Here is a 56949-nt window from a genome sequence, read left to right as displayed (position 1 = left end):
CGGGCGTGCCCGCGGCGCTCGCCATAGTGGGCCTCGCCGCGCTCGTCGCCGTCTTCGCCGTCCGCCGGGCCGGCCGCTTCGCGGTCTCCGCCCTCCTCGCGCTCTCCGGCGCCGGCATCGTCGCCGCGGCCCTGTTCGGCGCCTCCGACGGCGACGCGCTCGACGAGAAGGCCGCCCAGGCCTCCGGCGACGCCTCGGCCACCGTCGCCACCTTCACCCACACCGCCTGGCCCTACGCGGCGGCCGCGGGCGGCGCCCTGATCCTCCTGGCGGGCCTGCTCGCCCTGCGCTACGGCCGACTGTGGCCGGCCATGTCCGGCCGGTACGAGCGCACCGGCGCCCCCCGGCCGCGACGCGCCGCCCCGAAGGTCGACCCGGACCGGCCCGAGGACGTCTGGAAGGCCCTGGACCGCGGCGAGGACCCGACGGGCGCGGACCCCGCCTGACCTCGCCCGGCCCTTCCCGATGTGGTGAATCAGACGCTGCCGGAAGCCACCCCCGTGTCCCGTGCACGCGCGCGTACGGGACAATGGACGACGAGCGTCCGGCTCGGACACGTACGCAACGCACAATGAGGAGCAAGTCATGGCGGGCAGCAGCCACGGACACACCCCGGCCGCCTGGACCGGTGTCACCATCGTCATCATCGGTTTCTGCGTCGCGGGCGCGTTCATGGTGATGGCCGAGCCGTTGGGCTTCTGGGCGGGCATGGCGATCGTGGCCCTCGGCGGTGTCGTCGGCGCCGCCATGAGCGCGGCGGGCCTCGGCATGCCGAAGAAGGCCCACCCGGTGCACCAGGTGACGGCCACGCGCGAGCCGGCCGGCGCCGAGAGCTGAGCGGCGACCTCCGCGGGACTTTGCGACGCGGGACCTCGTGACGCGGGACTTCGTGAGGGGCGGCCGGTGACGACACCGACCGCCCCTCACGCGTGCGTGCGGCCCTGCGCGGGGCACGGGAGCGGGGCACAATGCGAGGCGTGAACGCAGACAGCCGGGCAGGCAGCCAGGCCGACAGCCGACGGGCCGCTCCGCCGCCTCCCGCGCCCCCGGCACTCCCGGCGCCCCCGGCACCCCTGGCACTCCCGGCGCCCCTGGCGCCCCCGGCACCCCGGGGGACCGTGCTGGGACGCCTCGCCGTGCCCGCCGGGATCCTCGCGGCCGTCGCCGGGGCCTTCGCGTACGTCGGGGCCGTCGATCCCAACGAGCCCGGCCACTACCCCGTCTGCCCCCTGCTGCGCTACACGGGCCTGTACTGCCCCGGCTGCGGCGGACTGCGCAGCGCGCACGCCTTCGTGCACGGCGACCTTTCGGCCGCGCTGCACGACAACGCGATGGCCGTCGTCGCCTATCTGGGGTTCGCGGCGGTGTGGACCGTCTGGGTGGTCCGCGCTGCCCGCGGCCGCCCCCTGCGCGTCGATCTCGCCCCGGTGGGCCTGTGGACGCTGGGCGTGTCGCTCCTGGTCTTCACGGTTGTCCGGAACCTGCCGTTCGGTGGCTGGCTGCATCCTTGATCATCGGGCGGACGTCCAGGTAGTGGGACCGCCGTCAACCGGATGTGAGGCCTTCGCCTTCCTCCGGATACCATCGAAGTGACCACTTGTTTGCACTGGTCGCTGGAACTCTCGACCGTCTGGAACTGGAAGGGGACCGCTCGCGTGAGTGTGCTCGACGAGATCATCGACGGAGTCCGTGCCGACCTCGCGGAGCGGCAGGCGCGCGTCAGCCTCGACGAGCTCAAGGAGCGCGCGGCGAAGGCCCCGGCCGCCAAGGACGGCGTGGCCGCGCTCCGGGGCGACGGCGTCAAGGTCATCTGCGAGGTCAAGCGCTCCAGCCCCTCCAAGGGCGCGCTGGCCGCGATCGCCGACCCGGCCGGACTGGCCGCGGACTACGAGGCGGGCGGCGCGGCCGTCATCTCCGTCCTCACCGAACAGCGCCGCTTCGGCGGCTCGCTCGCCGACCTCGAAGCGGTCCGCGCGCGGGTCGACATCCCCGTGCTGCGCAAGGACTTCATCGTCACCTCGTACCAGCTGTGGGAGGCCCGCGCGTACGGCGCCGACCTCGCGCTGCTGATCGTCGCGGCCCTCGACCAGCCGGCCCTGGAGTCCCTGATCGAGCGCGCCGTCTCCATCGGCCTCACCCCGCTCGTCGAGGTGCACGACGAGGAGGAGGTCGAGCGCGCGGTAGACGCGGGCGCGAAGATCATCGGCGTCAACGCGCGCAACCTCAAGACCCTCGAGGTCGACCGGGGCACCTTCGAGCGGGTCGCCCCCGAGATCCCGGCCGGCCTGGTCAAGATCGCCGAGTCCGGCGTCCGCGGCCCGCACGACCTCATCGCGTACGCCAACGCCGGCGCCGACGCGGTCCTGGTCGGCGAGTCCCTGGTCACCGGCCGCGACCCCAAGACGGCGGTGGCCGACCTGGTGGCGGCGGGCGAGCACCCGGCCCTGCGGCACGGCCGCGGCTGATCTCCGGCTAGAGTTGGCCCCGATGACGCCCACCCTGACGCCCATGGACCGGTACGCCCGCCTCGCGCGCGGCTGCCGACCCCGTGGTTGCCGCGCCCCCGCGCGGCGGGTGCACGGTCGGCGAGTGCGGTACGTCATCGGGGACGAGCCCGGGCAGGTGAACGGCATGCGATGGCGCCCCTTCAGGGGCGCGGGGAGCTGCGCGAGCAACCACAGCCGGCCTGCAACCGACTGACAAGTCCCCGCCCCCACGGCGAACAGTGTCTGTCCACACACTCACCGTGAGGTTTCCGCATGCCCAGCGAGTTCTTCATCCCCGACCCCGAGGGTCACATCCCCAACGCCGAGGGCTACTTCGGCGCGTTCGGCGGCAAGTTCATCCCGGAGGCCCTCGTCGCCGCCGTGGACGAGGTCGCCGTCGAGTACGACAAGGCGAAGCACGACCCCGAGTTCGCCCGCGAGCTCGACGACCTGCTCGTGCACTACACCGGCCGGCCCAGCTCCCTCACCGAGGTGCCGAGGTTCGCCGAACACGCCGGCGGCGCCCGGGTGTTCCTCAAGCGCGAGGACCTCAACCACACCGGCTCCCACAAGATCAACAACGTGCTCGGGCAGGCCCTGCTCACCAGGCGCATGGGCAAGACGCGCGTGATCGCCGAGACCGGCGCCGGTCAGCACGGCGTCGCCACGGCCACCGCCTGCGCGCTGTTCGGCCTCGAGTGCACCATCTACATGGGCGAGATCGACACCCAGCGCCAGGCCCTCAACGTGGCCCGGATGCGGATGCTGGGCGCCGAGGTCGTCGCGGTGAAGTCCGGCAGCCGCACGCTGAAGGACGCCATCAACGAGGCCTTCCGGGACTGGGTCGCCAACGTCGACCGCACCCACTACCTCTTCGGCACGGTCGCGGGCCCGCACCCCTTCCCGGCCATGGTCCGCGACTTCCACCGGGTCATCGGCGTCGAGGCCCGCCGCCAGATCCTGGAGCGCGCCGGACGGCTGCCCGACGCGGCCGTCGCCTGCGTCGGCGGCGGCTCCAACGCCATCGGCCTGTTCCACGCCTTCATCCCGGACGCCGACGTACGCCTCATCGGCTGCGAGCCGGCCGGGCACGGCATCGAGACCGGCGAGCACGCGGCGACCCTGACCGCGGGCGAGCCCGGCATCCTGCACGGCTCGCGCTCCTACGTCCTGCAGGACGACGAGGGGCAGATCACCGAGCCGTACTCCATCTCGGCGGGTCTGGACTACCCGGGCATCGGCCCGGAGCACTCCTACCTCAAGGACAGCGGCCGCGGCGAGTACCGCGCGGTCACCGACGACGCGGCCATGCAGGCGCTGCGTCTGCTGTCGCGCACCGAGGGCATCATCCCGGCCATCGAGAGCGCCCACGCGCTGGCCGGCGCCCTGGAGGTCGGCAAGGAGCTCGGCAAGGACGGGCTGATCATCGTCAACCTGTCCGGCCGCGGCGACAAGGACATGGACACGGCCGCCCGCTACTTCGGCCTGTACGACACCGACGCCGAGGTCGCCGCCAACGCGGCCGACACCGCCGAGATCGAGGGGGACGCCAAGTGAGCGGGGCCGCATTCACCGGTGGGAAGCGCCAACTGCTGAGCGACACCCTCGCCGCCGCCAAGGCCGAGGGCCGCTCCGCCCTCATCGCCTATCTCCCGGCCGGGTTCCCGACCGTGGACGGCGGCATCGAGGCGATCAAGGCCGTCTTCGACGGCGGCGCCGACATCGTCGAGGTGGGCCTGCCGCACAGCGACCCCGTCCTCGACGGCCCGGTCATCCAGACCGCCGACGACATCGCCCTGCGCGGCGGGGTGCGCATCGCCGACGTCATGCGCACGGTCCGGGAGGCGCACGCCGCCACCGGGAAGCCGGTGCTCGTCATGACGTACTGGAACCCCATCGACCGCTACGGCGTCGAGCGCTTCACCGCCGAGCTGGCCGAGGCGGGCGGCGCGGGCTGCATCCTGCCGGACCTGCCGGTGCAGGAGTCGGCGCTGTGGCGCGAGCACGCCGAGAAGCACGGCCTCGCGACGGTGTTCGTCGTGGCGCCGAGCAGCCAGGCCGCACGGCTCGCGCAGATCACCGAGGCGGGCAGCGGCTTCGTGTACGCGGCCTCGCTCATGGGCGTCACCGGCACCCGTGAGTCGGTCGGCGCGCAGGCCCAGGACCTGGTCGAGCGGACCCGGGCCACCGGCACAGGCCTGCCCGTCTGCGTCGGCCTGGGCGTCTCCGACGCCGCGCAGGCGGCCGAGGTCGCCGGCTTCGCCGACGGCGTGATCGTCGGCTCGGCCTTCGTCAAGCGGATGCTGGACGCCCCGGACGACGCGGCCGGCGTCGAGGCGGTCCGTGAACTCGCGGGCGAGCTGGCGAAGGGCGTGCGCCGACAGGCCTAGCTAGGGCCTGTCCTGTGGCGTAACAGAGCGGGACATTTCACACACGTCACTCGAACGGGTGGACCTGGGACCGGGGAGGCGCAATGCGCCTCCCCGGTTCGTTCTGGGGGTGTGAGCGAGAAGAATCGTGAGGGAAAGCGCACCGCCCGGGAGCGGCTGGCGGTGGAGCGCGAGAAGCAGAAGGCCGTCGAGCGGCGACGGCGGACGCTGATCGTCGGCGCGAGCGTCGTCTGCGTGCTGGGCCTGGCGGCGGTGATCGGCGTCGTCGCGGCGAACTCCGGCAAGGACGACACCAGCGACAACGCGGGCCCGGTCGTCGCGCCCTCGGGGGCGAACGGCACGGACGCCCTGGCGATCCCCGTCGGCAAGGAGAGCGCCAAGTCCACGCTCACCGTGTGGGAGGACTTCCGCTGCCCGGCCTGCAAGGCCTTCGAGACGACGTACAGACCGACCATCCACGAGCTGACGGAGGCCGGGCAGCTCAAGGTGGAGTACCACCTGGCCACCCTCATCGACGGCAACATGGGCGGCAGCGGCTCCCGTAACGCGGCGAACGCGGCGGCCTGCGCCCAGGACGCCGGAAAGTTCACCGCCTACCACGACGTGCTGTACGAGAACCAGCCCTCCGAGACCGACGACGCCTACAGCAAGAACAGCAAGCTCATCGAGTTGGCGGGCAAGGTCGACGGCCTGGACACGCCCGCGTTCCGCACCTGCGTCGAGGACGGCACGCACAACAGCTGGGTCGAGAAGTCCAACCAGGCTTTCCAGAACGGCCACTTCGGCGGCACGCCCACCGTCCTGTTCAACGGCAAGAACATCTACCAGGACCAGACGATGACGCCCGCGAAGCTGAAGCAGATGGTGGAGGAGGCCGACAAAGGCTGACCAGGGGGAGGGCCAGGGGCAGGGGGCGGGTTCACACCCGCCTGTTATGGAGCCGTAGCCGGGCTGGCTGCCGTGTACGCGGTCCGGCACGGTAGCGTCGACCCTGCCATGGAATTTGCCTATATCCCCAGCCCGTCACGCGGTGTGCTGTACCTCGGCCCCATTCCGCTGCGCGGCTACGCGTTCTGCATCATCATCGGCGTCTTCGTCGCGGTCTGGCTCGGCAACAAGCGCTGGCTCGCCCGGGGCGGCAGAGTCGGCACGGTGGCCGACATCTCCGTCTGGGCGGTGCCCTTCGGCCTTGTCGGCGGTCGGCTCTACCACGTGATCACGGACTACGAGCTGTACTTCACCGAGGGCCGTGACTGGGTCGACGCCTTCAAGGTCTGGGAGGGCGGCCTCGGCATCTGGGGCGCGATCGCGCTCGGTGCGGTGGGCGCGTGGATCGGCTGCCGCCGTCGCGGGATCCCGCTGCCCGCGTACGCCGACGCCATCGCGCCCGGCATCGCGCTGGCGCAGGCGATCGGCCGCTGGGGCAACTGGTTCAACCAGGAGCTGTACGGCAAGTCGACGGACCTGCCCTGGGCCCTGCACATCACGTCCTCCGCGGACGGCCGGGTGCCGGGCTACTACCACCCGACGTTCCTGTACGAGTCCCTGTGGTGCATCGGTGTCGCGGTCCTCGTCATCTGGGCCGACCGCCGCTTCACGCTGGGCCACGGACGGGCGTTCGCGCTGTACGTCGCCGCGTACTGCGTGGGCCGCGCGTGGATCGAGTACATGCGCGTCGACGACGCCCACCACATCCTGGGCCTGCGGCTCAACGACTGGACCGCGCTGGTCGTGTTCCTGCTCGCCGTGACGTACATCGTGGTGTCGGCGAAGAAGCGGCCGGGCCGGGAGACCGTCGTGGAGCCGGGCGCGCCGGACTCCGACGCCGAGGGCGCCTCCGACGGCAAGACCGAGGCCGACGGCGAGGACAAGCCGGAGGCCACGGCGAAGGACGACACCGAGGCCGCCGCCCCCGACACTAAGGCCGACGCGGAGGCCGAGGCGAAGGCCGACGTCTCGGAAGCCAAGGCCAAGGCCGAAGTCGAGGCCGCAGCCGAGGCTTCGCAGGACAAGGACGACGACAAGGACGACGACAAGGACAAGGACACGGCCGAGTCGGCGGGCAGCAAGAAGAGCTGACGGCCGAGACGGTACGACGACGAGGGCGCCCGGAGAGTTCGGGCGCCCTCGTCGTGTGTGCGGGGTCAGTTCCTGCGGGCCAGCGACAGGGTGCGCTGCGCCGCCGCCACGATCGCCGCGTCGATGAAGCGGCCGTCCGGAAGCGCCTGCGCGCCCTGGTCCGCGGCCGCCGCCTTGACGATCGTCTCCGCCTGGTCGAGCTCCTCCTCGGTGGGCAGATAGGCGCGTTCGATGATCGGGAGCTGCCGGGGGTGGATGGCGGCCCGGCCCACGAAGCCCAGGGTGCGGCCGTGGGCGCAGGAGGCCGCGAGGCCCTCCAGGTCGCGGATGTCGGGGTGGACCGACTGGGGCGGCGGGATCAGGCCAGCCGCCCGGGCGGCGACGATGACCCGGGAGCGGGACCAGTCGAGGCCCGCGTCGTCGCGGACGCCCAGGTCGGCCCGTAGGTCCGCCTCGCCGAGGGCGATGCCGCGCAGGGCGGGGTGGGCGGCGGCGATGGGGTAGGCGTGTTCGATGCCGAGGGCCGTCTCCAGGAGGGCGTAGAGGGGTGGCGCCGTGCCGCCCGCGGGGGCGGTCGCCTCGGCGACGCGGGTGATCTGGTGCGGGGACGTCACCTTCGGCAGCCGCAGGCCGCGGACGCCGGGGAGGGACGCCATCGCATGGAGGTCCGCGGCGGCGAAGGGGCTGTCCAGGGCGTTCAGCCGGACGTGGACCGGGACCTGCTGGGGCTCGGAGAGGCGTTCGGCGGTGGCCGCGCGGGCGTACTCCTTGCGGTCCGGGGCGACCGCGTCCTCCAGGTCGACGATCACGACGTCGGCGCCGGAGGCGAGGGCCTTGGTGACGGTCTGGGGGCGGTCGCCGGGGGCGTACAGCCAGGTCAGGTGGGTCATGGGCACAGGGATCGTGGTCGCGGGGGTCGTGGTCACAGGGCGCCCTCCGTGCGCAGGGCGGTCAGGTCGGCGGCCGTCAGGCCCAGTTCCGTCAGGACCTGCTCGGTGTCGGCGCCGTGCGGGCGGCCGGTCCAGCGGATCGCGCCGGGGGTGGCGGACAGCCGGAAGAGGACGTTCTGCATGCGGATCGGGCCCAGCTCCGGGTCGTCGACGGCGGTGATCGTGTCGAGGGCCTGGTACTGGGGGTCGGTCATCACGTCCCGTACGTCCTGGATCGGGGCGATCGCCGCCTCCGCCTTCTCGAAGGCGGCGAGGACGTCGGTGCGGGTGCGGGCGGCGATCCAGGCGCCGACCGCCGCGTCGAGGACGTCGGCGTGGGCGGCCCGGTCGGCGCCCGTGGCGAACCACGGCTCGTCGATCAGGTCGGGGCGGCCGACCAGACGCAGCACGCGTTCCGCGATCGACTGGGCCGAGGTCGAGACGGCCACCCAGGCGCCGTCGGCCGTGCGGTAGGTGTTGCGCGGGGCGTTGTTGGCGGAACGGTTGCCGGTGCGTTCCTGGACGTAGCCCAGCTGGTCGTACCAGAGGGGGTGCGGGCCGAGGACCGTCAGGATCGGCTCGATGATCGCCATGTCCACGACCTGGCCCTCGCCGGTGCGCTCGCGCGCCGCCAGCGCCGTCATCACCGCGTACGCCGTGGCCAGGCCGGCGATGGAGTCGGCGAGGCCGAAGGGCGGCAGGACCGGGGGCGCGTCCGGCTCGCCGGTGATCGCGGCGAAGCCGCTCATCGCCTCGGCGAGGGTGCCGAAGCCGGGGCGGTGGGCGTAGGGGCCGAACTGGCCGAAGGCGGTGACGCGGGCGAGGATCAGGCGCGGGTTGGCCGCGGACAGCTCCTCCCAGCTCAGGTCCCATTTCTCCAGGGTGCCGGGGCGGAAGTTCTCGATGATCACATCGGCGGTGGCGGCGAGGCGCAGGAGGGTGGCGCGGCCGCCGGGCTTGGAGAGGTTCAGGGTGATGGTGCGCTTGTTGCGGCCGAGGAGCTTCCACCACAGGCCGACGCCGTCCTTGGACGGGCCGTGGCCCCGGGACGGGTCGGGCTTGGCCGGGTGCTCGACCTTGACGACCTCCGCGCCGAAGTCGCCGAGCAGGGTGGCGGCGAGGGGGCCGGCGAAGAGGGTGGCGAGGTCGAGGACGCGCACACCGTGCAGCGGGGGCTGCGCAGTGGCAGGGGCTTGCGGGGAGGTAGGGGCGGTAGGGAGGGAGGGGTTCGGACCGGGCTCGTTCATGACGCGTACTGCGTCTCGATCTCGGAGCGGTACGGCATGGACGCCGACACGAAGGTGTCGCCCGCGCCGGTGGAGTCGACGGCGGTGACGTGCGGGGCGGGGACGGTCAGGGGCTGCGCGCCGTGGGCCGCGTACAGACTGCCGGCCGCGCCGGGCGTGACGACCACCTCGGGCACGCTGTCCAGCAGGGCGGCGGCCGCCTCGCGCGGGTCGGTACGGCCGGTGAGGGCGGCGGCCTCGTGAGAGGCGACGAGGTCCATGTTCGTGCTGCCGAGCACGACGATGTCGGTCATGGGTGGGAAGCCTCCCGGGGGGTGAGGGACCAGGTGAGGTGGGCCAGGGTGTCGAAGCCGACGCCGTCGAAGTCGGCGACGGAGGAGGCCAGGCGGTTCTTGAGGGGGGCCGTCCAGCGGTCGGGGAGGGCGGCGGGGTCGCCGGTGAGGAGGCCGGCGACGCTGCCGGCCGTGGCGCCGACCGAGTCGGTGTCCCAACCACCGGACACCGCACGGCGGACGGAGCCGGTGAAGTCGCCGTCCGCGTGGGCGAGGGCGGCGGCGACGAGGGCGGTGTTGGGGATCGCGTGGACCCAGTGGTGGGTTTCCGCGTGGGTGGCGTGGAGTTCGTCCACGACCGCGTCGAAGTCCGGGTGCTCCCGGGCCAGTCGGACGGCGTGCGCGATCGCCAGGGCGAGGCGGGAGCGGGGCGGGATCACGGTCAGGCCGGTGCGCAGACAGGCGTGGACGCCGTGGGTGCCGGTGGCGGCGGTGGCGATGACGGCGGCCGTGAACATCGCCGCGTAGACGCCGTTCGCGGTGTGGGTGAGGGTGGCGTCGCGGTGGGCCTGTTCGGCCGCGGCGGCCGGGTCGCCGGGGTTGGTCCAGCCGTGCACGTCGGCGCGGATGAGGGCGCCGATCCATTCGCGGAACGGGTTGCGGTGGCGGGCGGTGTGCGGGGGTTCGATGCCGGAGAGGAGGTTGCGGTAGGCGAGGCGTTCGGCGGTGAAGGTGCGTCCGGCGGGGAGTTCGTCCAGCCAGAGCCGGGCCACGTCGGCGGTGGTGAAGCGGCGGCCGTGGCGGCGGAGCAGAAGGAGGTTGAGGAGGGGGTAGTTGAGGTCGTCGTCCTCGGGCATGCCGTCGATGTTCTCGGCGAGGGAGGTGGGCGCCGAGCGACGGTTCCAGGGGTGGGCGGCGAGGAGCTCCGGGGGGACTCCTTCGGCGGTGAAGTAGCTGTTCAGGGGCCAGTTGCCGGTGGACTTGGCGAGCCGGCGGATGGCGTCCAGGGGGAGTTTCTCGACGGGTTTGCCCAGGAGACAGCCGGCGGCCCGGCCGAGCCAGGCGGCTTCGAAGCGGGACGGGGTGAGCTGCTGGGTCTGGTGGGTCTGGTGGGGCGGGGTCGGCCACTGTGGGCACAGCGCCCGGATGCGGGCCAGGTCCGTCGGTTCGTCCTCCGCCAACCTGCTGGGCAGGTCCGCCAGTTCGTCCAGCAGGTCCTCCGCGAGCTGACGCAGGTAACGGGAGGTCGGCTGCGGCGAGGCTCCCGCGCGCAGCGGCGCCTCCGGGCCGCCCGCCGCCTTCCACCGGGCCGCGATCGCCCACGGCTGCCGTCCGTCCTGGGCCGCCTGGCGCAGCTCGTGGCCGAGCAGGTCCTCCGGCTGGACCCAGGTCAGTCGGAGCAACGGGGGCCTCCGATCCCGGCGAAGGCCGCCTCGTGGGCCCGGCGCCTGCGGACGTCCCGCGCGAAGATCTCCCGGGTCACCTCGGTGAGCGCCGCCGCCGGCGCCCACAGGTCCAGGCGGCTGGCCTCCGCGACGCGCTTGGACCAGTCCTCCGGGACCGGCGAGCCCAGGGCGCCGGCCACCGCGCCGGCCATCGTCGCGATGGAGTCGCAGTCACGGCCGTAGTTCACCGCGCCGAGCACGCAGTGCCGGTAGTCGCCGTCGGCCACCAGCAACATGCCCAGGGCGACGGGGAGTTCCTCGATCGCGTGCAGACGGGACGGGCGGCGGGCGGCCAGGGACGGCGCACGGTAGTCGGGGCCCACCGTGTCGAACGGAGCCACCGCCTCCCGCAGCGGTCCGAGCGCCGACTCGAAGTCCGGGCAGCGGGCCGCGGCTTCGCAGACCCGCTCGATCGCCGTGCGCGTGCCGTCCTTCGCCAGCGTCAGACACGCCGTCACCACCGAGTCCGCCGTCGCGCCCGGCGCGCACGCCGCGGCCACCGCCGCCGCGAAGACGCCCGCCGCCTCGCGGCCGTACGACGACTGGTGGGCGCCCGCGAGCTCGATCGCCTCGGCGTACGCGCCCGCCGGGTTGCCCGCGTTGACCAGGCCGACCGGGGCCATGTACATCGCCGCACCGCAGTTGACGATGTTGCCGACGCCTGCCTCGCGCGGGTCGACATGGCCGTAGTGGAGCCGGGTCACCAGCCACTTCTCGGCGAGGAAGATCCGCTGCAACGGCAGGGCCTCCGCCTCCAGTTCCGGGATCCAGCGCACCTCGGTCATCAGGTCCGGGACCAGCCGCTCGGCGATCGCGTACGCGTCGAGATGATCGCGGACCTGGGCGTAGACCCGTACCAGCGCATGGGTCATCAAGGTGTCGTCGGTGACGTGGCCGTCGCCCTTGTGGTACGGCGCGAGGGGGCGGGCGGTGCGCCAGGCGTCGCCGTTCCAGGGGCCGACGATGCCGTGGACGCGGCCGCCGTGGCGCTGGAGGATCTGCGCGGGGGAGTAGCCCTCGACGGGGCCGCCGAGGGCGTCGCCGACCGCCGCGCCGACCAGGGCGCCGGTGATGCGTTCGTCCAGGGGCGTGCCGTGGCCGGTCGCCGTGCGGCTCTCCTCTGTGGGGGATTCTTGTGTTTTGGGCTTCATGGCCCGAATCATCCTCCTGGTGGGGCCGGTTGTGTGGCTTCCAGGAGTTCGGCGAGTTCCACCAGATCGGTGTCGGTGAGGCGGGGGAGCGCGCAGCCGGAGAGGGTGCGGCAGGCGTCGCGCCAGGCGGCGGGGATCGCCGCGCCGCCGCCCAGCGCACCGGTCAGAGCGCCCGCCAGGGCGGGGGCCGAGTCCGCGACCCGGGAGAGACAGGCCGCCGCCGGCACCGCCTCGCCGATACGGCCGCCGGAGGCGAGGGTCAGGGCGAGGGCGACCGGGACCGTCTCGGCGGCGGCGATGCCGTAGCTGTAGACGTGGTCGACGATCTGGTGCTCCAGCAGGGGGACCAGGGCGAAGGCGCTCTCGGCGTCCCGGGCCAGCTTCAGCGCGTGACGGGCGTTGCGGCCGATCTCGGTGTGCTCGGGGAGTTCGGCCAGCGCCGCCGTCACACAGGCCTCGGCGTCCGCGCCGACCAGGGCCAGCGCGAGCGCCGCCGCCATCGCCCGCGCGCCGTGCACGCCGTCGCCGTCCTGGGTGTAGCGGGCGTCGAACTCGGCGAGTTCCGCCGCGAGTCGGGCGTCGCCGGGGTGGGCGACGGCGAGCACACAGGCGCGTACGCAGGCGGCGTCGTCGAAGTAGTGGGGGTTGTCGTGGCCGGTGGCGGGCGGACGCAGACCGGCGACGAGGTTGCCCAGGCCGGCCCGGACGGAGATGCGGGCGCGCAGAGGGAGGACCGCCGACTCGACCTCGGGGGCGCGGTCGGCTGCCGCCGCGACCTCGCTGGCGATCGCGTTCCAGGTGAGATCGATGGCGGCGCGCATACGGCGCTCTCGGCTGAGGTCGCCGAGGGCGGCGTCGTCTCCGGCGCGCAGGACCGCCTCCGCGGCGAAGGCCGCCCACTCGGCGTCGTCGGAGGGGCCCAGGCGGAGGGGCTCGGGGGGTTGGTTGAGGGCGATCGGGACGGGGAGGGTGGTCGTCGCGTTGTGCTCGGCGAAGGTGTCCAGCTCGCGAGTGAGGCGGCGGGTCCACTCGGGCATGCGGGCGGCTCGGTGACGGGCGGCGGGCCAGCCGGCGGCGTCGCCTGCGGCGAGGCCCAGCAGGAGGCCCTCGATGCGGGATCCCTGCGGGGGCTGGGCGGGTCCTACGGCCTCGGCTGCGCCTTCGGCCGGACGGTGATTCCCACCCGCACCGCCCGTGCGGCTTTCGCCGTCGGGTGCGGGTGGCCCCTGTGGGGCGTCCCCGCCGCCGGCGGCCGCTGGTGCGTTCGGCTTCGCCGTGGGCGTCGGTGCGGCGGTCGTCGGAGCCTTGGGTTGTGCCGTAGGTGTCGGTTCGAAGGGCGTCGGTGCGTTCGGCTTCGCCGTGGGTGTCGGTTCGGTGGGTGACGTCGTGTCCGTCGTCGGGGTCGGGGCGCCTGCCCCCGTCCCCTCGTCCCAGGGGCCCGGTGGTCTCATGAGCGCACTCCCGGGTCGGTGTCCGCTGTCAGGGCGGGCAGGTCGCCCGGTACGAAGCCGGTCGCTCCCCATCTGCCGCCCTCGCCCGGTACCAGCAGTTCGGCCACGTCCAGGATGTGGTGGCCTGCCATGGAGGGGAGGCAGCTGCCGCGGGCCGGGCCGATGGCGGCCGCCCACTGGGGCGGGATCGCGGAGACGCCCCGGGTCGCGCCGGCCAGTGCGCCCGCCACCGCGGCCGTGGTGTCGGCGTCGCGGCCCATGTTCACGGCGGTGAGGACGGCCTCCGAGAAGTCGCCGTCGGCTGCCGCGTACGCGCCGAAGGCGAGGGCGACGGCCTCCGGGGCGAGGTCGGTCCAGGGGTAGCCGCCGATGACGACGGCGGAGCGGACCGCTCGTTCGCCGCGGTGGGCCACCGCCACCGCGCGGCGCAGCGAGCGGGCCGTCCAGGAGTCGTCGGGGACCACGGCCAGGGCGGAGGCGACGACGGCGATGGTGGACGCGCCCGCCATCGCCGCGGCCACGCCCGCGGCGACCGCCTGGCCGCCGTAGATGCCCTCGCCGTCGTGGCTCACCGAGCCGTCGATCGCGACCAGGCGGGCGGCTTCCGCGGGCCGGCCCGCCGCGAACACGCCGAAGGGGGCCGCCCGCATGGCCAGGCCGTCGCTCCAGGCGTGCCGGTGCTGCGCCGAGATGGGGGCGGCCAGGCCCCGGCGGAGGTTCTCCAGGGTGCCGCGTTCGCTGAAGCCCGCGCCGCGGAAGGGGCCCTCGTCGCGGTCGGCGATCCAGTGGTGCCAGGCCGCCTCCACATGGGCCGGGGTGAGCGCGGAGCCGTGGCGGGCCAGCAGCAGGCCCGAGAAGATCGCGTACTCCGTGTCGTCCGTGCCGGCCGGGGTGTCGGCGACATAGCCGGTGATACGGCCCCAGCGGGCGCGGATCTCCGAGGGCTTCAGGTTCTCGGCCGGGGCTCCGAGGGCGTCTCCGACGGCGAGGCCGAGCAGGGCGCCGCGGGCCCGTTCGCGCAGTGCGGCGGCGTCCCCCGGCGCCGGAACCGAGGGGATGCAGGCGATCGATGCCATACGCGGCCTCTCCTCCGGGGGTGCCGCACGGGGCGCGGAACCCTTTGCGGATGTGTCCCACCGTCGGCGGTTGACCTGAGCCTCGGAAGCCTCCATGTCACCCGGTCGACATCTGTGCGGGATACCGATCGAATGAGCGATCGAGGGTAAAGGCGCAGGTTAGCCCAGGCTTTCCTAGCTGGCGGGAGGGAGGGGTGGGGCGTATCTTCGGTGCTGTCGAAAAGTGGAAACAGTCCAAACTTAGCTTTGCCTAAGCTTTCTGATGCTCCCTGGGGGACCGTGATGGCCATCATCGAGACCGAGGCGTCGCTGCACGAGGCGCACCGCGACAACCACACCCACCGGGACGTGACCGGCGGCTGGCTGCGCCCCGCCGTGTTCGGCGCGATGGACGGCCTGGTCTCCAACCTCGCCCTGATGACCGGCGTCGCCGGCGGATCCGTGGGGCAGCAGGCCGTCGTCCTGACCGGGCTCGCGGGGCTCGCCGCGGGCGCCTTCTCGATGGCCGCCGGCGAGTACACCTCCGTCGCCTCGCAGCGCGAGCTCGTCGAGGCCGAGCTGGAGGTGGAGCGGCGGGAGCTGCGCAAGCACCCGCAGGACGAGGAGGCCGAGCTCGCCGCGCTGTACGAGGCGCGGGGCGTCGAGCCCGCGCTGGCCCGGCAGGTCGCCCGGCAGCTGTCGATCGATCCCGAGCAGGCGCTGGAGATCCACGCCCGCGAGGAGCTGGGCATCGACCCGTCCGACCTGCCCTCGCCGCTGGTCGCCGCCGTCTCCAGCTTCGGCGCCTTCGCGCTGGGCGCCCTGCTGCCCGTGCTGCCGTATCTGCTCGGGGCGACCTCGCTGTGGCCGGCCGTGCTGCTGGCGCTCTTCGGGCTGTTCGGCTGCGGGGCCGTGGTGGCCCGGGTGACCGCGCGGACCTGGTGGTTCAGCGGGCTGAGGCAGCTCGCGCTCGGCGGTGCGGCGGCCGGTGTGACGTACGCCCTGGGCATGGTGTTCGGTACGGCCGTAGGATAGAGCGGATGCTACTTATGCGTTGGGCCGCATAAGTAGTCGTTACCGACTGGTTTCGAGTGCTTAACCAGTGGGCATGAGCCGTAAGCGCTGTGGGCAATGACGCCTACGGCGCACTCGCGGGGTGGGCGACGACGCCCCCTCTGCCCCTTCGGACCGACGGACACCGATCTGTCCCAGTCGGTCCCCACATACTTCAAGCCATGTGCGCGGTACCCCCGACGCGAGCACATGGCGTCCGCATGTTGGAACGGAGTATCCGGTTCCCGAGAACCGCTCCATCATGTAACCTGCACGAAATTTTGCACTTACGCAGAGGGCCAACGTCGTCCCTTCGCAAGCAATCAATTGCCACTGAGACGACGACGGGAGAGCCGATGCGTACGCCGCGCCAGCCGTCCCAGCATTCCGCGAATGGCCAGAACTGGTCCTTCATGGATGCTCGCCCTGCTGCGCAGGGTATGTACGACCCCCGCAACGAGCACGACGCCTGTGGCGTCGGCTTCGTGGCGAACCTCACCGGCGAGGCGAGCCACACGCTGGTCGAGCAGGCGCTCACCGTTCTGCGCAATCTCGAACACCGCGGCGCCACCGGCTCCGAGCCGGACTCCGGCGACGGCGCGGGCATCCTGACCCAGGTCCCGGACGCCTTCTTCCGCGAGGTGACCGAGTTCGAGCTGCCCGAGGCCGGCGCCTACGCCGTCGGCATCGCCTTCCTCCCCGAGGACGGCATCCAGGACGCCGTCTCGCAGATCGAGACGATCGCCGCCGAGGAGGACCTCACCGTCCTCGGCTGGCGCGAGGTTCCGGTCGCGCCCCAGCTCCTCGGCGCCACCGCCCGCTCGACGATGCCCGCCTTCCGCCAGGTCTTCGTCGCCGACAGCGGCTCGAAGGGCATCGACCTCGACCGCAAGGCCTTCGTGCTGCGCAAGCGCGCCGAACGCCAGGCCGGCGTCTACTTCCCCTCGCTGTCCGCGCGGACCATCGTCTACAAGGGCATGCTGACCACCGGCCAGCTCGAGCCCTTCTTCCCGGACCTGTCCGACCGCCGCTACGCCTCGGCCGTGTCGCTCGTCCACTCGCGCTTCTCGACGAACACCTTCCCGTCGTGGCCGCTCGCCCACCCGTACCGCTTCGTCGCCCACAACGGTGAGATCAACACCGTCAAGGGCAACCGCAACTGGATGGTCGCCCGCGAGTCGCAGCTGGTGTCGAACCTGTTCGGGCAGGACGAGAAGGCCATCGAGCGCGTCTTCCCCGTCTGTACGCCGGACGCCTCCGACTCGGCGTCCTTCGACGAGGTCCTCGAACTGCTCCACCTCGGCGGCCGCTCGCTCCCGCACTCCGTGCTGATGATGATCCCGGAGGCGTGGGAGAACCACGACACCATGGACCCGGCCCGGCGCGCCTTCTACCAGTTCCACTCCACGATGATGGAGCCCTGGGACGGCCCGGCCTGCGTCACCTTCACCGACGGCGTCCAGGTCGGCGCGGTCCTCGACCGCAACGGTCTGCGCCCCGGCCGCTACTGGGTCACCGACGAGGGCCTCGTCGTCCTCGGCTCCGAGGTCGGCGTCCTCGACATCGACCCCGCGAAGGTCGTCCGCAAGGGCCGCCTCCAGCCCGGCAAGATGTTCCTCGTCGACACCGCCGAGCACCGCATCATCGAGGACGACGAGATCAAGGCCCAGCTCGCCGCCGAGAAGCCGTACGCCGAGTGGCTCGAGGCCGGCGAGATCGAGCTCTCCGACCTGCCCGAGCGCGAGCACATCGTCCACACCCACGCCTCCGTCACCCGCCGCCAGCAGACCTTCGGCTACACCGAGGAAGAGCTGCGCGTCATCCTCGCGCCGATGGCCAAGACCGCCGGCGAGCCCCTCGGCTCCATGGGCACGGACTCGCCGATCGCCGCGCTCTCCGCGCGCCCGCGGCTGCTCTTCGACTACTTCACCCAGCTGTTCGCGCAGGTCACCAACCCGCCGCTGGACGCCATCCGGGAAGAGCTGGTCACCAGCCTGCGCTCCTGCCTCGGCCCGCAGGGCAACCTGCTGGAGCCGAGCGCCGCCTCCTGCCGTACGGTCACCCTGCCGTTCCCGGTGATCGACAACGACGAGCTGGCCAAGCTCATCCACATCAACGCCGACGGCGACATGCCCGGCTTCAAGGCCGCGACCCTCTCCGGCCTGTACCGGGTGCACGGCGGCGGCGACGCCCTCGCCGCGCGCCTCGCCGAGATCTGCGCCGAGGCCGACGCCGCCATCGACAACGGCGCCCGCCTCATCGTCCTGTCGGACCGCCACTCCGACGCCGAGCACGCGCCGATCCCCTCGCTGCTGCTCACCGCGGCCGTCCACCACCACCTCATCCGCACCAAGCAGCGCACCCAGGTGGGCCTGCTGGTCGAGGCCGGCGACGTCCGCGAGGTCCACCACGTGGCCCTGCTGATCGGCTTCGGCGCGGCGGCCGTCAACCCGTACCTGGCGATGGAGTCGGTCGAGGACCTGCTGCGCGCGGGCACCTTCCTCAACGGCCTCGAGCCCGAGCAGGCGATCCGCAACCTGATCTACGCGCTCGGCAAGGGCGTCCTGAAGGTCATGTCCAAGATGGGCATCTCCACCGTGGCCTCCTACCGCGGCGCCCAGGTCTTCGAGGCGGTCGGCCTCGACGAGCAGTTCGTCTCCACGTACTTCAGCGGCACGGCCACCAAGATCGGCGGTGTCGGCATCGACGTCGTCGCCAAGGAGGTCGCCGCCCGCCACGCCAAGGCCTACCCGGCCAGCGGCATCGCGCCGGCCCACCGCGCCCTGGAGATAGGCGGCGAGTACCAGTGGCGCCGTGAGGGCGAGCCGCACCTGTTCGACCCGGAGACGGTCTTCCGTCTCCAGCACTCGACGCGCGCCAACCGCTTCGACATCTTCAAGAAGTACACGGACCGGGTGAACGAGCAGTCCGAGCGGCTGATGACGCTCCGCGGCCTGTTCGGTTTCAAGAGCGACCGTGAGCCGATCTCCGTCGACGAGGTCGAGCCGGTCTCCGAGATCGTCAAGCGCTTCTCCACCGGCGCCATGTCGTACGGCTCGATCTCCCTCGAGGCGCACGAGACCCTCGCCATCGCCATGAACCAGCTGGGCGCCAAGTCCAACACCGGCGAGGGCGGCGAGGACCCGGACCGTCTCTACGACCCGGCCCGGCGAAGCGCCATCAAGCAGGTCGCCTCCGGCCGCTTCGGCGTGACCTCCGAGTACCTGGTCAACGCGGACGACATCCAGATCAAGATGGCCCAGGGCGCCAAGCCCGGCGAGGGCGGCCAGCTGCCCGGCCACAAGGTCTACCCGTGGGTCGCCAAGACGCGTCACTCGACCCCGGGCGTCGGTCTCATCTCCCCGCCGCCGCACCACGACATCTACTCCATCGAGGACCTGGCTCAGCTGATCCACGACCTCAAGAACGCCAACCCGCAGGCCCGCATCCACGTGAAGCTGGTCTCCGAGGTCGGCGTCGGCACGGTCGCCGCGGGCGTCTCCAAGGCCCACGCGGACGTCGTGCTGATCTCCGGCCACGACGGCGGCACCGGCGCCTCGCCGCTGACGTCCCTCAAGCACGCGGGCGGCCCCTGGGAGCTCGGTCTCGCCGAGACCCAGCAGACCCTGCTGCTCAACGGCCTGCGCGACCGCATCGTCGTGCAGACCGACGGCCAGCTGAAGACCGGCCGCGATGTGATCATCGCCGCGCTGCTCGGCGCCGAGGAGTTCGGTTTCGCGACCGCGCCGCTCGTCGTCTCCGGCTGCGTCATGATGCGCGTCTGCCACCTGGACACCTGCCCCGTGGGCATCGCCACCCAGAACCCGGTGCTGCGCGACCGCTTCTCCGGCAAGGCCGAGTACGTCGTGAACTTCTTCAAGTTCATCGCCGAAGAAGTCCGCGAGCTGCTGGCCGAGCTCGGCTTCCGCTCGATCGAGGAGGCCGTCGGCCACGCCGAGGTCCTCGACGTCGAGCGCGCCGTCGACCACTGGAAGGCCCAGGGCCTGGACCTGGCCCCGCTGTTCTACGTGCCCGAGCTGCCCGAGGGCGCCGCCCTGCACCAGGTCGTCGCACAGGACCACGGCCTGCAGAAGGCGCTAGACAACGAGCTGATCAAGCTCGCCGCCGACGCGCTCGCCGCGGACTCCGCGACCGACGCCCAGCCGGTGCGCGCCCAGGTCTCCATCCGCAACATCAACCGCACGGTCGGCACCATGCTCGGCCACGAGGTGACGAAGAAGTTCGGCGGTGCGGGCCTGCCCGAGAACACCATCGACATCACCTTCACGGGCTCCGCCGGCCAGTCCTTCGGCGCCTTCCTGCCGCGCGGCGTCACGCTGCGCCTGGAGGGCGACGCCAACGACTACGTCGGCAAGGGCCTCTCCGGCGGCCGGGTCGTCGTCCGCCCCGACCGGGGCGCCGACCACCTCGCCGAGTTCTCCACGATCGCGGGCAACACCATCGCCTACGGCGCGACCGGCGGCGAGCTGTTCCTGCGCGGCCGCACCGGCGAGCGGTTCTGCGTCCGCAACTCCGGCGCGACGGTCGTCTCCGAGGGCGTGGGCGACCACGGCTGCGAGTACATGACCGGCGGTCACGCGGTGGTCCTCGGCGAGACGGGCCGCAACTTCGCGGCCGGCATGTCCGGCGGCATCGCGTACGTCATCGACCTCGACCGCGACAACGTCAACGTCGGCAACCTCGACGCGATCGAGGCCCTCGACGACACGGACAAGCAGTGGCTGCACGACGTGGTGCGCCGCCACGCCGAGGAGACCGCCTCGACGGTCGCCGAGAAGCTGCTCGCCGACTGGGACGTCTCCGTGGAGCGCTTCAGCAAGATCATCCCCAGCACGTACAAGGCAGTGCTCGCCGCCAAGGACGCCGCCGAGCAGGCGGGACTCTCCGAGTCCGAGATCACCGAGAAGATGATGGAGGCGGCGATCAATGGCTGACCCGAAGGGCTTTCTGAACCACGGGCGCGAGGTCGCCAAGTCCCGTCCCGTCGACGTGCGTCTGAAGGACTGGAACGAGGTCTACGTCCCGGGCTCGCTGCTGCCGATCATCAGCAAGCAGGCCGGCCGGTGCATGGACTGCGGCATCCCGTTCTGTCACAACGGCTGTCCGCTGGGGAACCTGATCCCCGAGTGGAACGACTTCGCCTACCGCGAGGACTGGACGGCGGCCTCCGAGCGCCTGCACGCCACGAACAACTTCCCGGAGTTCACGGGCCGCCTGTGCCCCGCTCCGTGCGAGTCGGCGTGTGTGCTGGGCATCAACCAGCCGGCCGTCACCATCAAGAACGTCGAGGTCTCGATCATCGACAAGGCGTGGGAGACCGGCGACGTCGCCCCGCAGGCCCCGGAGCGCCTGTCCGGCAAGACCGTCGCGGTCATCGGCTCGGGCCCGGCGGGCCTGGCCGCCGCCCAGCAGCTCACCCGGGCCGGCCACACCGTCGCCGTCTACGAGCGCGCGGACCGCATCGGAGGCCTCCTCCGCTACGGCATCCCCGAGTTCAAGATGGAGAAGCGGCACATCAACCGCCGTATCGAGCAGATGCGCGCGGAGGGCACCCGCTTCCGTACGGGCATCGAGATCGGCCGCGACCTCAAGGCGACCGACCTGAAGAAGCGCTACGACGCGATCGTCATCGCCGCCGGCGCCACCACCGCCCGTGACCTCCCGGTCCCCGGTCGTGAGCTCAAGGGCGTCCACCAGGCGATGGAGTACCTGCCGCTGGCCAACAAGGTCCAGGAGGGCGACTTCGTGGCGCCCCCGATCTCGGCCGAGGGCAAGCACGTCGTGGTCATCGGCGGCGGCGACACCGGCGCGGACTGCGTGGGCACCGCCCACCGTCAGGGCGCGGCCTCCGTCACCCAGCTGGAGATCATGCCGAGGCCCGGCGAGGAGCGGAACCCGGGTCAGCCCTGGCCGACCTTCCCGATGCTCTACAAGGTCACCAGCGCGCACGAGGAGGGCGGCGAGCGGGTCTACTCCGTCTCCACCACCCACTTCGAGGGCGACGAGGACGGCAACGTCCAGTGGCTGCACCTCAGCGAGGTCGAGTTCATCGACGGCCGCCTGACCCCGAAGCCGGGCACGGAGCGCAAGATCCCCGCCCAGCTGGTCACGCTGGCGATGGGCTTCACGGGCACCGACCAGGACAACGGCCTCGTCTCGCAGTTCGGCCTGGACCTCGACGAGCGCGGCAACGTCGCCCGCGACGCCGACTTCCAGACCAACGTCCCCGGCGTGTACGTCGCCGGCGACGCCGGCCGCGGCCAGTCCCTGATCGTGTGGGCGATCGCGGAGGGCCGCTCGGCCGCCCGCGGCGTCGACCGCTTCCTGACCGGCGCCAGCGAACTCCCGGCCCCGATCCGCCCGACGGACCGCTCCCTGATGGTCTGACGGCCCGAGGGAGAACCCCTCACCAAGACGTCCCGCACAAAGGCGTGCGGAACACTACGCGGCGCCTGCCTCGTCCCCGACCGGACCGGCAGGCGCCGCGGCATGTCCGCCGTGCCTACGGCACCTCGTACGTCTCCCCGTACATCTGCCAGCGCAGCGGGGTGCGCAGGCCGAGGTTGCCGTCGTGCAGGAAGCGGCGCTGGGCGGTGTCGACGCGGGAGGTGTCGACGCCGGGGTGCCGGGTCAGCATGGCGCGGCGGCGGACGTCGAGGAAGACGTCGAGGTACGTGCGCTCGTCGCCGCCCTGTGCGGGTGTGCGGGCCTGTTGCATCGCCCGGGCCCGGATGCCGTCGAAGCTGGTCGGGCCGGTGCCGGGGCCGTGGAAGACCAGGGCGTCGTAGTAGGCGAACTGGCCGAGCGCGCCCAGACCGTCGGCGCGGCCCCGGCGTACCGCGGGGTCGAAGTAGACCCGGTCGCGTTCGGCGTCCTGGGCGGCGCGGAAGGCCGGCGCCCTGGACTCCGTACGCCAGGCCGCCGGGAAGCCGGGGTCCAGGCCCGCGTGCGAGGCGGTGCCGTCGACGCGGCGCAACGCGGGCAGGTAGGGAGCGAGCGCGTTGTCCGGATGGGCGCGTGTGTAGCGCTCCACCAGGGCGAGCAGGTCATGGGTGCCGGTGCAGAAGCCGATCAGGCCCGCGGTGTAGCCCTGGCCGTCGCCGATGTCCTCCACGTACCCGTACGCGCTGCGCCAGTTCAGGGTGCCGTTCTCGGCGCTCGCCACGATCTGCTGGGCCAGTTCCTTCTGCGCGGGGGCGGCCAGGCCGGGCGGGGTCGCCTGGACGCTGGGGGCGGGCTGGGCCGGGGCGAGCAGGTACACCGTCGACGCGACGGCGGCGCAGACCAGGGCGGCGGCACGGTTCATGCCGGACACCCTAGGGCCGGAATATCGTGTTCCTTGTCATTCCGTCCCTAATGGGCCGCGCTCGTCGGTGTGTTGGGCATGGCAGGGTGGGGCCATGGTCGCGATCAGTCTCACCAAGGTCCAGGAGACCGCTCCCGCGCTGGTCGACTTGTACAAGAGCGCCGGGGTCTCCCTCACGAAACACGGTCTGGACGGGCAGCGGGCCGCCGTCTATCTCGTGGTCGACTACTCGGGGTCGATGAAGCCGTACTACCAGGACGGCAGCGTGCAGGCGCTCGCGGACCGGGTGCTCGGGCTGTCCGCCCATCTCGACGACGACGGCCGCGTCCCGGTCGTCTTCTTCTCCACCGACGTCGACGCGGTCACCGACATCGCCCTCGCCGACCATCGGGGGCGGGTGGAGAAGATCGTGGCCGGACTCGGGCACATGGGCAAGACCAGCTACCACCTGGCCATGGACGCCGTCATCGACCACTACCTCGACAGCGGCTCGAAGGACCCCGCGCTCGTGGTGTTCCAGACCGACGGGGGCCCGATCAACAAGCTCGCCGCCGAGCGCTATCTGTGCAAGGCGGCCAAGCTGCCGCTGTTCTGGCAGTTCATCGGCTTCGGCGACCGGGGCAGCAGACAGTTCGACTTCCTGCGCAAGCTCGACGAACTGCCCGTGCCGGGAAAGCGGGCCGTCGACAACGCCGGCTTCTTCCACGCCGGTTCGGACCCGCGCAAGGTGTCGGACGGAGAGCTGTACGACCGGCTGGTGGCCGATTTCCCGCAGTGGCTCACGGCCGCACGGGCGGCGGGAATCGTACGGTCGTAGGCGGTCGTACGGTCGTCGGGGGTCGTACGGTCGTGAAGGCGGCGGAGGCGAGTGCCAGGGCGGCGAAGCGTTCTCCGATCAGGCGGTGGGTGGCGGCGTCCGGGTGGAGGCCGTCGGGGAGGGGCAGTTCGGTCCAGTCGGCCTCGTTGTAGAGGGCGCGGCCGTCGAGGTGGTGCAGGTTCGGGTCGTCGGCGGCGCGCTGTTCGACGATCCGGGCCAGTTCGGCGCGGATGACGCGCAGGGTCAGTTTCCCGGTCGCGACCTCCGCCGGGTCGCCCATGGCCTGGAACAGCGGCCCTCCGTCGGCGATCGCGTCGAGGTCGAGGGCGGTGGGGCCGGGCGTGTCCTCGTGCATGGGGCAGAGGATCGGCGAGACGACCAGCAGGGGTGTGCTCGGGTGGCCTTCGCGGACGGTGTCGAGGAAGCCGTGGACGGCGGGGGCGAAGGCGCGCAGCCGCATCAGGTCGGTGTTGACCAGGTTGATTCCGATCTTGACGCTGATCAGGTCGGCGGGGGTGTCGCGCAGGGCGCGGGCGGTGAACGGGTCGAGCAGGGCGCTGCCGGCCAGCCCCAGGTTGATCAGCTCCACGCCGCCGAGGGAGGCGGCCAGGGCGGGCCAGATGGCGGTGGGGCTCGCGGCGTCGGAGCCGTGGCTGATCGAGCTGCCGTGGTGCAGCCATGTCGGGCGGCCCCGGTCCGGCACGGGTTCGACGGGGGCGTCGGTGCGCAGGGCGAGAAGCTCGGTGGTCTCGTTGTGCGGGAGCCAGATCTCGACGTCCTTGACGGCGCCCGGGAGGCCGGTGAAGCGGAGGGTGCCGGGCGGTCCTGACTCCGTTCGGCTGGTTCCCGCGGCCATGTCGACGGTCAGGGTGGCGCCGCCCGTGACGCTGGCCCGGCCGGCCGGGCGGCCGTCGACGACCAGGTCGTACACGCCGTCCGGGCGGGGCGGCGCACCGACGTAGACCCGCTTGGTGGGCAGGGTGTCCAGTTCGACGGCGGTGGCGCGGGTGCGGAAGACCAGGCGTACGCCCGAGGGCTGGGACTCGGCCATGGCGAGCTGTGGGTCGGTGCACTGGGCACGCGCGCGTGCGGGCAGCCGGTGCGGCAGCAGGCCGTGTTCGGTGCGCTCCAGGTCGAGGGCGCCGCGCAGCAGGCCCGCGGTGATGGGCGTGGTGATCCAGCCGGACCCGGACCCGGACTCGGGCGCGCGGCTCATGCGGCGGGCCAGGTGCGCAGCAGGGCGTCGAGGGCGTCGAGGATCCGGGTCCAGGTCTCCTGGGTGTCGGGGGCGCTGTGGCTGAAGCCGCCGCCCAGCTCCAGGGTGACGTAGCCGTGGAAGACGCTGCCCAGCAGCCGGACCGCGTGGGTCTGGTCGGGTTCCGTCAGGTCGTAGCCGCGCAGGATCGCCCGGGTCATCCGGGCGTGCCGGACGCCCGCGCTCGCGGCCGCCGTCTCCGGGTCGAGTCGCAGTTGGGCGGCAGCGTAGCGGCCGGGGTGCTCGCGGGCGTAGTCGCGGTAGACGTTCGCCAGGGCGGTCAGGGCGTCCTTGGCGGCCCGGCCGGCCACGGCTTCGGCGGCCCGGTCGGCGAGCTCCTCCAGGGCGAGGAGGGCGATCCGGGTCCTGAGGTCCTGGGAGTTCTTCACATGCGAGTACAGACTCGCGACCTTGACGTCGAACCGCCGGGCCAGCGCCGAGACGGTCACCTCGTCGAAGCCGACCTCGTCGGCCAGTTCCGCGCCCGCCCGTGTCAGACGTTCCGTGGTCAGCCCCACGCGCACCATCGCCGTCCCCTCCTTCGCTTCCTTCGCTTCCTTCGCTTCATTCGCCGTCATCTCGTTCACCTGAAGCGATTATGCATTTGCCTAAAAGGTTTAGGCAAATTAGCCTCACCCTCGTGAAGCCGCTGACCGAGCAGGAGATCCGTGCCGCCTTCGTGAACTGCACCAAGGGCGAGGCGAAGCGCCTGACCGTCCCGCGCGATCTGGCCGACCGGCCCTGGGGCGACCTGGACTACCTCGGCTGGCGCGACCCCCAGGCCCCCGACCGGGCCTACCTCGCCGTCGAGCTGGACGGCGGCCCGAAGGCGCTCGTCCTGCGTGCCTCCGCCGCAGCCGTCGGGCAGGCGCGGCGCAGCATGTGCTCGATGTGCCTGACCACCCACTCCGGCGGCGTCTGCCTGATGGTCGCGCCGAAGGCGGGCCGGGCCGGACAGCAGGGCAACTCGGTGGGCGCCTACCTGTGCGCGGACCTCGCCTGCTCGCTCTACGTGCGCGGCAGGCGCGACGCGGGCATCGGGGCCCGACTGCCCGAGACCATCACCCTGGAGGAGAAGATCCGGCGGACCGTCGCCAACCTCGCCGCCTTCGTCGCCAAGGTGACCGCCTGAGGGCGACCGCGGTCAGGCCCCGAGCGCGTCCGCCCTGCACTCGTCCGGCGTGCCCCACGCCGTGCGCAGGGCGCGGGCCTTGGTCAGCCAGAGCGAGAGGTCGTACTCGGCCGTGTAGCCGATCGCGCCGTGCAGTTGAAGCGCCGTCCGGGCCGTCGCGTACGCCGCCTCGCAGGCGCTCACCTTGGCCGCGGCCACATCCGCCGGCGTCATCGTCACGGCGGCCCCCAGGACCAGCGGCCGGGCGAACTCCAGGGCGATCCTCGCGTCCGCCAGCCGATGCTTGACCGCCTGGAACGAGCCGACCGGCGCGCCGAACTGCGTGCGCTGCCCGACGTACGCCACCGTCCGCTCCAGCAGCGCCAGTCCGACCCCGAGGGCCTGTGCGGCGGTGGCCAGCCGGGCCCAGAGCAGGGCCTCCCGCACGGGCGGGCGGACGGCGAGCAGTTCACCGCCCGGCCGGAGCCGCGCGAGCCGCCGCGCCGGGTCCAGGGAGGGACGTGTCGCCTCGTGCCCGGGGGCGAGACGCAGACCGTCGGGGGCCAGCGACAGTCGTACGTCCGCCAGATCGCCGTCGAGCGCGTACGACCCCTCGTACGCCACCGTCGCCATCGACTCGCCGCAGGCCAGCGCGGGCAACAGCCGCTTCGCCGGGCCCGGTTCACGGACCAGGGCCGCCGCGGTCACCGTCTCCACCAGCGGCCCGGGCACCGCGTGCCGCCCCAACTCCACGAAGGCCAGCGCGAGTTCCACAGGGCGCGGCCCGAGTCCCTCGTACGCCTCCGGCACCGCCAGCGCGAACACGCCCGCGTCGGCGAGCCGGGACCACAGTGCACGCCCGCTCGTGTGCTCGCCGCGGCTCCACTCCCGTATCGCCTTCGGGGTGTCGGCGGCCGTCAGCATCGCGTCCAGGGAGTCGGCGAACGCCCGCTGCTCGGCGTCGAGGAGGAAGCGCATCAGCGGCGTCCCTTCGGCAGGCCGAGCAGGCGCTCGGCGACGATGTCGCGCTGGATCTCGTTCGTCCCCGCGTAGATCGGGCCGGCCAGGGAGAAGACGTACCGCTCCGCCCAGTCGGTGTCCGCCCGCTCGCCCTCCTCGCCGAGCAGGTCGAGCGCCGTCTCGTGCAGCGCGATGTCGAGCTCCGACCAGAAGACCTTGTTCAGGCTGGACTCCGGGCCGAGCCGCTCGCCGGCCAGGAAGCGGGAGGCGGCCGCGTAGGTGAACAGCTGGTAGGCGCGGGCGCCGATGACCGCGTCGGCCACGCGGCTGCGCGTCTGCGGGGGGCTGCCCCGCTCCTGCCAGAGGGTGCGCAGGCGGTCGGCGGCCGCCAGGAAACGGCCGGGGGAGCGCAGGGTGAGACCGCGCTCGTTGGCCGCCGTCGACATCGCGATCCGCCAGCCCGCGCCGGGCTCCCCGATCAGGTCCTCGTCCGGCACGAACACCTCGTCCAGGAACAGCTCGGCGAACGCCGGCTTCCCGTCGAGGCGGCCGATCGGACGGACCGTGACCCCCGGGGCGCGCAGGTCGAACATCAGATAGCTCAGCCCCTGATGCGCCTTGGGCGCGTCGGGGTCCGTGCGGAACAGGCCGAAGGCGCGGTCGGCGAAGGCCGCGCGGGAGGACCAGGTCTTCTGACCGCTCAAGCGCCAGCCGCCCGCCGCGCGCACCGCCCTGGAGCGCAGGGACGCCAGATCCGAACCGGCCTCCGGCTCCGACCAGGCCTGCGCCCACACGGTCTCGCCGGCGGCCATCGGCGGCAGGACCCGGGCGCACTGCTCCGGCGTGCCGTGGTCGAGGAGGGTCGGGGCGAGCAGGCTGATCCCGTTCTGATTGACGCGTCCGGGCGCGTCGGCCGCCCAGTACTCCTCCTCGAAGACCAGCCAGCGGATCAGACCGCAGTCCCGGCCGCCGTACTCCGTCGGCCAGTTCACCGCCGACCAGCGGTCCGCGGCCAGTTCGGCCTCCCACGCGCGGTGCGCCGCGAAGCCCTCGGCCGTCTCCAGGGAAGGCAGCGGCTCGGGCGGCACATGCGCGGCGAGCCAGGCGCGCGCCTCGGCGCGGAAGGCGTCCTCGGCCTGTGTGACGGCGAGATCCATCGTGGCCATCCTTCCCTAACAAGTGTTTGGTAGGTTAGCGTGACCCTATGACAGGCGTCGAGAGTCCGGCATACGAGCCCGGACACGGGCTGCTGAAGGGCCGCACCGCCGTCGTCACCGCGGCGGCCGGCGCGGGAATCGGCGGGGCGACCGCCCGCCGCTTCCTGGAGGAGGGCGCGCGCGTGCTGATCAGCGACGCGCACACCCGCCGGCTCAAGTCGTCCGAGGCGGAGCTGGCCGAGGAGTTCGGCGCGGCGTCGGTGTCCGCGCTGCCCTGCGACGTCACCGACGAGACCCAGATACAGGCCTTGTTCGACACGGCGGTGCGCGAGCACGGCCGACTGGACGTCGTCGTCAACAACGCGGGCCTCGGCGGGACCGCGCCCCTCGTGGACATGACCGACGAACAGTGGGACAGAGTCCTGGACGTCACGTTGAACGGCACGTTCCGATGCACCCGCGCCGCCCTGCGGCACATGCGCCGGACCGGCGGCGGCGTCATCGTCAACAACGCCTCCGTCGTCGGCTGGCGCGCCCAGGCCGGACAGGCGCACTACGCCGCCGCGAAGGCGGGCGTGATGGCCCTGACCCGGTGCGCGGCGATCGAGGCCGCCGCCTACGGGGTGCGGGTCAACGCCGTCGCGCCGAGCCTCGCCATGCATCCGCACCTGGCGAAGGTCACCACCCCCGAACTGCTGGAGGAACTCACCGCGCGCGAGGCCTTCGGACGGTACGCCGAGCCCTGGGAGGTGGCCAACGTGATCGTGTTCCTGGCCTCCGGCTACTCCTCGTACATGACCGGCGAGGTCGTCGCCGTCAGCAGCCAGCACGCCTAGGACCACAATGTGTTCGTGCCGACCAAGAAGAAGCCCCAGGTGACCGCCGCCCCCGCGCGTCGCGGCGAGTTGCTCAACACCGCAGCCGAGGTGTTCGCCGAACAGGGCTACAACGCCACCACCGTGCGCAAGATCGCCGACCACGCGGGCATGCTCGCGGGCAGCCTCTACTACCACTTCGACTCCAAGGAGTCGATGCTGGAGGAGATCCTGCGCACCTTCCTCGACGAGCTGTGGGACGGCTACGACACCGTCCTGGCCGCCGGGACGGGCCCCCGCGAGACCCTGGAAGCCCTGGTCACCGAGTCGTTCCGGGAGATCGACCGGCACCGCGCCGCCGTCGCGATCTATCAGAAGGAGAGCAAGCAACTGGTCGCGCAGGAACGGTTCGCGTTCCTCGCCGAGTCGCAGCGCAGGTTCGAGAAGGCGTGGCTCTCCACGCTGGAACGCGGGGTCGAGGGCCGGGTCTTCCGGGCCGACCTCGACGTCCGTCTCGCCTACCGGTTCGTCCGCGACACCGTCTGGGTCGCCGCCTCCTGGTACCGGCCCGGCGGACAGCACAGCCCCGAGGAGATCGCCCGGCAGTACCTGTCGATGGTGCTGGACGGGATCGCCGTACGCACGTAAACCACTGGGGAGTCGCCATGGCCGAGGCCTATATCGTCGAAGCGGTCCGTACGCCCGTAGGGCGGCGCAGGGGAGGGCTCGCCGGGGTGCACCCGGCGGATCTCGGCGCGCACGTGCTGAAGGAACTTCTCGCGCGCGCGGGCGTCGACCCGGCGGCCGTCGAGGACGTCGTCTTCGGCTGCCTGGACACGGTCGGGCCGCAGGCCGGGGACATCGCCCGGACGTGCTGGCTGGCCGCCGGACTGCCCGAGGAGGTGCCGGGCGTGACCGTCGACCGCCAGTGCGGGTCCTCGCAGCAGGCCGTGCACTTCGCCGCGCAGGCCGTCCTGTCCGGCACCCAGGACCTGGTCGTCGCGGGCGGCGTGCAGAACATGTCGCAGATCCCGATCGCCTTCGCCACCCGCCAGGCCGCCGAGCCGCTCGGCTTCACCCAGGGCCCCTTCGCCGGCAGCGAGGGCTGGCGCGCCCGCTACGGCGACCGGCCCGTGAACCAGTTCGCCGGCGCCGAGATGATCGCCGCCAAGTGGGGCGTCAGCAGGCAGGACCAGGAGGAGTTCGCCCTGCGCTCCCACCAGCGCGCGATACGGGCGATCGACGAAGGGCGGTTCGCGCGGGAGACCGTCGCCTACGGCGAGGTCACGGCCGACGAAGGGCCGCGCCGGGACACCTCGCTGGAGAAGATGGCCGCACTGAAGCCCGTCATCGACGGCGGCACCGTCACCGCCGCCTGCTCCTCGCAGGTCTCCGACGGAGCGGCGGCCATGCTGCTGGCCTCGGAGCAAGCCGTGCGCGAGCACGGGCTGACGCCCCGCGCGCGCGTGCACCACCTCTCCGTGCGCGGCGAGGACCCCATCCGCATGCTGACCGCCCCGATCCCCGCCACCGCCCACGCCCTGAAGAAGACCGGCCTCACCATCGACGCCATGGACCTCGTCGAGATCAACGAGGCTTTCGCCCCCGTCGTCCTGGCCTGGCTGAAGGAGACCGGCGCGGACCCGGACAAGGTCAACGTCAACGGCGGCGCCATCGCCCTCGGCCACCCCCTCGGCGCGACGGGCGTCAAACTGATGACGACCCTCCTGCACGAACTGGAGCGCACGGGCGGCCGCTTCGGACTCCAGACGATGTGCGAGGGCGGGGGGCAGGCGAACGTGACGATCATCGAGAGGCTCTGAGGCCTTTCAACGAGAGGCTCTGAGGCCTTTCAAAGGGAGTGGGCGAGCCGTTCCCGGATCTCCTCCGCCTCCTTCGTGATCCGCTCCACCAGCTCCGCGCACGACGGCAGGTCGTCGATCACCCCGGCGACCTGCCCGGAGGCCATCACGCCGAGATCCGTACGGCCGTCCACCATCGCCGACTTCAGCAGCATGGGTGTGTTGGCGGCGAGCAGGACCTGGCTCCAGGACAGCTCCTTGCCGTGCTTCATGGCCAGACCGTCGCGGACCAGCTGCGGCCAGGTGAGACCGGAGAGCTTGCGGAAGCCGGCCGCCCGGCGGACCGCGTGCAGGACTCTTCGCGCCCGGCCGGAGTGCTCCAGGGCGGCCACCAGATCCGTGCGCAGCATGCGGTGCGGGAGGCCGTCCACCGCCCGGGTGACCGTGACGTCCCGGACCGTCGCCGCCAGATAGCGGGCCTTCACCGCCTCCGGCACCGTCGAGTCCGAGGTCAGCAGGAACCGCGTCCCCAGGGCGACCCCCGCCGCGCCGTACGCCAGCGCCGCGACCAGCCCCCGTCCGTCGAAGAAGCCGCCCGCCGCCACGACCGGGATGTCCACCGCGTCCACCACCTGCGGCAGCAGCACGGTCGTCGCCACCTCGCCGGTGTGCCCGCCGCCCTCCCCGCCCTGCACGATCACCGCGTCCGCCCCCCACGCGGCGACCTTCTCGGCGTGCCGTCGCGCGCCGACGGAGGGGATCACGACGACCCCGGCCTCCTTCAGCTCCGCGATCAGCTCCGGGGACGGCGCCAGCGCGAACGACGCGACCCGCACGCCCTCGTCGACGATGATCCGCACCCTGTCGCCCGCGTCCGCCGCGTCGGCCCGCAGATTCACCCCGAACGGCGCGTCCGTACGGGACCTCACCTCACGGACCGCCTCCCGCAGCCCGTCCACGGTCATCGTCGCCGAACCCAGGACGCCCAGCGCCCCCGCGTTCGCCACCGCCGACACCAGACGCGGACCGGCCACCCAGCCCATCCCGGTCTGCACGATCGGGTGCCGGACCCCGACCAGCCGGGTCAGCGCGGTCTCCATCAGGCCCTCGTCCCCTCCGGCACCTCACGCGCGCGGCTGTTCCCCGGATCGATCACCTCGCGGATCAACCGCAGCTCCTCGCCGGTCGGTTCACGGGTGTACGGCACCTCGTCCGGGACCGCCAGGTCGAACCCCGTCGCCTCCCGGACCTGCTCCACCGTCACCCCCGGATGCACCGAGGCCAGCCGCATCGCGTGGTCGGGTGTGGCGAAGTCGAAGACGCCCAGGTCGGAGACGACCCGGGGGATGCGGTGGAAGCGGGCCGTGCCGGGATGCTCGGCGAGCCGGTCGTACCCCACCCCGCACACCAGGTCCGCCTTCTCCACGAACACCCGCCGGGAGTGTCTGGGGATCCAGTAACTCGTCGGGTTGTTGAGCGTGTTGACCGGCGCCCCGCGCACCCCGAGCAGCTGCCGCGCCGGCTTCGCCCAGTCGCCGATGCAGGAGATGTTCTGGTTGCCGTACCGGTCGATCTGGCTCGCGCCCATCATCACGTGCCGTCGGCCGCCGGTGACCATGTCCAGGTGCTTGCGGTACGGCAGCCAGCCCTCGGCGGTGCCGTCCGGGCGGACGATCGTCGCCTCGCCGTCGGTGAGCAGCAGGTCCGGCGCGAACGTGAGCCGGGCCAGCCGGGCGCCGACGGAGGGGACCGCGCCCATCGGGCTCGCCAGGATCTCGCCCGCACCGCGCCAGGCCTCGGCGCAGGCCACGACGCAGTACTCGGCACGGGTGACCTCGCTCATGACTCCCCCTCGACCGCTGCCAGATAGCCCGCCGCGAACTGTGGCCACGGCGTGGTCGCGTACCGCTTCTGCCACGCCTCGTCCCGGCCGTAGTCGGGGGCGCAGGACGTGAAGTGCGCGCCGCCGGGGGCCTCCACGACACCCGTCACCACATGCCGCTTGACCAGCAAGGTCTGCGGGGCGGCCTCCTTCGTCAACTCGGCCGTGTCGACGAGCCGTTCGCAGGACATGTACGCCGTGTCCGCCGCCTCGCAGAACAGGTCGTCGAAGTACGGGTCCGGGCCCAGATACTGCCCGTTGCCCAGCCGGTCGGCCCGGTTGACGTGCACCAGCGCCGCGTCGAGCCGCAGGGCCGGCATCGCGACGAACGTCTCCCCGTCCTCGTACGGCGAAGTCACCGTCCGCAGGCCGGGGTTGACCCGCATCACGTCCGAGCCGACGCCCGCCCTGACCGGCAGGAAGGGCAGCCGGTTCGCGGCCGCGCGCAGTCCCCACATGAACATCGCCTCGTCGACCTCCGTCAGCTCGAACGCCCCGCGTTCGCGGGCCGCGCGGTAGTGCGGTTCGAGCGGGATCGAGTCGAGCGTGACGAAGGCCGCGACCAGCCTGCGGATCCGGCCGGCCGCCGCGAGCATCCCGACGTCCGGGCCGCCGTACGACACGACGGTGAGGTCCGTGACCTCCGACCGGAGCAGCGCCCGTACCAGGGCCATCGGCTTACGGCGTGAGCCCCAGCCGCCGATGCCGAGGGTCATGCCGCTGTGCAGCCGGGAGACGACCTCGTCGGCCGTCATCGTCTTGTCGCCCATCTACGCCCCCTCCTTCCCGAAACCGTCTCGAACCCGGTCGGCCACCCCGCTGACGCTCGCCTCGTAGGTGAAGCCCTGCTCGAAGCGGTAACTGCGGCGCACGTCCACCGGGTCGATGCCGTTGATGGCCGCCTTGGCCAGCCGCAGCAGCTCCCCGTCCTTCGCGGCGATCTCCCGCGCCAGCTCCAGCGCGGCGGCGTCCACCTCCGCGCGCGGCACCACCCGCCACACCGAGCCGTGCGCGTGCAGCTCCGCCGCCGTGACAGTGCGCGAGGTGAAGTACAGGGCGCGCATCAGATGCTGGGGGACCAGCCGGGCCAGGTGGGTCGCCGCGCCCAGCGCGCCCCGGTCCAGCTCGGGCAGCCCGAACACCGCGTCCTCGCTCGCCACGATCACGTCCGCGTTCCCCACGAGCCCGACGCCCCCGCCCAGACAGAAGCCCCGCACCGCCGCCACCACCGGGACCTCGCACTCGTACACCGCCGCGAACGCCTCGAAGCAGCCCCGGTTGGCGCCGACGAGCGCGCCCGGGCCCTGCGCCTGCAACTCCTTGATGTCCACGCCCGCGTTGAAGCCCCGCCCCTCGGCCGCGAGCACCACGCACCGCACCTGCGGGTCCCGGCCCGCCGCGCGCACCGCGTCGGCCAGCGCGAACCAGCCGCTCACCGGCAGCGCGTTGACGGGCGGGACGTCAACCGTGACAAGAGAAATCCCCTTTTCGGGGGACGAGGTGGAGACACCCATGGAAGCATCAGCTACCTTTCCACCAAACGTTTGTTAGGTGAAAGGTAGCAGCGAATGGAGCTGGACGGGAAGGTCGCCGTCGTCACCGGCGGCACCCGGGGCGTGGGCGCCGGCATCGCGCGCTCCCTCGCCCGCGCGGGCGCCGAGGTCCTGGTCTGCGCCCGCCGACCGCCCGAAGTCCCGGCGACGGACACCGAGTTCGTCCCGCTGGACGTACGGGACGCCGACGCCGTACGCCGGCTCTTCGTCGACCTGCCCCGGCTCGACGTCCTGGTCAACAACGCGGGCGGCGCGCCGTACCGCAGACTCGCCGACGCGGAGTCCGAGCGCCACGTGCGCGTGATCGAGCTCAACCTCCTCGCCCCCCTCGCCGTCTCCCTCGCCGCCTACGACCACCTCAGACGCGCCCAGGGATCGGTCGTGATGATCGGCAGCGTCAGCGGCAGCCGCCCCTCGCCCGGATCGGCGGCCTACGGCGCGGCCAAGGCCGGTCTGGAGAACCTGGCCCGCTCGATGGCCGTGGAATGGGCGCCGGAGGTCCGCGTCAACACCCTCGTCGTCGGCATGGTCCGCACCGAGCTGGCCCATCTCCACTACGGCGGCGAGGACGGCGTCGAGGCCGTCGCCCGCACCGTCCCCCTCGGCCGCCTCGCCCAGCCCGCCGACATCGGCGCGGCGGCCGTCTTCCTCGCCTCCGACGCGGCCGCCTACATCACCGGAGCGAGCCTGCTCGTGCACGGCGGCGGCGAACGGCCCGCCTTCCTCGACGCCGCGACCGCCAACAAGGAGCCGTGAGATGACAGGAGCTGTGACGTGACAGGAGCTGTGACGTGACAGGAGCTGTGACGTGACAGGAGCCGTGAGACGACAAGAGCCGTGAGACGACAGAAGCCATGAAATGACAGGAGGCGTGAGATGAGCGGAATCTGCGACGGCCGGGTCGTCGTCGTCACCGGCGCCGGACGCGGGCTCGGCCGGGCCCACGCCCTCGCCTTCGCCGCCGAGGGCGCCCGGGTCGTCGTCAACGACCTCGGCGTCGGACTCGACGGCACACCAGGACCCGACAGCCCCGCCGGGCAGGTCGCGGCCGAGATCCGCGCGTCCGGCGGCGAGGCGGTCGCCCACGGCGGCGACATCGCCACCCCCGAGGGCGCCGCCTCCCTCGTGACGACCGCCCTGGAGACGTACGGCCGCCTCGACACCCTCGTCAACAACGCCGGCTTCCTGCGCGACCGGATGCTCGTCAACCTCGACGAGGACGACTGGGACGCCGTCGTACGCGTCCACCTCAAAGGCCACTTCCTGCCCCTGAAGCACGCCGCCGCGCACTGGCGGGCCGAGGCCAGGGCAGGCCGAACTCCGGTCGCCCGGATCGTCGACACCAGCAGCGGGGCCGGGCTGCTCGGCTCGGTCGGACAGGGCAACTACAGCGCCGCCAAGGCCGGGATCATCGCCCTGACGCTCGTCGCCGCCGCCGAACTCGCCCGCTACGGCGTCCAGGCCAACGCGATCGCGCCCGCCGCCCGCACCCGGATGACGGAACGGACCTTCGCCGAGACCATGGCGGCCCCCGACACCGGCTTCGACGCCATGGCCCCGGACAACGTCTCCCCCCTCGTCGTCTGGCTCGGCTCCGCCGCGAGCACGGGCGTCACCGGGCGCGTCTTCGAGGCCGAGGGCGGACGGATCACCGTCATGGAGGGCTGGCGGCCCGGCCCCACCGCCGACAAGGGCGCCCGCTGGAGCCCGACGGAGGCGGGAGAGGCCGTACAGAAGCTGCTGACGCAGGCGAAGCCGCCGGGGGCGGTGTACGGAGCCCAGGGGTAGAGGCCCCCCGAGGGAGGCCCCCCGAGAGAGGCTCCCCGAGAGGGACTCCCAGGCGTGAGCGGCCAGGGCGGACGGGGTTCCTAGGTGTCGCACTCCAGGACCGTCCGGCACAGGCCGCACCGCGCGCGCACCCGCCCCTTCACCGGCACCCGGATCCGCTGGTGGCAGGTGGGGCAGGGGAACGTCACCCGCAGCGGGCCCCTGCCCGGGTCGGGGGCGAAGGCGTACGACGAGTCCGGGGCCGCCGCGCCCGGACGGCGGTCCTGGGCCTGACGGCGGTCGCGGGCGTACCGGCGCCGTCCCGCCCAGCCGGCGGCCGTCAGCGGCGGCTGCCGCTCGTCGGCGCGCGCCCGCTCCAACCCCTTCGCGTACGCCGCGTACGCCTGCGCACTGGTGAACCACACCGACGGATCCTCGCCGAAGACCAGCGACCGCTTCGCCAGCACGTACCCGAACTCCTCCGGCGTCAGATACCCCAGCTTCTGCGAGGAGACCGCGTCCTCCCGGTACGCGTCCAGCAGCAGCCAGCCCGCGCCCAGATACGTCGTCGCCGTGTCCGTCAGGATCTCGTTGTCCCGAGTCCCCGGGAACGACAGATCCAGGCGATGCAGATACACGTGCATGATCTCGTGCGCAAGAGCCGCGCCGATGTCCCGCCGATACCTGCGGAACCGGTCGTTCAGCTCGATGAAGTACTCCGGCCCCGCCGTCAGCTCCACGTTCGCCGCATGCTGCATCTCCCGGAACGCGACCACCATCCGGGCATCCGGCAGCCGATAGTGCCGCACCAGCTCACGGGCCACCCGCTGCGCCCCCAGATGCAGATCGTCGCCGTCGCCGAACGCCACGTCGCCCGGCGCCACACTGGTCGCGAACAGCTGGACGGTGTCGTACGACAACCGCCGGTACAGCGCCGTGACAGCCTCCCGCACCGTCTCCAGATGCGGATACCCGTGCTCGACCGGTCCGCCGTCGGCCACGCCCGCACCCCCAAGACGTCGTGCACCCCAGTACACCCGGTTCCACTGTACGAGGACACCGCGCACTAGGGTGAACGCCCATGACCACCAGCAACACCCCTGGCACGCCCGGCACCGGCGACGTCGACCCCGCCGTCCGCGAGGAGCTCGCCCGGCTGCGGGACAGCATCGACAACATCGACGCGGCGGTCGTGCACATGCTCGCCGAACGCTTCAAGGCCACCCAGCAGGTCGGCCACCTCAAGGCCCGCCACCAGCTGCCGCCCGCCGACCCGGCCCGCGAGGCCCGCCAGATCGCCCGGCTGCGCACCCTCGCCGAGAACGCCAAGCTCGACCCCGCGTTCGCCGAGAAGTTCCTGAACTTCATCATCGGCGAGGTCATCCGCCACCACGAACGCATCGCGGAGGACGCCGTCCGCGACTCCGTCGGCTGATCCCGACAGGCGTCCACGGCGTCCAAGGCCTCTAGGCCTCTACGGCGTCTACGGCGTCTACGGCGTCCATGGCGTCCACGGCGGCTCCGGCGCACAGGAGAAGCACAGGGGGGACATACGCCGCGTAACGACTCGCCCCTGTGCCCGGCCTGCGGTATCAGGCAGCATGTCGTTCATGTCCGTACTGACGCGCGACGAAGCGCTAAGCCGTGCCCAGCTCCTCGACGTCCACCACTACACGATCGAGCTCGACCTGACCACCGGCGAGGAGACCTTCGAGTCCCACACCGTCATCAGGTTCGCCGCACGCTCCCACGGGGACACCTTCGTCGAGGTCAGGCCCGCCGAACTGCGCTCCGTCACCCTCGACGGCCAGCCCCTCGACCCGGAGACCCTGGACGACAACCGGCTGCCCCTGAAGAACCTCACCGCAGGCGACCACGAACTCCGCGTCGAGGCGAGCATGCGCTACTCCCGCACCGGCGAGGGCATGCACCGCTTCACCGACCCCACCGACGGCGAGACCTACCTCTACACCCAGCTGTTCATGGAGGACGTCCAGCGCGTCTTCACCGCCTTCGACCAGCCCGACCTCAAGGCCGTCTTCGACCTCACCGTCAAGGCCCCCGAACACTGGACCGTCCTCGCCAACGGCATCACCGAACACCTCGGCGAAGGCCGCTGGCAGGCCGCCCCCACCCCCCTCATCTCCACCTACCTCGTCGCCGTCGCCGCCGGACCCTGGCACTCCGTCACCACCGAACACCGCGGCCTGCCCTTCGGCATCCACTGCCGCCGCTCCCTCGCCCCCCACCTCGACGCCGACGCCGACGAACTCCTCGAGATCACCCGCCAGTGCTTCGACCGCTACCACGAGAAGTTCGAGGAGCCCTACCCCTTCGACTCCTACGACCAGGCGTTCGTCCCCGAGTTCAACGCCGGCGCCATGGAGAACCCCGGCCTCGTCACCTTCCGCGACGAGTTCGTCTACCGCTCCGCCGTCACCGACGCCGAACGCCAGACCCGCGCCATGGTCATCGCCCACGAGATGGCCCACATGTGGTTCGGCGACCTCGTCACCCTGCGCTGGTGGGACGACATCTGGCTCAACGAGTCCTTCGCCGAGTACATGGGCTACCAGACCCTCACCGAAGCCACCCGCTTCACCGACACCTGGACCGACTTCGGCGTCTCCCGCAAAGCCTGGGGCTACGACGCCGACCAGCGCCCCTCCACCCACCCCGTCGCCCCCGAGAACGTCGACGACACCGCCGCCGCCCTCCTCAACTTCGACGGCATCTCCTACGCCAAGGGCGCCTCCGCCCTGCGCCAACTCGTCGCCTGGCTCGGCGAGAAGGACTTCCTGGCCGGCATCAACACCCACTTCGCCCGCCACAAGTTCGCCAACGCCGCCCTCGCCGACTTCATCGACTCCCTCGCCGCCCACACCGACCGCGACGTCCACGCCTGGGCCGACGCCTGGCTGCGCACCACCGGCGTCGACACCCTCACCCCCACCGTCACCGGCAGCAACGGCGACCACCACCTCACCGTCGCACAGCACGGCGCCCGCCCCCACCGCATCACCGTCGGCCTCTACGACCAGGACCTCGCCGACGACGACAGCCGCCCCGCCCGCCTCACCCTGCGCGAACGCCTCGACGTCGACATCCCCCAGACCCAACCCCAGCCCCTCGGCAAGCGCCCCGCCCTGCTCCTCCTCAACGACGGCGACCTCACCTACGCCAAGATCCGCTTCGACGACCGCTCCTTCGACACCGTCCGAAGCTGTCTGTCCGCACTGCCCGAGCCGCTCACCCGCGCCGTCGTCTGGAACGCCCTGCGCGACGCCGTCCGCGACGGCGACCTCGCCCCCGCCGCCTACCTGGAGACCGCCCGCGCCCACCTCCCCCGCGAGACCGACCTCGCCCTCGTCCAGGGCGTCCTCGCCTTCGCCTCCGCCCAGATCGCCGACCGCTACGTCACCCCCGACGAGCGCCCCGCCGCCCTGGCCACCCTCTCCTCCCTCTGCCGCGACCTCATCCGCCGCACCGAGGACGGCGACCACCCCGGCCTGCGCCTCATCGCCGTACGCCACTTCATCGACGTAGCCGCCCACCCCGACACCATCGCAGCCTGGCTCGCCGACGGCACCGTCCCCGGCGGCCCCGAACTCGACCCCGACCTGCGCTGGCGCGTCCTCGCCCGGCTCGCCGTCCTCGGCGACACCGACGAAGGCGCCATCGCCGCCGAACTCGCCCGCGACCCCTCCGCCACCGGCCGCGAAGGCGCCGCCCGCTGCCGCGCCGCCCTCCCCGACCCGGAAGCCAAGCGGCAGGCCTGGGAGGCGATGTTCACCACCGACGACCTCTCCAACTACCTCTTCACCGCCACCGCCCAAGGCTTCTGGCAGCCCGAACAGGCCGGCCTCGTCAGCCCGTACGTGCCCCGCTTCTACGAGGACGCCGTCGCCGTCGCCGCCCGGCGCGGCCCTGCCATCGCCGAGGCCGCCGGCCGCTGGGCCTTCCCCGCCCACGCCGTCGACCCCGACACCCTGCGCCTGGGCGAACAGTGCCTGCGCGACGCGGCCCCCATCCCCGCCCTGCGCCGCAAACTCGCCGACCAACTCGACGACCTCGCCCGGGCGTTGCGGGTACGGGAGGCATAGAACCGCACCATCGCGGGGCGCGGCCGGCACCGGCCGCGCCCCGACGTGCTTCCGTACCGGGAAGTACCACCTTCGGGTTTGATCGTTGGGCTTTTCAGACGTGTCCGCGCAACCGCGTACAAAATGGAACTCCCGCCGCCCACGCGCCCGCCCGGAGGAGCCCATGACCCAGCCGCCCCTCGCCTCCGGCCCCGAAGGGCCCGCCGCCCTACGACCGCTGCTCGCGACCGTCCTCGACGCCCTCGACGCCGGCGCCCGCGCGCGAGGAGGCCCACTGCCCGCGGGCGGACCGGACGCGGTCGCCGCCCGACTCCGGGCCGCCGTGGGAGACGTACTCCCCGACGACGGCGACCCCGACGCCCTGCGCGCCCTCGTCCACGCCCTCGCCGAAGGCTCCGCCGACCCCGCCGACCCGCTGTGCGCGGCACACCTTCACTGCCCACCCCTCGCCGTGGCCACCGCCGCCGACCTCGCGGTCTCCGCCCTCAACCCCTCCCTGGACTCCTGGGACCAGGCCCCGGCCGCCTCCGAACTGGAAGCGCTGGTCACCCGGGCGATCGCCCGACTGGCCGGCCTCACCGACGCCCTCGTCACCACCGGCGGCACCGAGGCCAACCACCTCGCCCTCCTCCTCGCCCGCGAACGACACGGCCCCGGCCTCCAACTGGTCTGCGGAGCCAACGCCCACCACTCCCTGCCCCGCGCCGCCTGGCTCCTCGGCCTCCCCGACCCCGTCATCGTCCCCACCCCGGCCGGCGCCCTCGACCCCGCCGCCCTCGCCGCCGCCCTCGCCGCCGCCCTCCCCGACGGCCCCCTGATCGTCGCCGCCACCGCAGGCACCACCGACGCCGGACTCATCGACCCCCTCCCCGAGATCGCCGCCCTCGCCGCCGCCCACGGCGCCCGCCTGCACATCGACGCCGCCTACGCAGGCGGCCTCCTCTTCAGCGACCGCCGCCGCACCCAGCTCACCGGCCTCACCGCCGCCCACACCGTCACCCTCGACCTGCACAAACTCGGCTGGCAACCGATCGCCGCCGGCCTCCTCGCCGTCCGCGACCCCACCGACCTCACCGCCCTCCACCACCGCGCCGACTACCTCAACGCCGACGACGACACCGAAGCCGGCCTCCCCGACCTCCTCGGCCGCTCCCTGCGCACCACCCGCCGCCCCGACGTCCTCAAAATCGCCGTCACCCTCAAAACCCTCGGCCGCACCGGCCTCGGCGCCCTCGTCGACCAGGTCTGCGAGCAGGCACGCGAACTGGCCGCACTCATCACCGACCACCCCCACCTCGAACTGCACTCCCCACCCACCCTCAGCACCGTCCTCTTCCGCCCCACCCACGCCACCGACGACACCGTGGCCGCCGTACGCCGCCGCCTCCTCACCGACGGCCGCGCCGTCCTCGGCCGCACCCGTCTCGACGGCCGGCTCTGGCTCAAGACCACCCTCCTCAACCCCCACACCCGGCCCGCCGACCTGGCCGCCCTCCTGACCCTGGTGGAAGGAAACACCCCCACATGAACACGCCCCCCCACCACGACCCCGACACCCCCCACGACCTCGTCGGCATCGGCATCGGCCCCTGCAACCTCTCCCTCGCCGCCCTCGCCCACCCCCTCCCCGACCTCGACGCCGTCTTCTACGAACAACGCCCCGGCTTCGACTGGCACCCCGGCCTCCTCATCGACGGCGCCCGCGTCCAAGTCCCCTTCCTCGCCGACCTGGTGACCCTCGTCGACCCCGCCAGCCCCTTCACCTTCCTCAACCACCTCAAGACCCGCGACCGCCTCTACCCCTTCTACTTCGCCGAGCGCTTCCACATCCAACGCGCCGAATACGACGCCTACTGCCGCTGGGTCGCGGACAACCTCCCCGCACTCCACTTCCGCCACCAGGCCGACGCCGTCCGCTGGAACCCCGAACACGACGTCTTCGAAGTCGACCACACCCGACTCGACGCCGACGGCGAAGCCGAAGCCCTCGGCCGCACCTACACCAAGAACGTCGTCCTCGGCATCGGCACCGAACCGTACGTCCCCGACGCCCTACGCCCCCTCGTCGACGCCCCCGGCGTCCCCGTCGTCCACGCCGCCGACTACCTCACCCACCGCGACACCCTCCTCGCCGCCGGCCACGTCACCGTCGTCGGCTCAGGACAGTCCGGCGCCGAAGTCTTCCTCGACCTCCTGCGCAACCGCCCCGCAGGCCGCGAACGACTCCACTGGATCGGCCGCACCCCCGCCTTCGCCCCCATGGAGTACTCCAAACTCGGCCTCGAACACTTCACCCCCGACCACACCCGCTACTTCCACGCCCTCCCCGAAGGCGTCCGCGACCAACTCCTCGCCGCCCAATGGCAACTCCACAAAGGCATCGACGCCGACACCCTCGCCGCCGTCCACGACGAGCTCTACCGCCGCACCCTGCACGGCGGCTGGCCCGACACCGTCCTCACCCCCGGCGTCCGCGTCCGCACCGCCGGCCGCATCGCCACCACCAAGATCGAACTCCACCTCGAACACACCCACCAGAACACCCGCACCCGCCTCACCACCGACGCCGTCGTCCTCGCCACCGGCCACCGCGAACGCCCCCTCGACCACATCCTCGCCGGCCTCGACCCCTACATCCGCCGCGACCACAGCGAACGCCCCCGCGTCGACGCCTGCTTCCGCCTCGTCCTCGACCCCTCCATCACCGCATCCGGCTGCAACGTCTACGTCCAGAACGCCGAACGCCACACCCACGGCGTCGGCGCCCCCGACCTCGGACTCGCCGCCTGGCGCAGCGCCATCATCCTCAACACCCTCACCGGCAAGGAGACCTACCGCCTCCCCACCCGAACCGCCTTCACCACCTTCGGACTCGAACAACAACACCGAGTCCCCCAAGCCAGACAGGCTCCCGTCCTCACCCCCCTCGTCGAAGGCCGATAACGGGAAAGCCGACGCCGATATCAAAACCGCCAAGGCCGGTCACGGGAACGCCGCCAAGGCCGAATCACGGCAAAACCGCCCACCGGAAAAACCGCAGACTGCAACGGGAAGAATCCCGGCGGCCGCCACGTTGTGCCCCGGCATGACCACCACCTGGACCGCCGCCCACCGCACCGCCGTCATCGACCCCCACGAGGACTTCGCCCTCTGGGAATCCCGCGGCTTCACCGACCAGACCGTCCGCCAGTCCCTCCGCCTCGCCGGCGGCGGCGAAGCCCTCCGCATCCACCTCAGCAACCGCTACGGAGACCAGCCCCTGGAAATCGGCGGCGCCCACCTCGCCCTCCGCACCAAAGGCCACGGCATCGACCCCGCCACCGACACCCCCCTCACCTTCCACGGCGCACCCACCCTCACCCTCCCCGCCGGACACGAAACCACCAGCGACCCCGTCCACCTCCCCGTCCACGCAGGCGACGAACTCACCATCAGCCTCTACCTCCCCGGCGACACCGGCCTCACCACCTTCTCCGCCATCCCCTACGACACCGGCCACGCCGCCCCCGGCGACCAACTCTCCGCCACCACCCTCGACGACCCCGAGGAATTCACCACCGGCCACCTCCTCACCGGCGTCGACGTCCTCGCCCCCCAAGGCACCCGCATCGCCGTAGCCTTCGGCGACTCCTGGATCGAAGGCGCCGCCACCACCCCCGGCGCCGACCACAGCTTCCCCGCCCAGCTCAGCCGCCGCCTCACCCGAGGCTGGATCGTCAACCAGGGCATCTCCGGCAACCGCCTCCTCACCGACCAGATCGGCGAACACCTCCTCGCCCGCATCGACCACGACGTCCTCGCCGTACCCGGCGTCAGCCACGTCCTCGTCCACATCGGCCTCAACGACCTCGGCATGCCCGGCCACCTCGCCTACCCCGAACCCGCCCAGCTCCCCACCGCCGCCGACTTCACCACCGGCCTCACCACCCTCGCCGACCGCCTCCACACCGCCGGCCTCACCGTCATCGCCACCACCATCGGCCCCTACCGCGGCACGGTCTACGACGGCTACGACTCCGACGCCGGCCAAGCCGTCCGCCGCCAGATCAACACCTGGCTCCTCGGCGACGACCACCCCTTCGACGCCGTCGCCGACCTCGCCGCAGCCGTCGCCGACCCCGACCACCCCGACCGCATCCACGACGCCTACAACTCCGGCGACGGCCTCCACGTCAACGACGCCGGCGCGAAAGCCATCGCCGACGCCATCGACGTAACCCTGCTCGACCTCTAGAACCGGCTAGAACCGGCTAGAACACCGGCGTCCCGTTCCGCGTCAGCTTCCAGTCCACCGACGCGAAGTCCTTCGGGTCCAGCACACCCTTCGCCGTCACCCACTCCGCGATCCGCGTCCGGATCTCCGTCGACTCCGACCACAACTCCGCAGCGGAGGCCACGTGCGGGAACGCGCCGCCACCGTTCGCCCGGTAGTTGTTCACCGCCAGCACGAACTGCTGCGCGTCATCCAGCGCCGCACCGTTGTACGTCAGGTTCTTGATCCGCGAACCCGCCGCCTGCGCGACGTCGATCTCGTACACCAGCCCCGACACATAGTCGTAGTTGTAGTCCGGACGACCCGCCGCGTTCGTCAGCTTCTCCGTGTCCACCACCGCATCCGCCGCCGTCTGCACGAAGTACTGCGCCGAGTACTCCAGGTACGCCCGGATCTGCGCACCCGTCAGCAACTTCGCCACCAGCGTGTTGTCGTACACATACAGGCTCGACAGATCCCGGATCGTCACCTCGCCCGCCGGAATCTCCGACGTCCGCGAGAACGGCGACGCCTGCGCGATCACCGGCAGCGAGGCATACGACGTCCCCGCCAACGCCGCCCTGACCACATCCTCCTGAACCCTCGTGATCAGGTCGATGATCGGAGCGTCCTTGTACCGCGCCTCCACCGTCGTCAACGTCGTCGTCGCCGAACCGACCACCTGGTTGACGTACTCGACCACCTTGGCGTGCTCATCGCCCAGCAGCTTCGTGATCTTCGGATCGTCCGCAACCGTGTTCGAGTTCAACACCTTCGAGGACACGGACTCGACCGCCCACCGCCCCTTCTCGAACACCAGCTCCACATCGAACACCGACAGCCGCTCCGCATACGCCAACGGCTCCGACAACACGACCGTCTTCCCGGTCTTCGCGTTCGTGACCTTCAGCTCCGGAATCTCCACATGCGCATGCCCGACCAGAATCGCGTCGATGTCCGCCACCTGCTGCGCCACCAACGCCGCCGAGTTCTCCACATACGGCAACTGGTCACCGTACGACGACGTACCCGACGAACCCGAGTGCGCCGACACGATCACGACGTCCGCACCCAGCGACTTCAGCTTCGGCACCCACTTCGCCGCCTGCTCCTCCAACCCCGGGAACGCCAGCTTCCCCTGCACATACGCCTTGTCCCAGATCGCGATACCGGGATTCGTGAGACCCAGCACCGCGACCTTCACCGGCGGCGCGCCCTTCACACAGAACGTCTTGATGACATACGGCTGGAAAGCAGGCCTCAGCGTCTTCGCGTCCACCGCGTTCGCCCCCAGCAGCGGGAACCGCAGCTGACTCTCGAACTTCCGCAGCGTCTCGATGCCGTAGTTGAACTCGTGGTTGCCCAGCGCTGCCGCGTCGTACCCGATCGCGTTCATCGCCTGCGCCATCGGGTGCACCGGACCGCCCTTGGCGGTGATCGGGTCCACCTTCGCGTAGTAGTACGTCAACGGCGTGCCCTGGATCGTGTCGCCCGCGTCCAGCAGCAGCGTGTTCTCGCGGCCCTTCTCCTTACGGAGCTGGTTCACCAGCGTCGAGATCCGCGCCAGACCCTGCGCGTTGCCCGCCGCGTCCTTGTACTCCGCGTCCTTGAAGTAGTCCCAGTTGAAGACGTGACCGTGCAGATCCGTCGTCCCCATCACCGTCAGCGCATACCGCTTCGGCTGCTTCACCGGCGTACCCGGCTTCTTCCCCTCCGCGGCCTGTGCCGCCGGAGCCGCAGCAGCACCCGCGATCGCCACCCCCGCCCCGGTCACGGCGGACTTCTTCAGAAACTTCCGGCGGTTCAACGGCATGTCTCGTACTCCTCGGCGGATGGTCAACGACGCGCGTAGATTCTGACTCGGACATGACCGACGGCAACAGGTCCAGGAGGTTTCGATCTGGTGACCAGCAGACTCGACCCCCACCCCCGAAACGACAAAGCCATGACAAGGTGGGACGTATGACCTCCCAGCCCCCGCCCCCGCCCCCGTACGGCACCCCCGACGCACCCCTCCTCACCGTCCGCGGCGAAGCCGACCTCGAAGTCGACCCCGAGATCGCCCGCATCGCCGTCACCGTCACCGCCCGAGGCAAAGACCGCCGCACCACCCTCGACGACCTCACCCACCGCAACACCACCGTCCTCGACCTCATCAAGTCCTACGGCGACGCCGTCGAGAACCTCGCCACCGGCTCCGTCACCCTCACCCCCGAACTCGCCCCCCGCGGCCGAGGCGAACGCATCCGCACCTACCACGGCAACATCCACCTCACCGCCGAACTCACCGACTTCACCGCCCTCGGCGAACTCACCACACGACTCGCCGACCTCGAACTCACCAGGATCGACGGCCCCTGGTGGCAACTGCGCCCCACCTCACCCGTCCACCGCCAAGCCCGACAACAGGCCGTACACGAAGCCGTCCAACGCGCCAAGGAATACGCGGACGCCCTCGGCACCACCATCACCGCCCTCATCGAACTCGCCGACGCCGGCGCCACCGCCGGACGCCCCCGCTCCGCCTTCGACCGCCGCGCCGTCCGCTTCTCCATGGCCGCCGCAGAAACCGAACAGGCAGCCGAACCCCTCGACCTCGAACCCCAGCGCATACACATCCGAGCCGAGGTCAACGCACAGTTCACGATGCACCCGCCCAGCCTCTGAATTCCCCCCGAATTCACTTCGATGCTCAAAAGAGCGACCGGCCGCCCATATTCAACACCCGTCAACAACCCTTCACGCAAAGGTTGTTGAGCGGCCATTCGACACCAATTCCCTACCGATCGGTAAGCCCTAGCCTGGACCCATGCGCCGAGCAAAAATCGTCTGCACCCTGGGCCCCGCCACCGACTCCTACGACCAGATCAAAGCCCTGGTCGAAGCCGGAATGGACGTCGCCCGCCTCAACCTCAGCCACGGCCGCCACGCCGAACACGAGGACCGCTACCAGCGCGTACGCAAAGCCTCCGACGAGACCGGCCACAGCGTCGGCATCCTCGCCGACCTTCAGGGCCCGAAGATCCGCCTCGGCCACTTCACCGAAGGCCCCGTACTCCTTGAACGCGGAGACGCCTTCATCATCACCGTCGAAGAAGGCGTCGAAGGCGACCGCCACATCTGCAACACCACCTACACCGGCCTCGCCGCCGACGTCACCCCCGGCGAACGCGTCCTCGTCGACGACGGCAAGGTCTGCCTCGAAGTCACCGCGGTCGACGGACCCCGCGTCCACACCCGCGTCGTCGAGGGAGGCATGATCTCCGACCACAAAGGCCTCAACCTGCCCGGCGTCGCCGTATCCGTCCCCGCCCTCTCCGACAAGGACGAAGCCGACCTCCGCTGGGCCCTGCGCACCGGCGTCGACGTCATCGCCCTCTCCTTCGTCCGCAGCGGCAAGGACATCGAGGACGTCCACCGCATCATGGACGAGGAAGGCCGCCGCCTGCCCGTCATCGCCAAGGTCGAGAAGCCCCAGGCCGTCGAGAACATCGACGACATCGTCGCCGCCTTCGACGGCATCATGGTCGCCCGCGGCGACCTCGGCGTCGAGATGCCCCTGGAACAGGTCCCCCTCGTCCAAAAACGCGCGGTCAAACTCGCCAAGCGCAACGCCAAGCCCGTGATCGTCGCGACCCAGATGCTCGACTCCATGATCGAGAACTCCCGCCCCACCCGCGCGGAGGCCTCGGACGTCGCCAACGCGGTCATCGACGGCACGGATGCGGTGATGCTCTCCGGCGAGACCAGCGTGGGCAAGTACCCCGTGGAAACCGTCCGCACGATGGCCAAGATCGTCGAAGCGGCGGAGGAAGACATCCTCGCGAAGGGTCTGCCGCCCCTCACCGACAGCAACAAACCCCGCACCCAGGGCGGCGCGATGGCCCGCGCGGCCGCGGAGATCGGCGACTTCCTCGGCGCGAAGTTCCTGGTCGCCTTCACCCAGAGCGGCGACACGGCCCGCCGCCTGTCCCGCTACCGCTCCCCGATCCCGCTCCTGGCCTTCACCCCGCTCCCGGAGACCCGCTCCCAGCTGAACCTGACCTGGGGCGCGGAGACGTTCCTGGGTCCGCACGCCGAGTCGACAGACGCGATGGTCGACCAGGTGGACGAACTGCTGTTGAAGTACGGGCGGTGTCAGAAGGGGGACGTGGTGGTCATCACGGCCGGCTCGCCTCCCGGGGTGTCGGGGTCGACGAACCTGGTGCGGGTGCATCACGTGGGTGAGGACGACAGTCCCAAGTAGTCGGTAGTCAGTACTTGGGGCCTACGTGGGTGTCCATGAGAGCTACGGAGGCCTTCTTGGCGACGGAGATATTGAACGCGTTTCCGTTGCGGGCAGACTGCGTCCACTCGATGCCCAGCTTGTCGAGAGTGGCGGTGTAGAGCAGGCGAATGTCGTCGGAGACGTTGGTGAAGAAGTAGCGCGGGTATTCATAGCGCTTGCGCTCACCGTCGACGGTCTTCTCGGTCCAGTTGGTGATCCGACAGCCGTCCGAATGGATCAGGCCACGGACGAACTTCCAGGGGTGCGCGTCGACGATGGCCTGTTGCCAGGGCTCCAGTACGATGCGGCGTTCGTGCTTTTTGCCGGGGCCGTGTTGGGGGAAGAGGCAGGGCCAGTGCTTGCTGGACCCCGTGACGGCGACGCACCCCTGCTTCTTGACCCGGCACACACTGTTGTCCGGGCGCACGGAGCGCATTGCGGCTTCGCACTCGTCGATCACTCCGGGCCAGGCGTTGTCCAGGACGATGCGCATGAAGTAGACCTCGCGCCGGTGGGTGCTGATACAGCCATCACCCAAATAGAGGCCCAGGAAGTAGGCGTATGCCTCGGGCGCCTCAGGTGGTTCAGGTGATTCCTGGCAGCGAGGGCGCGGCCGCCCGGTGCGGCGGAGCGGTTCGATGCGTACTTGCCAGGAACGGATCGCGAACCGGGAGACACCGAGTTCCTTGCTTACGGAATTCAGGCTGCGCCCCTGGGCAACCAGCGCGAGTGCTCGCTTGCGTGTGCTGACGTCGTACATGTGCCCACTGTGTGAGCGTGATCGCGGCGGCACGCGGCAAAAAGCGGATGTTCATGAGAACGGGAACATCCGCTTTCTAAGATCAATCTTAGAATCGAAGGAAAAGTGCCTCGGGTGGGATTCGAACCCACGCTGTCGGTGGTTTGAGCACCGTGTCTCTTCCGCTGGACTACCGAGGCTTCCTCTAAAACAAAGGCAGACAACCACCCGCCGTGCCCCCACCTTACCGCAGCTAGGTAGGCTCTTGTCAGCAGTACCCCTGCCCTGAACAAGGAGCCCCCGTGACCGCCCCCGAGTCGCCCCAGCCCGTAGACGCGCCCGACGACGACAAGTCGCACGTGCCTCCGCTGACGACCCGTGTCGTCATCGCCGAGGACGAGGCCCTGATCCGCCTCGATCTCAAAGAGATGCTGGAGGAGGAGGGCTACAGCGTCGTCGGCGAGGCCGGTGACGGTGAGCAGGCCGTCGAGCTCGCCCGTGAGCACAAGCCGGACCTCGTCATCCTCGATGTGAAGATGCCCAAGCTGGACGGCATCTCGGCGGCCGAGAAGATCGCGGAGGAGCGCATCGCCCCCGTGCTGATGCTGACCGCCTTCTCGCAGCGCGATCTCGTCGAGCGGGCGCGGGACGCCGGTGCGATGGCGTACCTCGTGAAGCCGTTCAGCAAGAGTGACGTCGTTCCGGCGATCGAGATGGCCGTCTCCCGGTTCACCGAGCTGAGGGAGCTGGAGAACGAGGTCGCCGATCTCACGCTGCGGCTGGAGACGCGCAAGCTGGTGGACCGGGCGAAGTCGATCCTTCAGACGGAGTACGGGCTGACGGAGCCGGCTGCGTTCCGGTGGATCCAGAAGACGTCGATGGACCGGCGGATGTCGATGCAGCAGGTCGCCGAGGCGGTCATCGCGGACGCCGAGGAGAAGAAGGCGTCCAAGGGCTGAGCCCGGCTACGCGCACACGACGAGGCCCGCGCCCGGAGAAGGGGCGCGGGCCTCGTTGCCGTAGCGGACGAAGAGGACTGGCTCAGTCCTCGCCCAGGTACGCCTTGCGGACGGACTCGTCGTGCAGGAGGTCCCGGCCGGTGCCGGAGAGCACGATGTTGCCGACCTCCATGACGTGGCCGTGGTCGGCGAGCGAGAGGGCGGCCTGGGCGTTCTGCTCGATGAGCAGGATGGTCATGCCCTGGGACTTCAGCTCGGCGATGGTCGCCATGATCTTCTGCATCATGATGGGGGACAGGCCCATGGAGGGCTCGTCGAGCATGAGCAGTTTGGGCTGGGACATGAGGGCGCGGCCCATGGCGAGCATCTGCTGCTCGCCGCCGGAGAGGGTGCCCGCGGCCTGCTTGCGGCGTTCGCCGAGGATGGCGAAGAGGTCGTAGGCGCGCTGGATGTCCTTCTCGATGCCTGCCTTGTCGTTGCGGAGGAAGGCGCCGAGGCGGAGGTTGTCCTCGATGGTCATGCGGGGGAAGATGTGCCGGCCCTCGGGGGAGTGGGCGAGCCCGAGGGAGACGATGTCGTGGGCGGGGATCTTCTTCAGCGATTTGCCGTTGAACTTGATCTGGCCGCCGACGGGCTTGAGGAGTCCGGAGAGGGTGCGCAGGGTGGTCGTCTTGCCGGCGCCGTTGGTGCCGATGAGGGTGACGACTTCGCCGGCTTCCACTTTGAAGGAGATGCCTTTGACGGCTTCGATCTTGCCGTAGGCGACCCGGAGGTCCTCGACTTCGAGCAGTGCGGTCATCGGTCGTTCTCCTTGGCGGGCGCGGCGTCCGTCGTGGTGTCGGCGTTCGCTTCGGCGGCCTCGACTTCGGCTATTTCCTCGTCGCCGGGGGCGTTTTCGAAGGGTTCGCCGAGGTAGGCGGCGACGACGCGTTCGTCGCCCTGGACGGTGGCGCTGTCGCCTTCGACGAGCTTCTCGCCCTGGACGAGGACGGCGACGCGGTCGCAGAGGTTGAAGATGAAGCGCATGTCGTGCTCGATGACGAGGACGGCGATGCCCTGGTCGCGGATGGCGAAGACCAACTCCTCCGTCGCGCGCGTCTCCTGGGGGTTCATGCCGGCTGTCGGTTCGTCGAGGAGGAGCAGGCCCGGCTCGCTCGCCAGTGCTCGGGCGATCTCGAGCTTGCGCTGTTCGCCGTAGGGGAGGTTGCGGGCGAGGTGTTCGGCCTTGTCGGCGAGGCCGACGAAGTCGAGGAGTTCCATGGCGCGTTCGCGGGAGGCGGCTTCGGCCCTGTGGAAGGCGGGGAGGCGCAGGATGGCCGACCAGAAGCCTTCTTTGGTGCGGGTGTGGCGGCCGACGAGGACGTTCTCGAGGACCGTCATGTTGGCGAAGAGGCGGATGTTCTGGAAGGTGCGGGCGATGCCGGCGGCGGTGACCTTGAAGGACTTGGGGGGCAGGATGTTGCCCTTGAAGCGGACTTCGCCTTCGGTGGGGATGTAGAGGCCGGTGAGGCAGTTGAAGAAGGTGGTCTTGCCGGCGCCGTTGGGTCCGATGAGGCCGACGATCTCGCCGCTGTTGACGGTGAGGTCGACGTTGCGGACGGCGGTGAGGCCGCCGAAGCGCATGGTGACGCCGCGGGCGTCGAGGACGGTCTCGCCGATGGCGGGGGAGCCGGGGGCGGTGTCCTTGGTGGTGGTGTCGGTCGTCATGGTGGTCAGGCCCCTGCCTTCGTGAGGACGGTGGGTGCTTCCGCGTCCTCGTGGAACTCGAGCTGGCGGCGCTTGTTGGGGATGAGTCCCTCGGGGCGGAAGCGCATCAGCAGGATGAGTGCGACGCCGAAGGCGAAGAGCTGGTAGTCGCCGAGGAACTGGAGCTTGTTGGGGATGAGGAAGAGCAGTGAGGCGCCGATGAGGGGGCCGCCGATGGTGCCCATGCCGCCGAGGACGACTGCGGCGAGGAGGAAGGCGGAGTTGGGGGGGATGGGGCCGGCGAAGACGTACTGCTCGGGGGTCACGGTGTAGGTGACGTGGGCCTGGACGGTGCCGGCGAGGCCGGCGAGGGAGGCGCCGACGGCGAAGGCGATGAGTTTGACGCGGAAGCCGTTGATGCCCATGGCGAGGGCGGCGGTCTCGTCCTCGCGGATGGCGACCCAGGCGCGGCCGATGCGGGAGTCGCCGCTGCGTCGGAACACGGTCACGACGACGGCGGTGATGATCAGCATCAGGAAGAAGTAGTTGGCGAAGCGGCCGATGTTGTAGCCGGCGATGTCGTGCACGGCGCCGAAGTCGAACCCGAGGATGTTGAGGTTCGGGATGGAGGAGATGCCGTTGGAGCCGTTGGTGATGTCGGGGCCGGAGGTGCCGTCGAGGTTGTTGGCGGTGATTCGGAAGATCTCTCCGAAGCCGAGGGTGACGATGGCGAGGTAGTCGCCGCGCAGTCGCAGGGTCGGGGCGCCGATGAGGACGCCGAAGACGAGGGATGCGCCGGCGCCGACGAGTGCGGCGGCCCAGAACGGGAAGTGCACGTCGAAGGGGGAGCTGGGGGAGCCGGAGACCATGGCCGCGGCGTAGGCGCCGACGCCGAGGAAGGCGACGTAGCCGAGGTCGAGGAGGCCGGCGAGGCCGACGACGATGTTCAGGCCGAGGGCGACGGTGGCGAAGATGAGGATGTAGACGCCGACGGTCGCGTACTGGTCGTCGGTCTGGGTGAAGGGGAAGAGGGCGGCGGTGACGAAGGCGCCGCAGATGGTGATGTTCTGGTGTCGGGCCGTGATCTGGCTGGCCTGGGCGACGAGGCCGGACTTGGTGACGGCGGCGAAGCCGAAGCCGGCGGTGATGAGGAAGCCGATGAAGAGTTCGTCGTACTCGGTGCCGATGCCGTAGGTGAAGACGGTGAGGCCGAGGGCGAGGACGGCGACGATGATGAGGATCTCGGCGTAGGCGGGGAGCTTGCCGACGGGGCGGGCCGTGCCGGAGCCGAAGGCGGCCTTGACGGTTTCCCAGCGGTGGGCGGCCGCGTGCTTGCGGTGTTCCCAGGGGGTGTCGTCGGGGTCGATCGGGTCGGGCTCGGGGTGTTCGAAGGGCAGGGCGAGGGCGCCGAGGAGGGCGGCGAGGCTGCCGAGGGCGACGAGGTAGCCGCCGGGTTCGAGGTTGACGACGCCGCCGAGGTCGGAGCTGATGGCGATGACCGTGTACCAGCTGGTGGCGAAGGTGGCGAGGGCGGCGAACTTGATGGCGCCGTCGGCGCCGGCCGGGACGAGCCAGCGCAGGCCCTTGATGCCGTAGGAGGCGAGGGCGAAGAGGGCGGTGAGGGCGCCGCCGATGAGGACGAGGACCTGGAGGCCGCCGGGGTAGCCGTAGACGGTGAGGTCGCCGGGGAAGGCGGAGGTCCAGGTCCAGGCGAGGAAGGTGGAGACGATGGTGAGGAGGGCGCCGCCGGTGGCGAGGGCGCGGCCGATGTGCGGCGGTATGCCGATGAGGCCGGCCGGGGCGGAGGCGGTCGTGCCCGGGGTCTCGGGTGTGGTGGTCTGTGTGGTCATCGGTGTCACGCCCTGTCAGCGACGCGCTCGCCGAGCAGGCCCTGGGGGCGCAGCAGGAGCACGAGGATGAGGAGTACGAAGGCCCAGACGTCGGCCCAGGCGTTGCTGCCGAACTGGCCCATGCCGGGGATGTCGGCGATGTAGGCGGTGGCGAGGGTTTCGGCGATGCCGAGGACGACGCCGCCGATCATGGCTCCGTAGATGTTGCCGATGCCGCCGAGGACGGCCGCGGTGAAGGCCTTGAGGCCGAGGAGGAAGCCCATGGTGAAGCTGATCTGGCCGTACTTGAGGCCGTAGGCGACGCCTCCGATGGCGGCGAAGGTCGCGCCGAGGGCGAAGGCGACCACGATGATGCGGTCGGTGTTGACGCCCATGAGCTTGGCGGTGTCGGGGTCCTGGGCGGTGGCCTGCATGCCGCGGCCGGTGCGGGTCTTCATGACGAAGTAGCCGAGGAAGGCCATGCTGACGGGGGCGGCGATGAGCAGGAAGACGTCGCCGGTCTGGATGGTGACGTTGCCGATGTTGAAGGGGCCGCCGTCGATCTGGGGGAAGACGCGGGCGGACTTGGCCTCGGGGTACCAGGCCCAGACGGCCTGCTGGAGGCCGAGGGAGAGGCCGATGGCGGTGATGAGCGGGGCGAGGCGGGGTGCGTTGCGCAGCGGTCGGTAGGCGAACCGTTCCGCTCCCACGGCGACGGTCACGGAGACCATCACGGCTCCGACGAGCATCAGGGGCAGGGCGATCGCCATGGATGTGCCGTCGGGCAATATGTACGCGTAGACCGTGAGAGCGCCGAACGCTCCGGTCATGAAGATCTCGCCGTGGGCGAAGTTGATGAGCTGGACGATGCCATAGACCATTGTGTAGCCGATGGCGACAAGCCCGTACATGGATCCCAGTAGCAGGCCGTTGACCAGCTGCTGCGGCAGTTCGTTCACCGCATGTCCTCCGAGACGGTTCGGATGTTTCGACGGGGGGCCGGATGCGAGTCCGCGCGGGGCGCCTGTGGAACAGCGCCCCGCGCGGCTCAGCTGTGGTGCGGGTGTGGGTCAGCCGGTGTAGGTGCCGGACTTGACGGCCTTCCAGGCACCGTTCTCGACGGCGTAGACGGTGAGCTGCTTGTTGGTGGCGTCGCCGTACTCGTCGAAGGAGACCTTGCCGGTCACGCCGTCGAAGGAGACGTTCTGGACGGCCGCGGTGACCTTGGCGCGGGCGTCGTCGGGCAGCTTGCCGCCGTTGTCGTCGACGACCTTCTTGACGGCCTCGATGATGGACCAGGCGGAGTCGTAGGAGTAGCCGCCGTAGGCCGCGTACTCCTCCTTGTAGCCGGCCGCCTTGTAGTTGGCGACGAACTCCTTGGCGGAGGCGAGCTCCTCGACGGGGGCGCCGACGGAGGTGGCGAGGTCGCCGGCGGCGTCGGTGCCGGCGAGCTTGATGAAGTCCTCGGCGTAGATGCCGTCGCCGCCGACGAGCGGGATCTTGGCGCCTGCGGCCTTGATCTGCTTGCTGAGCGGGCCGGCCTGGGGGTACTCGCCGCCGTAGTAGACGACGTCGGCGCCGGAGTTCTTCACCTGGGTGGCGACGGCGGAGAAGTCCTTGCTGTCCGGGTTGATGTGCTGGGTGCCGGCGATGGTGCCGCCGAGCTTCTTGAACTCCGCGGTGAAGGTGGCGGCCAGACCGGCGCCGTAGGTCTTCTTGTCGTCGATGACGAAGACCTTCTTCTTCTTGGCGTCGTTGTAGACGTACTGGGCGGCGAACGGGCCCTGGATGGCGTCCGTGGTCGCGGTGCGGAAGTACGACGAGTAGACGCGCTTCTTGGCGGTGGCCCAGTCGGGGCCCTGGGTGAGCGCCGGGTTGGTGTTGGCCGGGGAGACCTCGACCAGCTTGGCGTCGTCGAAGACCTTCTGCATCGATTCGGCGACGGAGGAGTTCAGCGGGCCGACGACGCCGAGGACGGTCTTGTCGGCGACCAGGGCGGTGGCGTTCTGCTGGCCCGCGGAGGGCTGTGCCTGGTCGTCCTTGGCGACGATCTTGAAGGTGACGCCGTCGACGTACTTCTGCTTGTTGGCCGTTTTGGCGGCGAGGTCGACGGAGTTCTTGATGCCGAGGCCCAGCGCGGACAGGTCGCCGGTGAGCGGGGCGTCGACGCCGATGGTGACGGTGGTGCCGCCGCTGTCGGAGCCCTTGTCGTTGCTGTCGCGCGAGCCGCACGCGGTGAGGGTGAGTGCTCCCGCGGACAGTGCGGCGGTGATGGCGATGAGCGAACGTTGACGCACGTTCCAGTCCTTTCCCTGGGCGGCCCTCCCCCCTGGAAGAGGCCGAGTCGAGCGCTGAGCCGAAGGGGTATTCCGGTCGCGCGGTGACTGGGCGTGACTCTAAGCGGGTGGAGGGAACGTGGAGGAGGGTCTGACCAAGGCTGTGACGCTCTTGTTATGACACGAGGTAATGCAGAGCGGTACTTCGAGGGTGGAACAGTGGAATTCCGGCTGATTCGCCCTGTCCGCATGTTGAGAACGTGCAGGACGAACCCTGGTGTGTTCAGGCGTCTCGGGCGTTTTGGTGATTACCTGAAATCGTTGCTACAGGCGACCTGTAGGGCGTCCGAGAGGTCCTGGGCATAGTTCGGGCCCAGGATGTAACTGTGAACCTGTATTGCACGCGCATTACGTAGAGTTACGTCCAGGAAAGGGAGTCCGGCGTTCGCCGGCACTGTTCCGCATTCCGTCACGTGCATGGTGACGACGATCGTGCGGGCCGAACCCGCCGTCGTCCGGAACGGCGCCCGCGGGGCCGAGGTCACGGAGAGCCCGGCGTACGGCTGTGCCATCCGCGTCACGGTGACCGGCGGGCCCGAGTCCACTTCCAGGAGCACCTCGAAGGCGAAGGTCCGCGGCGGGGCGCCCGGCGGGACGGTGTGTCCGCCGAGGTAGGTGACGTCCACGACCTGGGACGGGAACGGCGGTGCGAGAGCGGCCGGTTGAGGGTCGTGGGGGCGGGTCGCGTAGAGGTAGCCGCCGCCCGCGAGCAGGGCGCAGGCCGCCAGGATGCTGAGCGCGGCCCGGCGGTGGGCGCCGTACGAACGGGCAAGG

Annotated in this window: 51 protein-coding genes, 1 tRNA gene and 1 pseudogene (2 of these 53 only partly in view); 27 read left to right on the top strand and 26 right to left on the bottom strand. The window is 71.2% G+C overall.

The features are described 5' to 3' along the window. The 9 genes from OG562_RS09860 to lgt all read left to right on the top strand — a co-directional run. Nucleotides 1-446, top strand: the 3' portion of a protein-coding gene (locus tag OG562_RS09860; protein ID WP_266395929.1) for a TIGR02234 family membrane protein. Its footprint begins 205 nt before the window's first position; only the last 446 of its 651 coding nucleotides appear in the window; the start codon falls outside the window, past its left edge; its stop codon occupies nucleotides 444-446. Nucleotides 447-585: 139 nt separating this feature from the next. Next, nucleotides 586-837, top strand: a complete 252-nt coding sequence (locus tag OG562_RS09855; RefSeq protein ID WP_266395927.1) for an HGxxPAAW family protein — start codon at nucleotides 586-588, stop codon at nucleotides 835-837. Between the two features lie 254 nt (nucleotides 838-1091). Continuing rightward, nucleotides 1092-1511, top strand: coding sequence for a DUF2752 domain-containing protein (locus tag OG562_RS09850; RefSeq protein ID WP_266409143.1), 420 nt, complete (start codon nucleotides 1092-1094; stop codon nucleotides 1509-1511). Between the two features lie 144 nt (nucleotides 1512-1655). Beyond that, nucleotides 1656-2465 carry an indole-3-glycerol phosphate synthase TrpC gene (trpC, locus tag OG562_RS09845; protein ID WP_266395925.1) on the top strand — a complete coding sequence of 270 codons (810 nt, stop codon included), beginning with the start codon at nucleotides 1656-1658 and terminating at the stop codon, nucleotides 2463-2465. A 22-nt stretch (nucleotides 2466-2487) separates the two neighbouring features. Continuing rightward, entirely contained in the window at nucleotides 2488-2700 is a 213-nt protein-coding gene (gene trpM / locus OG562_RS46335; RefSeq protein ID WP_368084022.1) for a tryptophan biosynthesis modulator TrpM, read from the top strand. Nucleotides 2701-2759: 59 nt separating this feature from the next. Then, nucleotides 2760-4043: a tryptophan synthase subunit beta gene (gene trpB, locus OG562_RS09840; protein WP_266395924.1), complete on the top strand. Its 1284-nt coding sequence runs from the start codon at nucleotides 2760-2762 to the stop codon at nucleotides 4041-4043. After that, nucleotides 4040-4876 carry a tryptophan synthase subunit alpha gene (gene trpA, locus OG562_RS09835; RefSeq protein ID WP_266395922.1) on the top strand — a complete coding sequence of 279 codons (837 nt, stop codon included), beginning with the start codon at nucleotides 4040-4042 and terminating at the stop codon, nucleotides 4874-4876. The genes trpB and trpA overlap by 4 nt, the downstream gene beginning before the upstream one ends. Nucleotides 4877-4987: 111 nt before the next feature. After that, on the top strand, nucleotides 4988-5764 hold the full coding sequence (locus tag OG562_RS09830) for a thioredoxin domain-containing protein (protein ID WP_266395920.1): 777 nt from the start codon (nucleotides 4988-4990) through the stop codon (nucleotides 5762-5764). 108 nt (nucleotides 5765-5872) lie between these two features. Then, the gene (lgt, locus tag OG562_RS09825) at nucleotides 5873-6955 is read left to right on the top strand and encodes a prolipoprotein diacylglyceryl transferase (protein WP_266395918.1); all 1083 of its coding nucleotides are present in this window, start codon (nucleotides 5873-5875) and stop codon (nucleotides 6953-6955) included. Nucleotides 6956-7020: 65 nt separating this feature from the next. Here the strand turns inward: lgt and OG562_RS09820 are convergent, their stop codons facing one another. From OG562_RS09820 to OG562_RS09790, 7 genes and pseudogenes are all read right to left on the bottom strand, one after another. Further along, complete coding sequence (locus OG562_RS09820; RefSeq protein ID WP_266409141.1) at nucleotides 7021-7845, bottom strand: CoA ester lyase; 825 nt, start codon at nucleotides 7843-7845, stop codon at nucleotides 7021-7023. A gap of 32 nt (nucleotides 7846-7877) precedes the next feature. Next, on the bottom strand, nucleotides 7878-9131 hold the full coding sequence (locus OG562_RS09815; protein WP_266395916.1) for a CaiB/BaiF CoA-transferase family protein: 1254 nt from the start codon (nucleotides 9129-9131) through the stop codon (nucleotides 7878-7880). After that, nucleotides 9128-9409, bottom strand: a pseudogene (locus OG562_RS09810) (carbohydrate kinase family protein); the annotation flags it as partial. The pseudogene OG562_RS09810 and the gene OG562_RS09815, both read right to left, overlap by 4 nt. A gap of 11 nt (nucleotides 9410-9420) precedes the next feature. After that, nucleotides 9421-10806 (bottom strand): ADP-ribosylglycohydrolase family protein, encoded by a 1386-nt coding sequence (locus OG562_RS09805; RefSeq protein ID WP_266395914.1) that lies wholly within the window; start codon nucleotides 10804-10806, stop codon nucleotides 9421-9423. Continuing rightward, entirely contained in the window at nucleotides 10794-11999 is a 1206-nt protein-coding gene (locus OG562_RS09800) for an ADP-ribosylglycohydrolase family protein (protein WP_266395912.1), read from the bottom strand. The genes OG562_RS09805 and OG562_RS09800 overlap by 13 nt, the downstream gene beginning before the upstream one ends. Nucleotides 12000-12007: 8 nt before the next feature. After that, the gene (locus tag OG562_RS09795; RefSeq protein WP_266395911.1) at nucleotides 12008-13450 is read right to left on the bottom strand and encodes an ADP-ribosylglycohydrolase family protein; all 1443 of its coding nucleotides are present in this window, start codon (nucleotides 13448-13450) and stop codon (nucleotides 12008-12010) included. After that, entirely contained in the window at nucleotides 13447-14526 is a 1080-nt protein-coding gene (locus OG562_RS09790) for an ADP-ribosylglycohydrolase family protein (RefSeq protein WP_266395909.1), read from the bottom strand. Before OG562_RS09790 ends, OG562_RS09795 begins: the two co-directional genes overlap by 4 nt. A 282-nt stretch (nucleotides 14527-14808) precedes the next feature. On the opposite strand from OG562_RS09790, the gene OG562_RS09785 reads away from it, so the two are divergent. The 3 genes from OG562_RS09785 (at nucleotide 14809) to OG562_RS09775 (ending at nucleotide 21966) form a co-directional block, all read left to right on the top strand. Then, nucleotides 14809-15540 (top strand): VIT1/CCC1 transporter family protein, encoded by a 732-nt coding sequence (locus OG562_RS09785; RefSeq protein WP_266395908.1) that lies wholly within the window; start codon nucleotides 14809-14811, stop codon nucleotides 15538-15540. 374 nt (nucleotides 15541-15914) lie between these two features. Beyond that, nucleotides 15915-20513, top strand: a complete 4599-nt coding sequence (gene gltB, locus OG562_RS09780) for a glutamate synthase large subunit (RefSeq protein WP_266395907.1) — start codon at nucleotides 15915-15917, stop codon at nucleotides 20511-20513. Next, entirely contained in the window at nucleotides 20506-21966 is a 1461-nt protein-coding gene (locus OG562_RS09775; protein ID WP_266395906.1) for a glutamate synthase subunit beta, read from the top strand. The genes gltB and OG562_RS09775 overlap by 8 nt, the downstream gene beginning before the upstream one ends. Nucleotides 21967-22081: 115 nt before the next feature. Here OG562_RS09775 and OG562_RS09770 read toward each other — a convergent pair whose 3' ends face one another. Further along, entirely contained in the window at nucleotides 22082-22885 is an 804-nt protein-coding gene (locus OG562_RS09770) for a chitosanase (protein WP_266395905.1), read from the bottom strand. Nucleotides 22886-22979: 94 nt separating this feature from the next. On the opposite strand from OG562_RS09770, the gene OG562_RS09765 reads away from it, so the two are divergent. Further along, a complete protein-coding gene (locus OG562_RS09765; protein ID WP_266395904.1) occupies nucleotides 22980-23702 on the top strand; it encodes a VWA domain-containing protein in 723 nt (240 codons plus the stop codon). Here OG562_RS09765 and OG562_RS09760 read toward each other — a convergent pair. Both OG562_RS09760 and OG562_RS09755 read right to left on the bottom strand, forming a co-directional pair. Further along, nucleotides 23665-24918 carry a GDSL-type esterase/lipase family protein gene (locus OG562_RS09760; RefSeq protein WP_266395903.1) on the bottom strand — a complete coding sequence of 418 codons (1254 nt, stop codon included), beginning with the start codon at nucleotides 24916-24918 and terminating at the stop codon, nucleotides 23665-23667. The genes OG562_RS09765 and OG562_RS09760 overlap by 38 nt on opposite strands. Beyond that, a complete protein-coding gene (locus OG562_RS09755; RefSeq protein WP_266409140.1) occupies nucleotides 24915-25484 on the bottom strand; it encodes a TetR/AcrR family transcriptional regulator in 570 nt (189 codons plus the stop codon). The genes OG562_RS09760 and OG562_RS09755 overlap by 4 nt, the downstream gene beginning before the upstream one ends. 113 nt (nucleotides 25485-25597) lie before the next feature. Between OG562_RS09755 and OG562_RS09750 the strand changes: the two genes are divergently transcribed. Continuing rightward, complete coding sequence (locus OG562_RS09750) at nucleotides 25598-26089, top strand: FBP domain-containing protein (protein ID WP_266395902.1); 492 nt, start codon at nucleotides 25598-25600, stop codon at nucleotides 26087-26089. 12 nt (nucleotides 26090-26101) lie between these two features. On the opposite strand, the gene OG562_RS09745 is transcribed toward OG562_RS09750, so the two are convergent. Both OG562_RS09745 and OG562_RS09740 read right to left on the bottom strand, forming a co-directional pair. Next, entirely contained in the window at nucleotides 26102-27046 is a 945-nt protein-coding gene (locus OG562_RS09745) for an acyl-CoA dehydrogenase family protein (RefSeq protein WP_266395901.1), read from the bottom strand. Further along, nucleotides 27046-28185, bottom strand: coding sequence for an acyl-CoA dehydrogenase family protein (locus OG562_RS09740; RefSeq protein ID WP_266395899.1), 1140 nt, complete (start codon nucleotides 28183-28185; stop codon nucleotides 27046-27048). Before OG562_RS09740 ends, OG562_RS09745 begins: the two co-directional genes overlap by 1 nt. Before the next feature lie 47 nt (nucleotides 28186-28232). On the opposite strand from OG562_RS09740, the gene OG562_RS09735 reads away from it, so the two are divergent. The 3 genes from OG562_RS09735 to OG562_RS09725 are packed head-to-tail and all read left to right on the top strand — an operon-like array spanning nucleotide 28233 to nucleotide 30823. Then, a complete protein-coding gene (locus OG562_RS09735; protein WP_266395897.1) occupies nucleotides 28233-29021 on the top strand; it encodes an SDR family oxidoreductase in 789 nt (262 codons plus the stop codon). 15 nt (nucleotides 29022-29036) lie between these two features. Beyond that, a complete protein-coding gene (locus OG562_RS09730) occupies nucleotides 29037-29648 on the top strand; it encodes a TetR/AcrR family transcriptional regulator (protein ID WP_266395896.1) in 612 nt (203 codons plus the stop codon). A 17-nt stretch (nucleotides 29649-29665) separates the two neighbouring features. Further along, on the top strand, nucleotides 29666-30823 hold the full coding sequence (locus OG562_RS09725) for an acetyl-CoA C-acetyltransferase (protein ID WP_266395894.1): 1158 nt from the start codon (nucleotides 29666-29668) through the stop codon (nucleotides 30821-30823). Between the two features lie 29 nt (nucleotides 30824-30852). Here OG562_RS09725 and OG562_RS09720 read toward each other — a convergent pair whose 3' ends face one another. Genes OG562_RS09720 through OG562_RS09705 form a run of 4 tightly spaced genes read right to left on the bottom strand, consistent with a single transcriptional unit; the run spans nucleotide 30853 to nucleotide 34198 of the window. Next, nucleotides 30853-31902, bottom strand: a complete 1050-nt coding sequence (locus OG562_RS09720; protein WP_266395892.1) for a nitronate monooxygenase family protein — start codon at nucleotides 31900-31902, stop codon at nucleotides 30853-30855. Continuing rightward, nucleotides 31902-32645, bottom strand: a complete 744-nt coding sequence (locus tag OG562_RS09715; protein WP_266395890.1) for a CoA-transferase subunit beta — start codon at nucleotides 32643-32645, stop codon at nucleotides 31902-31904. Before OG562_RS09715 ends, OG562_RS09720 begins: the two co-directional genes overlap by 1 nt. Beyond that, complete coding sequence (locus OG562_RS09710; protein ID WP_266395888.1) at nucleotides 32642-33454, bottom strand: CoA transferase subunit A; 813 nt, start codon at nucleotides 33452-33454, stop codon at nucleotides 32642-32644. Before OG562_RS09710 ends, OG562_RS09715 begins: the two co-directional genes overlap by 4 nt. Continuing rightward, a complete protein-coding gene (locus OG562_RS09705) occupies nucleotides 33455-34198 on the bottom strand; it encodes an enoyl-CoA hydratase family protein (RefSeq protein WP_266395887.1) in 744 nt (247 codons plus the stop codon). Between the two features lie 54 nt (nucleotides 34199-34252). Here OG562_RS09705 and OG562_RS09700 point away from each other — a divergent pair, with 54 nt between their 5' ends. Then, nucleotides 34253-34993: an SDR family oxidoreductase gene (locus tag OG562_RS09700; protein ID WP_266395885.1), complete on the top strand. Its 741-nt coding sequence runs from the start codon at nucleotides 34253-34255 to the stop codon at nucleotides 34991-34993. A 120-nt stretch (nucleotides 34994-35113) separates the two neighbouring features. Further along, a complete protein-coding gene (locus OG562_RS09695; protein ID WP_266395883.1) occupies nucleotides 35114-36025 on the top strand; it encodes an SDR family oxidoreductase in 912 nt (303 codons plus the stop codon). 80 nt (nucleotides 36026-36105) lie between these two features. Here OG562_RS09695 and OG562_RS09690 read toward each other — a convergent pair whose 3' ends face one another. Continuing rightward, entirely contained in the window at nucleotides 36106-37005 is a 900-nt protein-coding gene (locus OG562_RS09690; protein ID WP_266395882.1) for a hypothetical protein, read from the bottom strand. Nucleotides 37006-37085: 80 nt separating this feature from the next. On the opposite strand from OG562_RS09690, the gene OG562_RS09685 reads away from it, so the two are divergent. The 5 genes from OG562_RS09685 to OG562_RS09665 all read left to right on the top strand — a co-directional run bounded on the left by OG562_RS09685 (nucleotide 37086) and on the right by OG562_RS09665 (nucleotide 44341). Then, entirely contained in the window at nucleotides 37086-37439 is a 354-nt protein-coding gene (locus tag OG562_RS09685; protein ID WP_266395881.1) for a chorismate mutase, read from the top strand. A 175-nt stretch (nucleotides 37440-37614) separates the two neighbouring features. Next, the gene (gene pepN / locus OG562_RS09680; protein ID WP_266395879.1) at nucleotides 37615-40107 is read left to right on the top strand and encodes an aminopeptidase N; all 2493 of its coding nucleotides are present in this window, start codon (nucleotides 37615-37617) and stop codon (nucleotides 40105-40107) included. Nucleotides 40108-40270: 163 nt separating this feature from the next. Beyond that, nucleotides 40271-41635 (top strand): aminotransferase class V-fold PLP-dependent enzyme, encoded by a 1365-nt coding sequence (locus OG562_RS09675; RefSeq protein ID WP_266395877.1) that lies wholly within the window; start codon nucleotides 40271-40273, stop codon nucleotides 41633-41635. Next, nucleotides 41632-43050 (top strand): lysine N(6)-hydroxylase/L-ornithine N(5)-oxygenase family protein, encoded by a 1419-nt coding sequence (locus OG562_RS09670; protein WP_266395876.1) that lies wholly within the window; start codon nucleotides 41632-41634, stop codon nucleotides 43048-43050. Before OG562_RS09675 ends, OG562_RS09670 begins: the two co-directional genes overlap by 4 nt. Before the next feature lie 142 nt (nucleotides 43051-43192). Further along, nucleotides 43193-44341 (top strand): GDSL-type esterase/lipase family protein, encoded by a 1149-nt coding sequence (locus tag OG562_RS09665; protein WP_266395875.1) that lies wholly within the window; start codon nucleotides 43193-43195, stop codon nucleotides 44339-44341. A 16-nt stretch (nucleotides 44342-44357) separates the two neighbouring features. On the opposite strand, the gene OG562_RS09660 is transcribed toward OG562_RS09665, so the two are convergent. Further along, nucleotides 44358-46172 carry a bifunctional UDP-sugar hydrolase/5'-nucleotidase gene (locus OG562_RS09660; RefSeq protein WP_266395873.1) on the bottom strand — a complete coding sequence of 605 codons (1815 nt, stop codon included), beginning with the start codon at nucleotides 46170-46172 and terminating at the stop codon, nucleotides 44358-44360. A 149-nt stretch (nucleotides 46173-46321) separates the two neighbouring features. Between OG562_RS09660 and OG562_RS09655 the strand changes: the two genes are divergently transcribed. After that, nucleotides 46322-47026 (top strand): SIMPL domain-containing protein, encoded by a 705-nt coding sequence (locus OG562_RS09655; protein WP_266395872.1) that lies wholly within the window; start codon nucleotides 46322-46324, stop codon nucleotides 47024-47026. Nucleotides 47027-47168: 142 nt separating this feature from the next. Beyond that, nucleotides 47169-48605: a pyruvate kinase gene (gene pyk, locus OG562_RS09650; RefSeq protein ID WP_266395871.1), complete on the top strand. Its 1437-nt coding sequence runs from the start codon at nucleotides 47169-47171 to the stop codon at nucleotides 48603-48605. A 7-nt stretch (nucleotides 48606-48612) separates the two neighbouring features. Here the strand turns inward: pyk and OG562_RS09645 are convergent, their stop codons facing one another. Continuing rightward, complete coding sequence (locus OG562_RS09645; protein WP_266395870.1) at nucleotides 48613-49386, bottom strand: transcriptional regulator; 774 nt, start codon at nucleotides 49384-49386, stop codon at nucleotides 48613-48615. 106 nt (nucleotides 49387-49492) lie between these two features. Further along, nucleotides 49493-49565 (bottom strand) — tRNA-Leu (locus OG562_RS09640). Nucleotides 49566-49667: 102 nt separating this feature from the next. On the opposite strand from OG562_RS09640, the gene OG562_RS09635 reads away from it, so the two are divergent. After that, a complete protein-coding gene (locus OG562_RS09635) occupies nucleotides 49668-50324 on the top strand; it encodes an ANTAR domain-containing response regulator (protein ID WP_266395868.1) in 657 nt (218 codons plus the stop codon). Nucleotides 50325-50406: 82 nt separating this feature from the next. Here the strand turns inward: OG562_RS09635 and OG562_RS09630 are convergent, their stop codons facing one another. The 6 genes from OG562_RS09630 to OG562_RS09605 all read right to left on the bottom strand — a co-directional run. Beyond that, nucleotides 50407-51123 (bottom strand): ABC transporter ATP-binding protein, encoded by a 717-nt coding sequence (locus OG562_RS09630; protein WP_266395867.1) that lies wholly within the window; start codon nucleotides 51121-51123, stop codon nucleotides 50407-50409. Beyond that, nucleotides 51120-52031, bottom strand: coding sequence for an ABC transporter ATP-binding protein (locus OG562_RS09625; RefSeq protein ID WP_266395865.1), 912 nt, complete (start codon nucleotides 52029-52031; stop codon nucleotides 51120-51122). The genes OG562_RS09630 and OG562_RS09625 overlap by 4 nt, the downstream gene beginning before the upstream one ends. Nucleotides 52032-52036: 5 nt before the next feature. Further along, the gene (locus OG562_RS09620; protein ID WP_266395863.1) at nucleotides 52037-53860 is read right to left on the bottom strand and encodes a branched-chain amino acid ABC transporter permease; all 1824 of its coding nucleotides are present in this window, start codon (nucleotides 53858-53860) and stop codon (nucleotides 52037-52039) included. Nucleotides 53861-53865: 5 nt separating this feature from the next. After that, complete coding sequence (locus tag OG562_RS09615) at nucleotides 53866-54798, bottom strand: branched-chain amino acid ABC transporter permease (RefSeq protein ID WP_266395861.1); 933 nt, start codon at nucleotides 54796-54798, stop codon at nucleotides 53866-53868. 111 nt (nucleotides 54799-54909) lie between these two features. Then, nucleotides 54910-56136 carry a branched-chain amino acid ABC transporter substrate-binding protein gene (locus OG562_RS09610; protein ID WP_266395860.1) on the bottom strand — a complete coding sequence of 409 codons (1227 nt, stop codon included), beginning with the start codon at nucleotides 56134-56136 and terminating at the stop codon, nucleotides 54910-54912. 287 nt (nucleotides 56137-56423) lie between these two features. After that, nucleotides 56424-56949, bottom strand: partial view of a Tat pathway signal sequence domain protein gene (locus OG562_RS09605; protein ID WP_266395858.1) — the 3' portion only. 227 nt of this gene lie beyond the right edge of the window; 526 of the gene's 753 nt are visible here — the last part of the coding sequence; its start codon lies beyond the right edge, outside the window; its stop codon occupies nucleotides 56424-56426.

This window comes from Streptomyces sp. NBC_01275 (genome assembly GCF_026340655.1).
Lineage (GTDB): Bacteria > Actinomycetota > Actinomycetes > Streptomycetales > Streptomycetaceae > Streptomyces.
This window is presented reverse-complemented; position numbering and strand designations above follow the sequence as displayed.

Coding starts and splice junctions, on each gene's coding strand:
- OG562_RS09855 (WP_266395927.1), top strand. CDS start 586: ATGGCGGGCAGCAGCCACGGACACACCCCGGCCGCCTGGACCGGTGTC.
- trpM (WP_368084022.1), top strand. CDS start 2,488: ATGACGCCCACCCTGACGCCCATGGACCGGTACGCCCGCCTCGCGCGC.
- trpB (WP_266395924.1), top strand. CDS start 2,760: ATGCCCAGCGAGTTCTTCATCCCCGACCCCGAGGGTCACATCCCCAAC.
- lgt (WP_266395918.1), top strand. CDS start 5,873: ATGGAATTTGCCTATATCCCCAGCCCGTCACGCGGTGTGCTGTACCTC.
- OG562_RS09820 (WP_266409141.1), bottom strand. CDS start 7,845: ATGACCCACCTGACCTGGCTGTACGCCCCCGGCGACCGCCCCCAGACC.
- OG562_RS09815 (WP_266395916.1), bottom strand. CDS start 9,131: ATGAACGAGCCCGGTCCGAACCCCTCCCTCCCTACCGCCCCTACCTCC.
- OG562_RS09800 (WP_266395912.1), bottom strand. CDS start 11,999: ATGAAGCCCAAAACACAAGAATCCCCCACAGAGGAGAGCCGCACGGCG.
- OG562_RS09795 (WP_266395911.1), bottom strand. CDS start 13,450: ATGAGACCACCGGGCCCCTGGGACGAGGGGACGGGGGCAGGCGCCCCG.
- OG562_RS09790 (WP_266395909.1), bottom strand. CDS start 14,526: ATGGCATCGATCGCCTGCATCCCCTCGGTTCCGGCGCCGGGGGACGCC.
- OG562_RS09785 (WP_266395908.1), top strand. CDS start 14,809: ATGGCCATCATCGAGACCGAGGCGTCGCTGCACGAGGCGCACCGCGAC.
- gltB (WP_266395907.1), top strand. CDS start 15,915: ATGCGTACGCCGCGCCAGCCGTCCCAGCATTCCGCGAATGGCCAGAAC.
- OG562_RS09775 (WP_266395906.1), top strand. CDS start 20,506: ATGGCTGACCCGAAGGGCTTTCTGAACCACGGGCGCGAGGTCGCCAAG.
- OG562_RS09770 (WP_266395905.1), bottom strand. CDS start 22,885: ATGAACCGTGCCGCCGCCCTGGTCTGCGCCGCCGTCGCGTCGACGGTG.
- OG562_RS09765 (WP_266395904.1), top strand. CDS start 22,980: ATGGTCGCGATCAGTCTCACCAAGGTCCAGGAGACCGCTCCCGCGCTG.
- OG562_RS09760 (WP_266395903.1), bottom strand. CDS start 24,918: ATGAGCCGCGCGCCCGAGTCCGGGTCCGGGTCCGGCTGGATCACCACG.
- OG562_RS09755 (WP_266409140.1), bottom strand. CDS start 25,484: ATGGTGCGCGTGGGGCTGACCACGGAACGTCTGACACGGGCGGGCGCG.
- OG562_RS09745 (WP_266395901.1), bottom strand. CDS start 27,046: ATGCGCTTCCTCCTCGACGCCGAGCAGCGGGCGTTCGCCGACTCCCTG.
- OG562_RS09740 (WP_266395899.1), bottom strand. CDS start 28,185: ATGGATCTCGCCGTCACACAGGCCGAGGACGCCTTCCGCGCCGAGGCG.
- OG562_RS09735 (WP_266395897.1), top strand. CDS start 28,233: ATGACAGGCGTCGAGAGTCCGGCATACGAGCCCGGACACGGGCTGCTG.
- OG562_RS09725 (WP_266395894.1), top strand. CDS start 29,666: ATGGCCGAGGCCTATATCGTCGAAGCGGTCCGTACGCCCGTAGGGCGG.
- OG562_RS09720 (WP_266395892.1), bottom strand. CDS start 31,902: ATGGAGACCGCGCTGACCCGGCTGGTCGGGGTCCGGCACCCGATCGTG.
- OG562_RS09715 (WP_266395890.1), bottom strand. CDS start 32,645: ATGAGCGAGGTCACCCGTGCCGAGTACTGCGTCGTGGCCTGCGCCGAG.
- OG562_RS09710 (WP_266395888.1), bottom strand. CDS start 33,454: ATGGGCGACAAGACGATGACGGCCGACGAGGTCGTCTCCCGGCTGCAC.
- OG562_RS09705 (WP_266395887.1), bottom strand. CDS start 34,198: ATGGGTGTCTCCACCTCGTCCCCCGAAAAGGGGATTTCTCTTGTCACG.
- OG562_RS09700 (WP_266395885.1), top strand. CDS start 34,253: ATGGAGCTGGACGGGAAGGTCGCCGTCGTCACCGGCGGCACCCGGGGC.
- OG562_RS09695 (WP_266395883.1), top strand. CDS start 35,114: ATGAGCGGAATCTGCGACGGCCGGGTCGTCGTCGTCACCGGCGCCGGA.
- OG562_RS09685 (WP_266395881.1), top strand. CDS start 37,086: ATGACCACCAGCAACACCCCTGGCACGCCCGGCACCGGCGACGTCGAC.
- pepN (WP_266395879.1), top strand. CDS start 37,615: ATGTCCGTACTGACGCGCGACGAAGCGCTAAGCCGTGCCCAGCTCCTC.
- OG562_RS09675 (WP_266395877.1), top strand. CDS start 40,271: ATGACCCAGCCGCCCCTCGCCTCCGGCCCCGAAGGGCCCGCCGCCCTA.
- OG562_RS09670 (WP_266395876.1), top strand. CDS start 41,632: ATGAACACGCCCCCCCACCACGACCCCGACACCCCCCACGACCTCGTC.
- OG562_RS09665 (WP_266395875.1), top strand. CDS start 43,193: ATGACCACCACCTGGACCGCCGCCCACCGCACCGCCGTCATCGACCCC.
- OG562_RS09660 (WP_266395873.1), bottom strand. CDS start 46,172: ATGCCGTTGAACCGCCGGAAGTTTCTGAAGAAGTCCGCCGTGACCGGG.
- OG562_RS09655 (WP_266395872.1), top strand. CDS start 46,322: ATGACCTCCCAGCCCCCGCCCCCGCCCCCGTACGGCACCCCCGACGCA.
- pyk (WP_266395871.1), top strand. CDS start 47,169: ATGCGCCGAGCAAAAATCGTCTGCACCCTGGGCCCCGCCACCGACTCC.
- OG562_RS09645 (WP_266395870.1), bottom strand. CDS start 49,386: ATGTACGACGTCAGCACACGCAAGCGAGCACTCGCGCTGGTTGCCCAG.
- OG562_RS09630 (WP_266395867.1), bottom strand. CDS start 51,123: ATGACCGCACTGCTCGAAGTCGAGGACCTCCGGGTCGCCTACGGCAAG.
- OG562_RS09625 (WP_266395865.1), bottom strand. CDS start 52,031: ATGACGACCGACACCACCACCAAGGACACCGCCCCCGGCTCCCCCGCC.
- OG562_RS09620 (WP_266395863.1), bottom strand. CDS start 53,860: ATGACCACACAGACCACCACACCCGAGACCCCGGGCACGACCGCCTCC.